This is a genomic window from Desulfatiglans sp. (assembly GCA_012513605.1).
GTDB lineage: Bacteria > Desulfobacterota > DSM-4660 > Desulfatiglandales > HGW-15 > JAAZBV01.
Genome location: JAAZBV010000155.1, coordinates 57,672 through 105,183, shown reverse-complemented (window position 1 = coordinate 105,183; position 47,512 = coordinate 57,672). Strand labels below are relative to the sequence as shown.

The window sequence follows — 47,512 nt, the reverse complement described above, 5'->3', positions numbered from 1 at the left end:
GGAGATAATGTGGCGATGGTTGGGGCACTGATAACCCCGATAGCAATGGAGAAGGAACTTCGCTTTGCTATTCGTGAGGGAGGCCGCACAGTAGGTGCCGGCGTTGTCAGCGAAATCATCGAATAGCATAGGGAAGGTATTTCAGGGAATAAAATGATAGAAAAATCGTTAGCAAACCAGAAAATCAGGATTCGTCTAAAGGCATATGACCATAAATTGCTGGATCAGTCTGCTTTGGAAATTGTTGATACAGTCAGGGAGACTGGCGCCAAAATAGCCGGCCCTATACCTCTTCCTACTGTGATTAACAGATATTGTGTTTTGAGGTCTCCACATGTGAACAAAAAGGCAAGAGAACAGTTTGAAATAAGAACGCATAAAAGACTTCTGGATATCCTGGAGCCTACACAGCAAACAGTCGACGCCTTGATGAAGTTGGATTTATCTGGCGGAGTTGACGTAGAGATTAAATTATAAGCGAACTAAAGGGTTGGAGAGTTAAATGGGCAACAGGATATTTGGTAAGAAACTCGGCATGACACGCTACTTTCTTGATGAAGGAAAGAGTGTGCCTGTAACACTGGTACAAGCCGGCCCATGTATTGTTATTCAGAAAAAGACCATTGATAAAGATGGTTATGAGGCTATTCAGGTTGGTTTTGAAGAAAAGAAAGAGAGCAGGGTCAATAAACCTTTAAAAGGCCATCAAAAGGCTGCTGGTAATAAATATTTTCAATTTCTCAAGGAGATCAGAGTTAAGGATGCCAAGGAATATGAACTCGGTCAGGAAATTACAGCAGATATCTTTCAGATTGGCGACATGGTTACTGTTTCCGGAAAGAGTATAGGACGTGGATTTACCGGTGTTGTAAAACGATGGGGGTTTGGCGGTGGAAGATGGACTCATGGTTCAAGATCCCATAGAGTGCCTGGGTCCATTGGTAACAGTACAACACCTGGCAGGGTTGTCAAAGGAAGGAAACTTCCCGGAAGGTTTGGTTTCGAAAGAATCACAGTAAAAAATTTAAAGGTGCTTGATGTAAGACCTGATATTAACCTTATAGCAATAAAAGGACCGTTACCAGGTAGTGATAATTCGATAATTGAAATCTGCAGATTGTAGATTATTAAAGAAGTGATAAGCAAAAATGATAGTAATCGATGTACATAATCTAAACGCGGAAAAGACAGCTGAGATAGAACTGAATGAAAGAATCTTTGGCGTAGATGTCAGAAAAGATATTCTTCATCAGGTAGTTGTCAGCCAGCTTAATAAAAAACGGGCAGGTACCTCTTCTGTAAAGACCCGATCAGAGGTTAACGGGTCGAGAACCAAACTTTGGCGACAGAAGGGCACAGGCAGGGCGAGGATAGGGACTCCTCAATCTCCAACCAGACGTGGCGGGGGTATTGCATTTGGCCCTGTTCAGAGGCTATATATAAACAAGGTCTCCAAGAAGATCAGAAAGGCTGCCATTTCAATGGCCCTGAGCGACAAATACAATACAAAACAGCTTATTGTTGTTGATGACTTTAATATGCCGGAAATTAAGACCAAAGATTTTGTAAAGGTTATAAATAATTTCAAAACAAAAAAGGCATTGATTGTAACTGATTCTAAAAATATAAATCTTGAAAAATCATCAAGAAATGTCCCAGGAATCAAGATTATCAGGCAGGAGGGGATTAATGTATACGATATCCTGAACCACGATCATCTTTTTCTTGTCAGACCTTCTATTGAAAAGATTGAGGAGGCATTGATTTCATAATGGATATTTATAGTGTGATCAAGGAACCGCATATCGCCGAAAAAGCAACAATGCAGAAGGAATCATTCAATCAGATTGTTCTTAAGGTTGACCCTCGTGCAAACAAAATAGAAATTAAAAAAGCAACCGAATTGTTGTTCAAAAAAAAGGTGCTGGATGTTAATACACTGAATATGAAAGGCAAGACTCGTAGAGTTGGGAAAAATATCGGGAAAAAGTCTGACTGGAAAAAGGCTATTATAAAACTTGCACCAGGGGAAAATATTGAATTTTTTGATGGTTTATAGCAGTAACATAGGTAAGCGCTAGAATATTATTTCAGAATAGAAAAGGATTATTTGGAGATATAGATGGCTATAAAGAGTCATAAACCGACCTCACCGGGAAGAAGATTTTTTAAAAACAGCGATTTTGAAGAGATCACTACTGATAAACCGGAAAGAAGTCTGGTAAAAACACTCAAAAAAAATAGTGGGCGTAACTGTTATGGTCGAATTACCTCTCGTTTCAGGGGTGGCGGGCACAAAAGACGTTACCGGATTATTGATTTTAAAAGAAATAAAGATGGAATCCCAGCAAAGGTGGCCACTATTGAATATGATCCTAACAGGTCAAGTAATATTGCTCTCCTGAACTACGCAGATGGTGAAAAGCGGTATATTATCGCTGCCGGCGGCATAAAAGTTGGAGATATGATTACCTCTGGTCTGGGTTCGGAGATTACACCGGGTAATACCCTGAAACTCAGCGACATTCCACTCGGTAGTTCGATACATAATATTGAATTGAAACCGGGCCATGGTGGTCAGATTGTTCGAAGTGCCGGAACATATGCCCAGTTGATGGCAAAAGAGGGAAAGTATGCACAGGTTAAACTTCCCTCTGGTGAAGTAAGGATGATTGCCGTTGAATGCAGGGCTACCCTTGGCCAGGTTGGGAATTCAGGCTATATGGGAATAAGCCTTGGTAAGGCAGGAAGATCAAGATGGAAAGGTAGAATGCCTCATGTAAGGGGTGTTGCTATGAACCCTGTAGATCATCCGCATGGCGGCGGTGAAGGAAAATCATCCGGTGGAAGACATCCTGTTACACCGTGGGGTGTTCCAACAAAGGGTTATAAGACAAGGGTAAGAAAGTCTAGCAATAAAATGATTATTAAAAAGAGAAATAAATAAAGTTAATCTCTTTTTACTTAAATGGAGGAATAGTTTTGTCAAGATCATTAAAAAAAGGACCATTTGTTGATGATCACTTGCTAAAAAAGGCAACACAGGCGCAGGAAACCGGGAGCAGAAATATTATAAAGACCTGGTCGCGCAGATCAACGATTTTGCCCGAATTTGTAGGCCTTACCTTTGCGGTACATAATGGCAAGAAATTTATCCCCGTCTTTGTTACAGAAGATATGGTTGGGCACAAGCTTGGCGAATTTTCCCTTACCAGGACATTTTTTGGGCATGCTGGAGACAAAAAAACAAAAGTAAAGGGTGGTAAATAATGGAATCAAGTGCCGTAGCAAGATATATTAGGATCTCTCCACGCAAGGTGCGCCTGGTTATTGACCAGGTAAGGGGAAAACGTGTAGAGGATGCTGTAAATATGCTGAAGTTTGCCCCTCAGAAGGGCGCACTTTTCGTCTTGAAGCTGATCAATTCTGCGGTGGCAAATGCACAACAGATGTCTGATGTGGATGTTGATAAACTTTATGTAAAAAGTATATTTGCAGATGAAGGCCCTATGTTAAAAAGGATTATACCAAGGGCTAGCGGGCGGGCAACAAGAATTTTGAAAAGGACAAGTCATTTGACGGTTGTCCTTAATGATAAATAGTCTTTTGATAAGTAACGATTAGTGCCAACAGGCGGAGGTAAAGATTGGGACAAAAAGTAAACCCTATCGGTTTCAGACTCGGAATAAATAAGGAATGGGCTTCAAAATGGTTTTCCAGTAAAGACTACAGCTGTTTTGTTTACGAAGATTACTGTATCAGAAAGTTTCTAAAAAAGAAGCTGCAACAGGCAGGCATATCAAAGATTGAGATAGAAAGGGCTGCCAACAAGGTTAAACTAAAGATACATACTGCGCGACCCGGGCTCGTTATCGGCAGAAAGGGTTCTGAGATTCAGAATCTTACAAAGGATCTTACTAAGATAATAAACCGTGAGTTCTTTATTGATATTCAGGAGGTTAGAAAGCCTGAAGTTGATGCACAGCTTCTCGCAGAAAATATCGCATTGCAGTTGGTGCGAAGGGTTTCTTTTAGAAGGGCTATGAAAAAGAGTGTTACCTCTGCTCTGAGGTTTGGCGTTCAGGGTATAAAGATTTACTGCAGTGGCAGACTGGGTGGCGCTGAAATGGCCAGAAGAGAATGGTACAGAAAAGGACGCGTTCCACTTCATACGATCAGGGCTGATATAGATTACGGTTTTGCTGAAGCCCTTACCACGTATGGTATTATAGGTATAAAAGTGACCATATTTAATGGTGAGATTTTACCGGATAAAAAGGATTAATAAATGCTTAGTCCAAAAAAATTAAAATATAGAAAAAGACAAAAAGGCAGGATGAATGGAAAGGCCAAAGGAAGCACACTTGAGTTTGGTGAATTTGGTCTTCAGGCAACAGAATGTGGGCGGATGTCAGCACAACAGATCGAATCCGCACGTATTGCTATAACAAGGCACGTAAAACGCGGTGGAAAAATATGGATCAGGGTTTTTCCCGATAAACCAATTACCAAAAAACCTCTTGAAACCAGAATGGGAAAAGGGAAAGGTCCAACGGACAAATGGGTTGCCATTGTGAAACCCGGAAGGATATTGTATGAGATGGAAGGCGTTGGCGAAAGCATTGCGGCAGAGGCCTTCCGTCTTGCCGCACATAAATTGCCTTTTGGAACCAGATTTGTTAGCAGGGGATGAAAATGAAAGCTAAAGAGTTAAGAGAAATAGAACACCAGGAATTGATTGAAAAAGAATCATCCATGCGACTAGATATATTTAACCTGCGGTTTCAGAAGGCCACCGGTCAACTGGCCAATACCGCCAGTATAGGTAAGACTAGAAAAGAATTGGCAAGAGTTAAAACTATTCTTAATGAAAAGAAAAAATAATGAGAACGCAGTGAGGCAGTTATGAAAGAGCGTGGGATTAGAAGAAAATTAACAGGTGTTGTGGTTGGAACAAAGATGGATAAGACCATTGTTGTTATGGTTAGCAGGCTAAAAAAGCACAGCACATATAATAAATTTATACGCAGGCAGACAAAATATCTTGTTCATGATCCCAAAAATATCTGTCAGGAAGGGGACAGGGTACGAATAATTGAATCAAGACCGATCAGTAGACTGAAAAGATGGCATCTTGTTGAGATAGTTGAAAAAAGCCAGATGTCAGCCCCAGAAGTCATTAATGATCTGGTCCAGGAGTAATTAAAATGATTCAAACAGAAACAAAACTAAAGGTTGCTGATAATTCCGGTGCAAAACTGGTAGCCTGTATAAAGGTATTAGGCGGGTCCAAGAGAAGATATGCTTCTATTGGAGATATAATTATTGTATCTGTAAAAGAGGCAATCCCGAATTCAAAAGTCAGCAAGGGAAGCGTTATGAGGGCAGTTATTGTTCGGACAGCCAAAGAGATACGTCGTCCGGATGGGTCTCATATTAAATTTGATGAAAACTCAGCTGTATTGATCAACGCTCAGAATGAACCAATAGGTACTCGTATTTTCGGCCCAGTAGCCAGAGAATTGAGGGCTAAGAAATTTATGAAGATAATTTCTCTTGCCCCAGAAGTACTTTAAATTAATCTTATGGAGTATGTAAGTGCTTAAGAAACATCCCGTAATAAAAAAGAATGATAAGGTAATAGTCCTTACAGGAAAAGAAAAGGGAAAGATCGGTAACGTTCTGACTGTGGATAAGGATGCAGATCGTGTTTTTGTTGAGAAGATAAATCTGGTAAAGAGGCATACCAAACCCAATGCTAAGAATGCTCAGGGCGGTATTGTTGAAAAGGAGGCCCCTATTCATATTTCAAATTTAAAGATTATCTGCAACAAATGTGCTGAGCCGACCAGGGTTGGAAAGCGTATTCTGGATGATGGTTCAAAGGTCAGGGTATGCAAAAAATGTGGTGAAATTCTGGGTGATTAGAGTTAATGGGTTTTAACCCCTTGAATATAACAACATTTACAGGGTAATTTAGAAACAGGAGTAACAGTTGTCCAGGCTGAAAGATAAGTATAACAATGAAGTAGTTCCAGCTTTAATTAAAGAGTTCGGATATACAAGCGCAATGGCTGTGCCTAAAATAAAAAAAGTTGTATTAAACATGGGCATGGGTGAGGCTATATTCAATATTAAGGTGCTTGATAAGGCCGCTGAAGAACTCTCATTAATAGCAGGGCAAAAGGCTGTTATCAGAAAAGCAAAAAAATCTATCGCAGGTTTTAAATTACGTGAAGGTATGCCTATAGGATGCTCGGTCACCTTAAGACGTGATAGGATGTATGATTTTCTTGATAAGCTATTTAATGTAACTCTCCCGCGAGTACGAGACTTTCGTGGTCTGCCAAATAAGTCATTTGATGGCAGGGCAAACTGCTCCGTAGGGATAAAAGAGCACATTATTTTCCCTGAGATAGAATATGATAAAATTGATAAGGTTAAGGGTCTTAATATTACCATCGTTACATCAGGCAGAACGGATGAAGAGGGTATGTTTTTATTAAGATCCTTAGGAATGCCATTTAGGAATTAAAAGGGAGGATGACTTGGCAAAAAAGTCCCTTATAGCAAAAGCTAAGAGAAATCAGAAGTTTTCTACTAGAACATACACCCGTTGCCCTATATGTGGCAGGCCCAGGGCATTTTTAAGAAAATTCGGTCTGTGTAGAATTTGTTTTAGAAATATGGCACTGAGTGGGGTTATTCCCGGTGTAATTAAGTCCAGTTGGTAGCATTTTTAGACAGGGTTTTCCTGTAATATATCGATTGAAAACTTATAAAAAAGTAGAAGGTTAAATAGAACAAGGAGTTATTTTCATGGGAATGACAGATCCGATCGCCGATATGCTGACGAGAATCAGGAATGCAATAATGGCATCATATAATTCAGTAGACATTCCGGGTTCCAGGATGAAGATTAATATCGCCAAGGTGCTTAAATCGGAAGGTTTCATCAAGAATTTTAAATTATTGGATGATAAGAAGCAGGGAATCATCAAGATTTATTTTAAATACGATGAAAAAGGTGTGCCCACAATAGATGGCCTAAAAAGGGTGAGCAAACCCGGGTGCAGAATTTATGCTAAAAGAGACAATATTCCAAAGATATTAAACGGTTTTGGAATAAATATTCTATCTACTTCGAAAGGCATAATTACGGATAAACAGGCCAGGGAGATTGGTGTTGGCGGAGAAATCATCTGTTCGATATGGTGATTTCGTGTTTTATCTATCGTATTATGATCTATTAACTGGAGGTAATAAATGTCACGCATAGGCAAAATGCCTATTCAAATCCCTAAGGATGTTAAAATCGATATTAAAGATGACATGATTACTGTCAAGGGGCCTAAAGGTGAGCTTAAAAGGCAGATTAACCCCAATGTCAGTTTGAATATCGAAAATGATACACTTTTGATAACTGCCAAGGATGATTCAAAAGAGTGCAATGCTTGTCATGGTCTGTTCAGGGCTTTGGTAGCAAATATGGTAAAGGGTGTATCAAAGGGGTTTGAACGGATACTTGAAATAGTTGGGGTAGGGTACAAGGCAGAGGTTTCAGGGAGAAAGGCTACATTCAATCTGGGTTATTCGCACCCTGTTGTTTATGAGCTTCCCAATGGAATAGATGCAACTATTGATAAGTCCAAGATTACACTAAGCGGAATTGATAATGAGCTTCTTGGTGAGACCGCCGCAAAGATCAGGGGTTTCAGAAGGCCTGAACCCTATAAAGGAAAGGGTATCAAGTATGCGGCGGAAGTAATTCAAAGAAAAGCTGGAAAGTCCGGATCCAGAGATTAGAACGGATTATTATTAACAGGATTATAAAATGGCAATAGTAAGAAGAGCAGAATCAAGAGAAAAAAGAAAAAAGCGCTTAAGGAATAAAGTAACGGGTACAGCCGAACGTCCGAGGCTTTCAGTGTTCAGGAGTGCAAAAAATATATACGCACAGATTATTGATGATACAAGTTTCAATACCCTTGTTCAGATCTCCTCTATATCGAAGGAGGTAAGAGATACAATGACAGGAAAGGGTGGAAACATTGAAGGCGCTTCAATGATAGGTAAATTGATCGCACAGAAAGCCCTTGAAAAAGGCATTAAAAAGGTAGTCTTTGACAGAAACGGGTTTCTGTATCATGGACGAGTAAAATCACTTGCTGAAGCAGCTAGAGAAGGCGGTCTGGAATTCTAGGTTTTAAAGGGATTTCTAAATTATTAAGTCAGCAATCAAGGAGACAGGCATTGTTTAAAGAAGAAAGCGGGAATGAATTCATTGAAAAAGTCGTCCATATAAGCAGGGTTGCCAAGGTTGTAAAGGGTGGACGTAGATTCAGTTTTAGCGCAATAGTAATTGTTGGTGATGGAAAAGGCCTTATTGGATTTGGTCTTGGAAAGGCCAATGAGGTCCCCGAGGCTATTAGAAAAGGGGTAGAAAAGGCTAGAAAGAGCATGAAGGCTGTCAGCATAAAGGACGGCACCATACCGCACGAGGCCATCGGTAAATGGGGAGCTGGTCGTGTACTTATTAAACCAGCCGGCCCAGGAACAGGTGTTATTGCAGGCGGGGCTGTAAGGGCTGTACTTGAAGCTGTTGGCATTCAGAATATTCTTTCAAAATGCCTGGGTTCAAATAATCCGCATAATCTTGTAAGGGCGACAATTAAAGGGCTTTGCACTCTGAGGACACCTGAAGAAATTGCATCCAGAAGGAGTAAGACTCTTCAGGAAATGTTAACTTAATTATAAAGAACGAGATTTTATTATGGCTGATAAAATAAAATTAACCCTGGTTAAAAGTGGTATTGGAAAAAATAAAAGAATCAGGGAAACATTAAAAGGTCTGGGATTAACAAAATTGAATAGAACCGTTTGCCTGAATAATACTGCTCCTATCAGAGGAATGATAGAAAAGGTATTATACATGGTAAAGGTTGAAATATAATCATTGGGAGATAATGATGAAGTTAAATGATCTTTCCCCCGCAGAAGGCTCAAGGAAAAGTAAAAAAAGGGTTGGTAGAGGACCAGGCTCAGGCCATGGAAAAACATCATGTAAAGGGCATAAGGGACAAAAGGCCAGATCAGGCGCCAGCGTTGGGCCGGCATTTGAAGGCGGTCAGATGCCTTTACATAGAAGGCTGCCAAAAAGAGGATTCACAAATCATTTTAAGAAGGTGTATGATATCATCAACATCCGTGATCTTAACAGGTGTGAAGCTGGTGTATCAATAGATCAGGAAAAATTGAAAGAGCTGGGACTGTATAAGGGCGCAAAAAATGGGATAAAGCTTCTCGGCAATGGAGACTTGAATCACCCTGTTGAGATAAAAGTGGACATGGCGAGTAAGGAAGCTATTAAAAAGATCGAAGCCGCTGGCGGAAAGATCGAGTTTATCAGACCATAATTTTTTTGGAGAATACTAACCTTGCTAGGCAGTATACAAAATATTCCTAAAATTCCAGAGCTGAAAAAAAGGCTTATCTTCACATTGCTAATGCTAATTGTGTATAGACTGGGCTGTATTCTGCCTACCCCCGGTATTAACGGTGAAGCTCTAACTGAATTATTTAACTCTATTCAGGGAAATCCTTTCGCCCTTATAGATATGTTTTCCGGCGGGGCTTTAAGCAGGGCGTCTGTTATGGCATTGGGAATAATGCCCTATATAACCTCTTCTATCATTTTACAGCTTCTTGCAGTGGTTGTTCCTCATCTTGAAAAACTGCGCAAGGAAGGTGAACAGGGAAGAAAAAAGATAACCCAGTATACGCGTTATGGAACTGTTATATTGAGCATAATCCAAGGGTTTGGTATAGCAATCAGTCTTGAAAGAATGAGCGCTCCTGGTGGCGCCATGATTGTTGCATCGGGTGGATGGGGATTCAGATTACTTACAATCATTACACTCACTGCAGGGACGTCGTTTCTAATGTGGCTTGGTGAGCAGATTACTGAAAGAGGAATAGGAAACGGCATCTCACTCATAATTTTTTCTGGCATAGTAGCAGGGTTCTGGCCCGCTTTTTACAGGGTTATAAGCCTCATGAGCGCAGGGCAGATAAGCATTTTCCTTATGGCGATAATTATAATTGTAATGGTTGCAGTTACCGCATTTGTTGTGTTTATGGAGAGAGGCCAGAGAAGAATTCCTGTGCAATATGCTAAAAGGGTAGTTGGCAGGCGCATGTATGGTGGGCAGAGCACCCATTTACCATTAAAGATAAATGCAGCAGGAGTTATACCTCCAATATTTGCCTCTTCTATACTCTCATTTCCTCTTATGGTTTCAAATTTTGTTGATGTTAACAATATACCGTGGTTACAAGCTATAACAAATTCAATGAACCCCGGACATGTTATTTATAATGTAATCTATGTGCTCTTTATAATATTTTTCTGCTATTTCTATACAGCCGTAAATTATAATCCTATGGATATAGCCGAAAACATGAAGAAACAGGGTGGCTTTATACCGGGTATCAGGCCAGGCAAAAACACTGCCGAATATATTGATAAGGTAATGACCAGGTTAACACTAGGGGGAGCGATTTATATATCTTTAGTGTGTATACTTCCTCAGATATTGATGTATAAGGCAAACATGCCCTATTATTTTGGTGGAACATCCCTGCTTATTGTGGTAGGAGTCGCTATGGATACCGCCAATCAGATTGAATCGCATATGATGATGAGACATTACGAAGGATTCATGAAAAAAGGAATTGGTAAACACAGATAGGTTGCAGGATTATTCAGGAGAATTATTTATCATGAAAGTAAGAGCATCAGTTAAAAAAATGTGTAGCAAGTGCAAGATAATTAAACGCAAGGGTGTTTTGAGAGTTATCTGTGAAAACCCCAGACATAAACAGAGACAGGGCTAACTTGTTGCGTCGATAATATGGTTTATTTCATATCATAAAAGGAGAAATAACTTGGCAAGAATTGCAGGGGTAGATTTACCGAAGAATAAAAGAATCGAGATTGCGCTTACCTATATTTTTGGGATAGGAAGAAGCGGTTCTCAAAAAATACTTAATGAGTGCGGTATTGATTATGATACGAAGGCTGATGATCTAACTGAAAACCAGATCTCGGATATAAGAAGTATTATTGATGAAAAACATAAGGTTGAAGGTGATTTGAGACGCGATGTCTCCATGAATATCAAGAGATTAATGGACTTGGGTCTGTATCGCGGTATTAGGCACAGAAGGGGTTTACCGGTAAGAGGTCAAAGGACAAGCACGAATGCAAGGACCAGAAAAGGCCCCAGCAAATCAATAATGGGCAAAAGGAAAAAATAAGGAGATCAGTTTACAACTATGGCAAAACGTGTAAATAAAGGGAAAAAGATAAAGAAGGAAAAAAAATCAGTACCTAACGGTATAGTGCATATTTGCTCCACCTTTAATAATACGATAATCACCATTACTGACACTGAAGGTAATGTTATATCAGATTCCACTGCTGGAAGGCACGGTTTCAAGGGGTCAAAAAAGAGCACACCATACGCAGCCCAGATGGCTGCTCAGGGTGCATTAAAGGCCGCAATGGAACAGGGGCTTAAAACTGCTGAAGTAAGGGTAAAAGGTCCTGGAGTAGGCAGAGAAGCAGCATTACGCGCTTTGCAGGTTGAGGGTTTTACAGTAAGCATAATAAGAGATGTTACCCCGATACCTCATAACGGGTGTCGCCCTCCAAAGAGAAGAAGGGTATAAATATCTCATTTATCAATACAAATCAGATCGAATGGGTTTGATTTGTCAACAATGGGTTTGAAAGTTATTCATTTTTATTGATAGATGATATTAAGATAAGAAATTTTTGATCAATAGATTAGGAGGCTAGGATTGGCCAGATATACAGATTCATCATGTAGGTTGTGCAGAAGAGAGAATCTCAAACTCTTTCTAAAGGGGGATCGCTGCTACAGTGATAAATGCGCCTTTGAAAGAAGACCATATGCGCCCGGTCAGCATGGCCAGAGACGGGGAGGCAAGGTTTCCGACTATCAGCTGCAGCTTAGAGAAAAGCAAAAAGTTAAAAGAATATACGGCGTTCTGGAAAGGCAGTTTAGAAAATACTATTATAATGCTGAAAGGCAAAAAGGTATCACTGGTACAAATCTTCTGCTTTTTCTTGAATGCAGGATTGATAATGTTATTTACAGGATGGGTTTTGCATCTTCAAGGAGTCAGGCAAGGCAACTGGTTAGACAGAATCATTTTACAGTTAATGGCCAAAAGATAAATATTCCTTCATTTCAGGTCTCTAAAGGAGATTGTATTGAGGTAAAGGAAAAAAGCAGAAAGTCGAAGGTCATTCTTGATTCGTTGGAGACAGTAGTTCGCAGAGGAATTCCTGCCTGGATCGATCTTGATAAAGATAAATATCGTGGCACTCTGACGGCTATTCCCAACAGGGAAGACCTGACTATGCCTATGCAGGAACAGCTTATAGTTGAGTTGTATTCCAAATAGGAGTTGATTTTAATCCTTTAATAAAATCTCATGTATCATAGTGGAGGTACTTTTTTGGGAGATCTTAAAGCAAGAAACTGGCGTGAATTGATTAAACCGAAAAGCATTGAAATAGAGTCTGAAACAAGATCTGCTTTTTACGGTAAATTTGTATGTGAACCACTTGAAAGGGGTTTTGGTATAACTATCGGAAACGCCCTGAGGCGTATTTTACTATCCTCATTGCAGGGTGCAGCGATAGTTTCGGTTAAATTTGATAATGTCGTTCATGAGTTTTCCTCTATACCGGGGGTTATCGAGGATGTTACTGAAATCATCCTGAACCTTAAGGAGATCAATCTAAGGTTGATAGATGTTGAAGAAGCGGTGCTTAGCCTGTCTGTAGATGGGGAAGGAGTCGTTACAGCAGGGGATATCAGCCAAAATGAAGAGGTGGAGATCCTGAATCCGGAAAAACAGATAGCCACATTGAGTAAAAAAGGAAAACTCAATATGGAGATGGTTGTCAAGATGGGTAAGGGTTATGTACCGGCTGAAAAAGACTCCGCGTCCAATAATGAAATCGGTGAAATACTTATTGACGCCAGCTTTTCACCCATAAAGAAGGTGAATTATATCATTTCGAATGCCAGGGTGGGTCAGAAAACAGATTATGACAGGCTGACCATAGAGATATTTACAGATGGCAGCGTATTACCTGAAGATGCACTCTCATACTCTGCCAAGATACTTAAAGAGCAGATGACGCCCTTTATAAATTTTGAAGAAGAGGCAGAGCCTGATGAAATAGAGGAAGAGGAAGAGAGCGACAAGCTTAATGAAAATCTTTTCAGGCCGGTTTCAGAGCTTGAATTGTCTGTCAGGTCTGCGAACTGTCTGAAAAATGCTGAGATAACCATGATCGGGGAGCTGGTACAGAAGACCGAAGCAGAGATGCTCAAAACTAAAAACTTTGGCAGGAAATCCCTTAACGAGATCAAGGCCATACTTTCAGAAATGGGATTAGGATTGGGCATGAAGATTGATAGATTTCCATCAGCAGCCCCTGAGATTGCAGATGATGAAGATGAAAGCGAAAAGGAAGATTAAAAATGAGGCATCAAAATAGCGGTAGAAGACTTGGACGTAACTCAAGCCATAGAAAGGCAATGTACCGAAATATGGTTACATCTCTTTTCAAATATGGAAAGATTGAAACAACAGATGCTAAGGCAAAGGAACTGAAACCAATAGCTGAAAAGCTTATTACACTTGCCAAAAAGGGCGATCTGCACTCAAGAAGGCTCGCAATATCCTATATGAGTGAAAAAACTATTACCCATAAACTTTTTGACGACATAAAGAACGGGTATCTGAACAGACAGGGCGGGTATCTAAGGATAATAAAAAACGGTTTCAGGCATGGTGATGCTGCGGCTGTCTCTATTGTTCAATTACTTAATTCTGATGAAATGGCAAAAAAGGCTGCAAAAAAGGATATAACTTCTGAAGATGGCACAAAATAATATCACTTTAAAATAAGCAGTTAAAAGATATTTACAGGATAAAAAAAATAAAGTCTGAATATTTACAGTTTGAGTGCTTGACCAATTAGAGCTCATTTGCTAGGATACCTGGATTTCAAAAACACTTAATATATAAAAGCAAATGGCAAACTTACTTGTCCAAAATTGGGAAAAACCTCCTTACCGGTTACACGGTAAGGAGGTTTTTTTTCACGGAGCTATATGAGCCTGTTTAATCATAAAAATCTGTTAGGCATGGGTCAGTTATCTGTCAGTGATATCAATCTTATTCTTCAAACAGCAGAATCATTTAAAGAGATCTCCACAAGGGATATTAAAAAGGTGCCAACACTCAGGGGAAAAACAGTTGTTCTTTTTTTCCATGAACCAAGCACCCGGACAAAAACCTCCTTTGAGATTGCTGCAAAACGGCTGAGCGCAGATACATTCAGCCTGTCATCCTCCGGAAGCAGTATGGTAAAAGGTGAGACACTTATAGATACTGCAAAAAATCTTCAGGCGATGAATCCTGATATTATTGTGTTGAGACATTCGTCAAGCGGGGCGCCGCATCTCCTTGCAGATAAAATATCAGCATCCATAATTAATGCAGGTGATGGCGCACATGAACATCCTTCACAGGCATTGCTTGATCTATATACAATAAAGGAAAAAAAGGGGCGAATCGATGGTCTCAAGGTTGCCATAATTGGAGATATATCACATAGCCGTGTGGCAAGGTCAAATATTATAGGGCTTACAAAGATGGGGGCAGAGGTTACAATATCCGGGCCCCCAACAATGATCCCTCATGATGTGAGGGAATTAGGGGTTGAGGTAGTTAATAATCCCGCTGAAGCTTTTATAAACAAGGATGTGATAATGGCCTTAAGGGTTCAGCTTGAGAGACAGAGCAAGTCACTCTTCCCGAGCACAAAGGAATATTCTAATTTTTTTGGGATAAGTGAAAAAACACTGTGCAGGGCCAAAGAGGGCGCAATACTAATGCATCCCGGCCCTGTAAACTGGGGTGTTGAGCTTTCACCGCAGATCGGTGACAGCCCCTGTTCTGTTATCCTTGATCAGGTCTCTAATGGCGTTGCCATAAGAATGGCCTTGCTTTACCTGTTGCTTGGAGGGGCGCGAAGTGAAGAAGCTGCTAATTAATGGTGAATTAATCAATACAGAAAGTCTCATCATTGAACAGAAAGATATTCTTATTGATGGCGGATATATTAAAGGTGTTTTTGATAGAGGGGCGCTGTCATATAAACAGGAAGATGTTCAATGCATTGATCTATCAGGCAGGTATATTGCTCCGGGGCTGATAGATATGCATGTACACCTCAGGGAACCGGGCGCAGAATACAAGGAGACCATAGAAAGCGGGTGCCTTGCCGCAGCAGCAGGGGGATTCACCGGAATTGCATGTATGCCCAACACAGAGCCTGCTAATGATAACAGCACTGTAACAGAGTTTATTTTAAGCCAGGCTAAAAAGATGGGTATTGTAAGGGTCTATCCGGTTGCTTCCATTACAGTAGGAAGAAACGGCTTAAACCTTACAGAGTTTGGCGAACTTAAAAAGGCTGGGGCAGTTGGCATCTCTGATGACGGCTCACCCGTTAAAAACAGTGAGATCATGCGGAGGGCCCTTGAATATGCACAGTACCATAAACTAACTGTTATTTCTCACTGTGAAGATACTGAGCTCTCAAATGGCGGGCATATGCATGAAGGCAGTATATCCGCGAGGATAGGCATTAAAGGCATACCATCGATAAGTGAAGAGATCATGATAAAAAGGGATATATCACTGGCGGAATTTACAGGTTGCCCGGTTCATATAGCCCATGTAAGCACAGAGGGTAGCGTACATGCCATAAGGCTGGCCAAAGAAAAGGGTATACCTGTTACCGCTGAAACTGCCCCTCACTATTTTACGCTCGACCATTCTGCTGTAGAAGGTTATAACACTAACGCCAAGATTAACCCTCCATTGCGGACACCGGCAGATGTGCAGGCGATTAAAAAGGGGCTAAAAGATGGTGTTATTGATGTAATAGCAACAGACCATGCCCCGCACCATATGCTTGCAAAGGAGGTGGAGTTTGATCAGGCAGCATTCGGTATTATAGGGCTTGAAACAGCCCTTCCTCTTTGCCTGAATCTGGTAAGGGAAGGGGTGCTTACCCTGCCTCAGATGATAAAAAAGTTGTCTCTTCAACCCGCAACAATACTTGGGGTACAGGGAGGCATAATAAAAGAGGGTGTAAAGGCTGATCTGGCAGTATTTGATATGGATGAGAAGTATGTCTTACAAAAGGATGATATCCTGTCAAAAAGCAGGAACACCCCTTTTATAGGGGTAACTCTTAAAGGTAGAAATATATTTACAATGGTAGAGGGTAAGATTGTCTGGTCAAGAGACGCCAAATATCCTTGTTGTTGATGATGACAGGAGCATGAGGGAGTTCCTTGAGATCCTTTTGACCGGAGAGGGGTATAATGTAACCCTTGCTGATAATGGGGAGACAGGGTGCAGTGCGATTGATAGTACTAATTTTGACCTTATTGTGACCGATATCCGCATGAAGGGTTTAAATGGCCTTGATGTGTTAAGAAAGGCCAAGGCAAAAAACCCTGAGACAATGGTTGTTATGATCTCTGCCTTTGCGACCGCTGATACAGCCGTAGAGGCCATGAAAGAGGGCGCCTATGACTACATCCCCAAGCCATTCAAGGTAAAAGAGTTTAAAAAGATTGTTAAAGACACTCTTGCAGCAAGAAGAACAAATACATCAGAAAAGGTTATTGATCATGTAGACTCCGGGTATACCTATCATTTTGATTGTATTATAGGGGAAAGCCCACAGATGAAAAAGGTGTATGACCTCATTGAGCGTGTTGCAGGCACAAAGAGTAACATACTCATTACAGGTGAAAGCGGTACAGGAAAGGAGCTGGCTGCACGGGCCATACATAATCAGAGCCCGCGTAAGGATAAACCCTTTGTTGCAATAAACTGCTCCGGCATACCGGAAAGTTTAATAGAGAGTGAACTGTTTGGCTATAAAAAAGGGGCATTTACAGGGGCTAATAACGATAAGGTAGGCCTGTTTGAGGTGGCAGATGGAGGGACAGTCTTTCTTGACGAAGTCGGAGAATTGACACCTGCTATTCAGGTTAAGCTCCTGAGGGTAATACAGGAAAGGACATTCACCTCTGTAGGCGGCACAGAAGAAAAAAGGGTGGATGTACGCTTTATATCGGCAACCAATAAGACCCTTGAAAGGGAAGTGGTTGAGAACCGGTTTCGCGAGGACCTCTTTTTCAGGCTTAATGTAATCCAGATTGTAATGCCGCCTTTGCGTAAACGAGAGGGTGACCTTGAGATATTATGCCGCTTCTTTCTTGAAAATTTTTCAAAAGAGCTTGGTAAGGATATCAAAAAGATATCTGCATATGCCATTGACCTCCTTAAGAACTATTCCTTCCCCGGTAATGTCAGGGAACTCGAAAATATCATAGAAAGAAGCGTAGCTCTTGAAACCTCGAATATTATTCTTCCTGAAAGCCTGACCCTGTCTGATTTTCATCGTGACATGGACGCAGCAAAGCAAAGAAGACAATCTGATTTAACTCCGGAGGGGATAAATCTCGATTCTGTTTTGGCTGAAATAGAAAAATCCTACCTGCAAAAGGCCATGGAGATGTGTAATGGGTCAAAACAAAAGGCCGCAAAATTACTGGGTTTAAGCATGAGATCGTTTAGATACCGGTTTGAGAAGAAAGAGAGTTAGGGATACTCAAAATCAAAATACAATTCACCACGGAGAGCACGGAGGGCACGGAGAAACGAAAGCCTATGAATTTATATAATTTGGCATCTTTTTTTGTAATTCCCTCGAAAGCGTGAATCCATTAATTTTAAAAAGATTTCCTGGGTGTCATCCGGAGTTAATACCACAGTTATTGCTGGACGGGCATGGCGACTTATTTTCAGTGTTGACTATAGTTTTTCACCCCGTGCTCTCCGTGGTGGAAAATCTTTTTTTAAAGGGTATATTCAACTTTCAAACCTTTTAAGATACTGCGAAAACATCACCTTCATTCAAAAACCTTTTCTATTATGTCGCCTTTATCAGCAACCTGTTCATGTGCTTCAATAATGCTGTTGTCAATTATAACCATTTCAAGCGCCTTGTTAACAGCTTCTTTATCGGTTCGAACGCGGAAGATTGACCGGGCCATATCTATATAGTCCTGATCAAGTTCAATAGTCTTTTTAATTATTTTTGGCATTTAAATCACCTCCTTGCCATACGAAATGAAATTTTATATGGGAGGAGAAGGTAAGTCAATATTTATTCATAATTATATTTAAAATTGGGATATGTGACAATTTTTGGCAATAGTATTACAAAAATTGTCAGAAGTTTTTTCTTTGACACCTTCTGAAGACATTCTATACAAACCATTTTCCATAACTAATTGAAAATAAAGGGTTAAAAAATATGGCCATCATCCACCCTGTGTGGCACGGTATTTGTATATTGTTCAGTATAAATTTGATGAAGAACAATAGAATAGATGGAGAAGATAGGAAAGGAGGTGAATCTCCATAGATTGTTTTAGGGTTATTTAATTGATCATGATCTAACTTTTTATTTTTTGGAGGAAATTATGTTTACAAAGATGAATATGAAGAATGAAAAAGGTTTTACACTTATAGAATTGATGATCGTTATTGCGATTATCGGCATCCTGGCAGCAATAGCTATTCCAAACTTTAACGCATACAGGGCAAGGTCATATAACTCCTCTGCAAATACCGATATCAGAAATATGATAACTTCACAGGAAGGTTATTATGTTGATAAAGGCACATATGCAACGGACGTAGATGATCTGAAAACTTATGGTTATGTCGTATCAGATGGTGTTGATGAAGCTGCTATTAATATTGAAGTTGATACAGATACAAATGAATATACAATTACGGGTGTTGCTAACACAAAAGCTGGTGATAGGGCCGTTACATATAGTGTTGTTGGACCTGGTGGCACTATTGGTAAGAGCCCGAATTAACCCCTGTTTAATTAGCTAATAAATAGTATTTAATAACAGGTGAACCAACAATTAACAATATACCCGGATTTGGCGTCTACTATTGCTGAATTCGGGTATATTTTATTATCACTTCCTTTTAATGATATTTCATATATTAAAATATGATATTCAAAACAGGTTGTTCCACTGTCTGCTGATATGTCTACTGTTAATAATTGTTTACATTCCATCCTTTTCCGGTGATTTTATCCTCGATGATATCCCACTGGTAAAAAACAATGAATATTTCAGTGAATTTCATTCCTTTGGTTCATATTTAAACCAGGAGGATGGATATGATAAATATTCGGCAGGGCATACAGGGTATTACAGACCCTTAGTAAACCTTTTTTATTCGCTTGATTATAAGGTCTGGGGCCTCCTTGCCCCCGGATTTAGAATAACAAATCTTGTACTTCACCTGGCTACATGTTTTGCTTTGTTTGCCTTTTTTAATCTATTTATTCATAATAAAAATATTACACTGATGCTAGTGGTGCTCTTTGCGCTTCACCCTGTAAACACCGAGACCGTTTCATGGGTGGTGGCGAGAAATAATATAATCGCTACATTGTTCGGATTATTATCTATAACAAATTATATCCATGCATATAATAACAAGTCTTATTATGATTATATCCTGTCAAGCCTGTTTTTTACACTTGCCATTTTTTCCAAGGAATTCAGCCTGATGCTGCTACCAGTATTTTTCATTTATCACAGGTTGTTTTTAAACAGGTGTAAAGCTAATAACTATGAACTGATAGGATATCTTCCTTTTGTTATTATTTCTGTGGTTTATTTCTGGCTGCGGTTCAATGTGACAGAAACCTTGTTAACACCATCAGAACAATCAGATTTAATGACCAGCCTAATAAACATCCCATATATTATATTCTTAAACCTTAAAATGGTCATACTCCCATATAACCTGCACAGTTTTATTGTTAATTATCCAAAAGGCATGATAAATACTCACTCCATTCTCAGTATCTTAGGCCTATTGGTAGGCTTTTATTTGTTATATAGATACAGAAAAAACCACCTGATAGTCTTTTCTGCAGGTGCTTTTCTTCTAACCTTGTTTCCGGTTATCGGTATCATAAAATCATCTGCTCCATCACTAATAGCAATGAGATGGCTATATTTCCCTCTGCCATTTATTTTGCTTATTTTATATCCCTTAATTGAAAAACTATATGCTCGAAATAGAACAATGGTTGCATGTCTATTTTTAGCAGTAATTATATTTCTTGGATTTAACTCATACACTCTTAATCGTTATCTCTGGCACTCAGAAGATGCCTTTTTCAGGCAGGAGGTGTTGCAGTTTGATAACTATTTTTATGCAGATGGACTGGCTGATATATATATAAGAGAAAAAAAGTCTGCTGAGGCTATGGTACTTTTTGAAAAGAATTTTGAAAGTGGCGTAAAAAGGGTAATCAATTATCTTGCCTATGCAGATTTATTACTTGAAAATGGTGAGACAGAAAAATCGCTTGAATATCTTGAAAAGGCCCGCCCGCTATGTTTCTCTCCTGAAGATCAGGGGGCATATTATGATAAAAAAGGTGTGGCCCTTTTCAGGCTAAAGATTTTTGAGGATGCACAGCAAAGTATTCGTATGGCGATAAGCAATTCACCGGAAGACCCCATGTATTGGGAACACCTGGGTGTGGTTCAGGGTAAAATGGGGGAACATGATAAAGCGCTCGAAACTTTTAAAAAGGCAATTAGACTTGGTAATAATTCTACTACAATATATATAAATATGGCCAACGCTTACATTTCGACTAATGAATGTGAAGAAGCGATCAAGTTTATTAGTAGAATTAACAGGACTAAGAAGGATGCCGGTTTGAACATGCTTCTTGAAAAGGCCGGGAGATGTCTGGCAGATAATAATACTTAAATATCGATTATTAAGAGGGTCAGATGATTAATGGAAAAAATATAGTGGTTGTCTTACCGGCATATAATGCGGAAGAGACATTGGAAAAGACCTTTGCTGAAATTCCCTTGGATGTTGTGGATAAGGTTTTAATGGTTGATGATCACAGCAAGGACAATACTGTGATGTTAGCAAAAAGACTTAGAATAGATACCATTGTTCATGATCAAAACTACGGGTACGGGCGAAACCAGAAGACCTGTTATTCAGCGGCATTGAGGCAGGGTGCAGATATTGTGGTAATGGTACACCCCGATTATCAGTATACACCAAAACTTATAACTGCAATGGCAAGCATGATAGCTTTTGATGTCTATGATGTGGTATTAGGTTCCAGGATAATCGGGGGAAAAGCTCTTAGTGGCGGTATGCCTCTATACAAATACTTTGCTAATCGTTTACTGACTAGTTTTCAAAATATTTTTCTAGGTAGTAAATTATCTGAATTTCATACAGGCTACCGTGCCTTCTCCAGAAAGGTGCTCGAAACACTTCCCCTTAATGCCAACTCTGATGATTTTGTATTTGATAATGAAATGCTTGCCCAGATAATATTTTTTAATTTCCGTATTGGTGAGATATCATGCCCTACAAGGTATTTTAAAGAGGCGTCTTCAATAAATTTTTCTAGATCGGTTAAATATGGCCTTGGAGTAATTTCAACCTCATTAAAGTTTTTTATGTCTAAACAGGGTGTCCGCCTGCATCCGATATTCAATCCTGAAAGTCCCAAGCTTAGAGACTTTAATGACTGATCAATCTATTATGCATACAGATATGTGCCCATTATGTAAAAATAAGGGGACAAGTGATCTTTATTCCACATTCTATAATCAGTCAAAATATAGTGTCAGGCAGTGCATGAAGTGCAATCTAGCCTGGACAGTCTCTTTGAATGATGAGTCCAAAGATATCTATAATGATAAACAATACTATGGAGGCGGTAATAATAAATTTATACCGATCCTTCATGATATAAGGAGTAGGCTCTCCAGGATAAGGGCTAAAAGATATTTCTCTATGATTCCAAAGTCAGTCAAACAGCCCAAAATCCTTGACATAGGTTGTGCTGAAGGAAGGCTGTTAAAATCTTTTCTTGAATTGGGTTGTGAGTGTTATGGAGTTGAACATGTCTCATATCCTGAAGATAGATTTATCGATAAAGAAAAGATAAAGTACTACCATGGTGATCTGAATACTATTCCTCTTGAGAAAGGGTTTTTTAACATCATTATTCTCTGGCATGTTCTTGAACATATTGATAATCTAGGTGAAGTTATTAGCAAGGTGTCTAATCTCCTTACCCATGGTGGAATAATAGTCCTGGCAGTACCAAATTTTTATTCCACAGAAGCAAAGATATTTAAGCAGATATGGTTTCACCTTGATATACCCTGGCACAAATATCATTTTACAAAAAAATCGGTTGGATATCTGGCAGAAAAAAATCATTTTAAAACAATTAGTAATTCAACCTTTTGTGTGGAACAGGGTCCTTATGGCTTTGTTCAAACCATATTGAATGCCCTGAAATTTCCGCGAAATGAGCTATATGAAGCTTTGAAAGGACATTTAAATAAAAACAGATTATTATCATTATTTATCCAGGCTTTTATTGCAATGTTATTTTTAATGCCTTGTATCCTATTATCCTTTTATTCATCGATCAGAGGAGAAGGTTCTATTTTTAAGGCGGTTTTGGTGAAAAATGGTAAATCACCAGTATTATAGGTATCCTATGTATATGGATAGAAAGTTTTGGATGGAATATTAATTAAAGGTCTTATTTGATGTTTTCATGTACCTTTTTTTAGCAAAATCTACAGGAGGATATAGCAAAAAAATTGCAGGCTATAAAAATCTCTAAGAACAGTATTTTATATATCATCTTAGCATTGATAATACTTATAATATATTGGAATTTACAGACTTATGAATTTTTAAATTATGATGATAATGATTTTGTTATAGAAAATGAATATATAAGAGATGGTTTTTCTGCAAAAAGTCTATCATATGCTTTTACAGATATGAATTCAGGGATATGGCTCCCTGTAACATGGTTATCCCATATTTTTGATTGCCAGTTGTTTGGTTTAAATCCAATGGGGCATCACTGGAACAATCTTATATTGCATATTATTAATTCACTCCTGGTATTTATAATTTTACAAAAAATGACCGGAGCCATATATAGAAGTTTCTTTGTTGCAGTACTTTTTGCTGCCCATCCAATTCAGATTGAGTCTGTAGCCTGGGTATCTGAACGAAAGAATGTTTTAAGCACATTTTTCTACCTAATTACTATATTAAATTATATCTTTTATTCAAAGAGTTTAAGCACCGGCAGATACTTGGTAGTTATTTTTTTTTATATCCTGGGTTTAATGTCTAAACCAATGATGGTCACTATGCCTTTTGCGTTGCTGCTTCTGGATTACTGGCCTCTGGGGCGTATTACCACCTTTAAGGAGTTTAATATTTACTCTAAAAAAGGTGGGAATAGAAGAATATTGCTTGAAAAAGTACCTTTTCTAATAATTGCCATTATTTTCAGCATCATCAGTTTTCAGGCACAGTATATTGCAGGAGCAATGACAGATCTTGAAAGTATACCTATCAATGCAAGAATTGAACTCTCATTGGTCTCATATGTAAAATACTTATTCAATTTAGTATGGCCTGTCAGGTTGGCATTTTTTTATCCCTATTCAGGTGATATTTCTTTTTGGGAAATAGTAGGTGCTTCATTCATGTTATTCCTTATCAGCGTTTATAGCATTCGCTGCGTCATGACAAAAAGTCATGTTCTGTTCGGTTGGCTATGGTTTTTGGGCACTATGTTCCCTGTAATAGGATTGGTCCATTTAGGTGATCAGTCTATGGCAGATCGCTATCTGTATATTCCTTGTATAGGGATTTTTGTAATAATTGTATGGGAAGTATTTCGACTTAGCAAACAGTATGTTACACATAAAGCATCGCCAGTAATAATATTCGGTGTTGCGACAATAATACTTGTTTTTACTTCAATTAGTCAGATGAAGCACTGGCGGAATAACATTACTCTTTACTCTCATGCCATAGAGGTAATAGAGAATAACTATGTAGCTCATGGAAACCTGGGGGCTGTATTGCTTAATAGCGGAAAGTCTGATGAGGCAATATATCATCTAAGAAAAGCCCTTGAAATAAAACCTCAGAGTAGAAAAAGCCATTTTGATTTAGGTACAGCCCTGGCGGCCAAAAGAATGTACAGTGAGGCAAAAAAGCATTTTAATGTGATACTGAAGAGCTATCCTGATGATACTGAGACAATCTTAATGCTGGGGCGTGTTCATTTTGACTTGGAAGAATATAAAAAATCCATTGATTATTTTTCAGTCATTTTGAAACAAAATCCTAACCATTTTCAGGCCCTTGAATATTTGGGGAAAAATTTTCTGAGGCTTAAAAAACCTGAAATGGCAAAAAAAATTTATTTTTCTGCCATTAAGGTACGCCCTGATTCCCCATCTATACTGTTTATTCTTGGTACAATATTTCATAATGAAGGTGATCTGGAAAAAGCAGAGTATTATTACAAAATGGCTTTAAAGTATAAACCTGATTTTAAAGAGGCAATAATTAATCTTAAGAATATCAGGATGATAAATAAATCTGCTGATATCTCTCCTAAATAAAATATAGTTTTTAAGTTTCAAAAGAAGGCTTGAATTTCCATGGTAGAGCTATTTAACGTCTAATGGTGTTTATTATGCGGATAAAATAAAATTATCTCTTGACTCATTATAAAAATTCCATATAATCCATATATAAATATATCTTGATATATGGATTATATGGAAAGTATAGTTTATTTTAAGGCCCTTGCAGATGAAACGCGGATTCGGTTGTTTAACATACTTCTCAATCATGAGATGAGTGTGAACGATTTAGTCAGTCTTATGGGTATGGGGCAGTCACGCATATCAAGGCATCTCAAGATACTTACTGATTCAGGGATTGTTCAATGCCGGAGAGATGGTGTATGGGCATTTTTTTCAGCTTCAAAGGCGGGGAAAGAAAAAAAATTTGTTGACTCGATAAGATTTCTTTTTGATGAAGAGCCCGAACTTGCAGAGGATCTGAAAAATGCTGAGGCAGCAATAACTGACCGCAAAAAGAAATCAAAACAGTTTTTCAATAGAATTGCCCATAAATGGGATGATCTTAAACAGCAGATCATCGGTGATTTTGATCTGAATGGAGCAATTCTGAAACATGTGGAAAGATGTGCATATGCGGTTGATATGGGCTGCGGAACAGGCCAGCTTCTCCACAGATTAAAAGAGGTTGCCGCTGTTTCGGTTGGAGTTGATTCATCTCCTCAAATGCTTGAACAGGCAAGAAAACTTTTTTCAGCAGATAACGGCAGTATTGAGTTGCGTCTTGGTGAACTTGAACATCTGCCAGTAGGTGATAACCAGGCAGATCATGTAATCATCTCTATGGTGCTTCATCATATACCTTCACCTGAAAAGGCAATCGCTGAGGCAGCCCGGATACTTAAAAACAAAGGCAGGCTCATAATCGTTGATTTTGAAAAACATCAGGATGAAGATATGAGAAAAAATTATGGTGACAGGTGGCTTGGCTTTTCAAAAGAGGAGATCAACACATATCTTGCGGATTTGGGGTTTGCAATAATACTTACTGAATCCTTTGAGATGAATCAATCGCTTAAACTTAACATTTATAAAGCAGAAAAAATTAACAATTAATATAAGGAGAACCAAATGAGTTTTGAAGAACTTGATCTAAAACTAAAAAACAGAGTGGCAGACATGTCACAGGCTGATTTCGGCCATAAGGATATGCAGTTATCAGAGAATGAGATGCCCGGCCTTATGGCGGTAAGAGAAAAATATGGCAAGGATAAACCTCTCAAAGGCATGAAGATCATGGGGAGCCTTCACATGACTATACAGACAGCCATGCTCATAGATACACTCCATGCACTCGGTGCTGACCTGAGATGGGCAACATGCAATATATTTTCCACACAGGATCACGCAGCAGCAGCGATTGCTGATAAGGGTACTGCCTCAGTTTTTGCATGGAAGGGCGAGACCCTTGAGGATTTCTGGTGGTGTACAGAGATGGCCCTTACATGGCCTGACGGCTCTGGCCCTGATCTTATTGTTGATGATGGGGGTGATGCAACACTGTTTGTTCATCAGGGTGTGAAGGTTGAAAATGACCCATCTCTACTTGACAAGACATACACTAACCCTGATCTGAAGTGCCTCATGGATCGTTTAAAGGTTAGCTATAAAAAGGACTCGCAACACTGGCACAGGGTTGCGGCAAACATCAGGGGCGTATCAGAAGAAACCACTACAGGTGTTCACAGGCTTTATCAACTGGCAAAGAATAATGAACTACTTTTCCCTGCTATCAATGTTAACGATTCTGTAACCAAATCCAAGTTTGATAATCTTTATGGCTGCCGTGAGTCACTTGCAGATGGAATCAAACGGGCAACAGACATCATGATAGCTGGTAAGATAGTTGTTGTATGCGGTTATGGGGATGTGGGAAAGGGCTGCGCAAGCTCCATGAGGGGTTTCGGGGCAAGGGTTATTGTAACAGAGGTTGACCCCATATGCGCGCTTCAGGCAGCTATGGAGGGTTATGAGGTCCTGACTATGGAAGATGCTGTAACCATCGGGGATATCTTTGTTACCGCAACCGGTTGCTATAAGGTAATCACCGGCGCCCATATGGAACAGATGAAGAACGAGGCCATTATCTGCAATATCGGCCATTTTGATAATGAGATTGATATGAGATACCTTGAAAGCACATCTGGGTGCAAAAAAATTAATATAAAACCCCAGGTGGACAAATGGAAGCTGAAATCAGGGAGATCAATTATTATCCTGGCAGAGGGGCGTCTTGTAAACCTTGGTTGTGCAACAGGGCACCCCAGTTTTGTAATGAGCAACAGCTTTACAAACCAGACCCTTGCCCAGATAGAGCTTGCCACTAAAAAACATGAAAAAAAGGTCTATACCCTGCCAAAGACACTGGATGAAGAGGTGGCAAGGCTCCATCTTGGAAGGCTCGGTGTAAAGCTTACAAAACTTACACAGGAGCAGGCAGATTATCTGGGTGTGCCGATAGAAGGGCCATATAAATCGAGCCATTACAGATACTGATATATCTACTGAATTTCATGTAGCATCAGGGCTAATCCATTTACTGTAGAGACAAGGCATGCCTTGTCTCTACAGGTGGGTGATAACAGGCAATATTCGTCATTTTGAACGTATAAAGAAACTCAGGCTCAATACAATTCTTACAAACTCCCGCTGATTATCTGGTCATATTAAAGATACCTACTCAGTACCAATGAACTCTTCAATAAACTCTGAAGGTGTAAGAATCCTTATGTCCCTGTATTCTTTTAAGGAGGTTAAATGCTGATCTCCGGACACAATGAAATCTACATGACCTTCAAGAGCAGCTGCCAGGACAATATTATCTGAAGGGTCTTCTTTGATAATATTCGGAATAGTTTCGGGTACTACAAGGATTGAAATTTGACTAAGCTTGGTTAAAAAATCTTCTATTTCTGTAGTTGTTACAGCTCTCTTGTTAAGCGCTTTTCGGATTTTTGAATAATCAAAAACGCGACGGGCCTCTTCAAGGATAGCATGTGATAATATCAGTTGCAGATGGCCGTCATAAACAGTCTGAAAAAGCCTATCAGGGTTGCTTCCTGGTGTAAGAACAGCGCTGATAATAATATTTGTGTCAACAACCAGGCGATAACTCATTTTATGATGTCCTGATATCTGAGATTGCTTCTGAAATCAGGACCTCTGTAGTTGCAATATCAGCGCCCTTCATTTTTTCTTTTATTATATCCGCTGCTATGCGCGCCTCTTCTCTGTTTTGTCTCATTATCTCATACTTTTCCATTGAAACAATCGCAACCATAGCCTTGCCTGCACGTTCCACAATAAAATCATCACCTCTTAAGGCAGCTTCATTCAGGATCTGACCAAAATTTTTTCTGGCATCCATAGCCGTTATTATCTTTTGCATTTATATGCCTCCATTTAATGCTTATTATATGAATTATATCAATTGATATAATTATATTTCTTGATATGATAATGTCAAATATTATATGGCTATTTTAAAGTATACTTCATAACAGCCAAGGCTATTTTAAAGTAGGTTTTAAAACAGCCTCTATTCTAAAGGCCTCTAATAATGGAGAGATCATATAGCTATATTACAGGATTATTTTCCTTATTCCCCCCTTTTAACAAACTCCCTTCCGATCTTGAATTTATCAATGACCTCTATTGATGCCTTTGTCTCAGGCTTTATGGTGTGCTGTCTTGCAAACAAAAGTATATCAACTGTCTTTCTGGTGGCGGGATTAATGCTCTCTGAAAGGATTTTTAGTACCTGGGCTTTTGTCAATCCGTCAAGGGCATTCAAGTCCTCGTCCTTCCTGTTAAAATCCTTATTATACTCAAATGTCAACCTGTCAAAGAGCATGGCCTTTTCCATGATACTCTTGGGTTTTTGTAAAAGCTCAGTTTTAACAGCCGTTTTGAATTGGGCAAAATCAGCATCGGGTAATGCCTTAAACTCAGGGGGCAGAGTATCAATGAAACGATCTGCCCTTTCACGTATATCATCAGCAGGGTGGCTTTCTGATTGGACAATAAAAAACAGGTAATGCTGGCCATTATCCTCCTGGGCTGCGGATGAAACAATATAGCCCAGTTGCTGTTTTGTGCGCATCTCAGTATAGAAGGGCTGTGAGATAAATTTATCAATGATACGTGCTGCCATTCTTAGCTCCGGGGTTTCGCTACCCAGGTAAACAGTCTTCCAGAGGCAGGAATTATTTGTCTCAAGCCTTTCAATATATGTAAGCGGGTCATTCGCCTTTTCAACAAGGATAGCCTGTTTAAATGTATCCTCTTTATTTAATGGGGTTGAATTTAATAAAGATTGCAGCATGCGTGTTAACGTAACAGTCTCGTCTGCAGTGATGTTACCATGTGCAATGCCCTCTATCCGTGCCTTATTGTATAGTGCACCAGTGAATCCTTTTAGCTCTTTAAGTTCAACAAGTTTTCCCTCTGCCAAAATGGAGTCAACACTAAAATATTTCTCTTTCCTGATCATGCGTGAGACATGGCGAGCGACCTCCCAGGCCTGACCCATCTTGAAATTCCCCCACTCCTGTATTTTCCTCTCTTTGATGTCATTAAACTGCTGCTCGCTCAGATCTATTGATTTTAACCTGCTGCCAATTTCTCTTATTAACATTGGTATGGAAGCGCTATAGCCACTAATGATTAAATTTATACCGTCCATATCCTCAGAAAATCTAAAATCAAGCCCTGCCTCAGAGGCAGGGTATGCTATTTCATTCAGCATTTCATTTACGCATGCTGTATACAGGGATAACTTCGCCATGTATGTTGGGCTCACAACCCCTTTATCGTGCTTGATGCGCAAAACAATAGTTGCCTCCGGTCTTTTAAAGGTGGTGTCCTGGCTATACCACATTTCTATACCCTGCTCGTTGATAATATTTACCGGCTGTTCAGCAAGCAGGCGCACACTTTCAGGCAGAAAAGGGTTTGGAGCAGGAAGCGCAAGCTCATTTATCTTGGGTGGTTTTACAATGGATTTATATATCTTTCCTTTCTCCACACTGTAGGAGAACCTGGTGCCATAGTATGGTTCAATGCTGTCAGTATTCAATCCCTTTGCTGTCAGCATGCAGAGCATGTTATCAGGGGTAAGCTGTTTAAGAACAGAATTAATCAACCCCGGTTCGAGTTTTTCATATATGTAATCAACAGTCTCAGCAAGGTCAGGTGAGTAGTGGTTCATATTACCTGCCAGGTGGGTTGCCCTGTCAGCCCCTTCACCCTTGTATTTGTATGTATAATCAAGTTCAGCAATATGTTTGATCTCTTCAAAGAGATAATCAGGGATACCTTTTTCACGAAGAAGAGCGATGTAACTGAAACAGTATTTAATAACATCCTGATAATGCTCTACACCCTTTTGGGTAAGCTTGATGTTGATCACGAACTTTCCATAATCGGTTGTTGTGTTGCCACCACCGGCGCTTAAACCAGTAGCAAGCCCCTGACTTTTAAGGAAGGACAGAAGCGACCCTTTGCCTTCATGACCCATACAAAAACCAACAAGCATCTCAGGTTTTGTCCGGTAATACTCTATAAAACTTGGAGTGGAGAATGTGAGCGTGAGTTCCCTGATATCTTTTACAGGGATGCGTTTGATCAAGCGCAGGCCTTTTACATGCTCCAGATAGTCAGGGCCATATTTTATCTTTTCAAGGTTATTATTCTTTACAGGTAAAAAATATTCTCTCGCAAGTTTTTCAAGTTCATCCAGGTCTTTGTTGCTTAAAAGTACAAGGCTCATCCTGTTGGCTGAATAATAGGTCTCATAAAACCTTATGAATTCATCCTGTTTTACCCCTTTAAGTGTATCTATATTACCTGTTGCAAAATGGTTTGCAGGGTGCTCTTTCCTGTAAAAGGCCTTAAAGAGCTGATGTTCGCGCCAGTCATCCTGTTCAAGGTTTTTCTGGTGTTCTGAATGAACGGCATTTATCTCTCGCTCAGTGTATTCGGATGAAAAGAGAGGGGAGATAAAAAACTGTGAAAACCTGTCAAGCGCCCCATCAAAGGCATCATGCTGGATTTCAAAATGATAGTTGCTTCTGTCCTCACCTGTGAATGCGTTTGTATAGCCACCGTGACTATCCAGGTAGGTTGAAAATTCATCAACCTCAGGGTATTTTTTATTCCCCAAAAAGAGCATGTGCTCAAGAAAATGTGCCAGTCCCTGCCTCTCTTCAGGGTCCATCAGAGACCCTGCCTGAACCTCAAGTGAAACCGCTGATTTGTTAAAAGCAGGGTCTGAAACCAGCAGCACCTTTAACCCGTTTTCAAGTACCAGGTTGCGTGAAACAGATTTATCTTCCGGGTGTTTCGTAAGGGTTTGGGCAGCTAGGCTTATATTTAAAAAGATAAAAAATCCCAGGACAAGGGCGGCTATTCTTTTCATGTTGGCTCCTCAGATTCAATTTTTATAAAGACATTTATTTTAGTAGTAATTAATTATAATATTTTGTTGTTAAGATTGAATTATTTAGCTAACTTTACTATACAGTTATAAAATGCTAACATCAAAAATTTATATTCTATTAATATATCTTAATGTAATACTTGTAAAGACTCTGGAGTCTTAAGATTATGAATCGTCGTGGGAATCCAATTGCCCCTCTTATACTAATCCTGCTAATAGCAGGTGTCCTTCTTCAACTTAAAATCTACAATAAAAGCCTTAATTTCGAACAAGAGTTGAATAAGTTTATAGAGTCGCAGGAAGCTAAGGAACTAAAAAGTGACAGTAATCACAAAAAAGAAACCGGACAGGCTGATGAAGGAGACTGGCTTGTATGGGCCTACAGTGTGGAGCCCAAAACGCTTAACATGATAAGCGCAGATAATGATATCTATTCCAGGTGGATCACAACCCCCTATATCATGGAGCCACTCCTCGATTATGATTATGACACCATGGAGCTTAAACCTTACCTTGCGAAGAGTTTTAATATCTCGGATGACGGGCTTGAGGTTGATTTCAGACTCAGGGATGATATCTATTTTTCGGATGGTCTCCCTGTAACAACAGATGATGTTGTATTCACCTTCAATACAATCATGAACCCCAAGGTTGATGCAGCCACCATTGCACAGATGTTTACTGATGTTGAGCGGGTTGTGGCTGTTGATGAAAAGCATGTCAGATTTATTATGAAGAGGCCCTTTTTTAAAACACTTGATAACCTCTCTTTTTCAGATGTCGGTATATACCCCAAACACATATATGGTTTTGATGATCCCGCTAAATTCAATGCACGCAACTCAAACCCTGTGGGCAGCGGCCCCTATATCTTTGAGAAGTGGGATGTTGGCCGTGAAATTGTTTTAAAGAGAAATGAAAATTACTGGGGAGAAAAACCAAAGATTAAAAAGGTGGTATACAGGTTCATCACAAACACTGTGGCAGGGCTTCAGGCGCTAAGGGCAGGGCAGGTGGATATAATGATACCTGAACCTGACCAGTTTGCTGAGCTTGATGCGGATAAAGGATTCAGGGAAAAATTCTATTACCTTTCATATTATGAACCAAGGGTGCCATTTTTTTATATTGGCTGGAATGTGGATACCCCCTATTTTAAAGAGAGGCGTGTCCGCCTTGCCATGACCCACATTATTGATCGTAATAAAATAATAACCCATCTTCTTAAGGGTAGCGGAAGGATTGTGACTGGCTCTTTTTATTCCGAAGGGGGGCAGAATAATCCTGATATTAAATCCTGGCCCTATGACCCTGAAAAGGCAAAGAGGCTTCTGGATGAGGCAGGGTGGATTGACAGTAATGGTGACGGCATACGTGATAAGGATGGGGTCCCATTCAGGTTCAAGTTCATGTACAACAGCTCAAGTACTCTCTATATAAGGCTTGTAAAGCTGTTAAAGGATGAGGCTGCAAAGATTGGTGTTGATGTGGTGCCTGACCCTTATGAGTGGTCGGTCTTGATCCCAAGGCTTTCAGACCGTCAGTTTGAGGCGATGGTTATGGGCTGGGGCGGTGATGTGATTGATGACCCCTACCAGATATTTCATTCTTCACAGATAGGAAACCGTGCTTCAAATTATGTAGGCTATAATAATCCGGAGGTTGACAGCCTAATTGAAAAAGCCCGGATGACCATTGATGAGGCAGAAAGAAACAGGCTCTTTCAAAAAATACACTTGATTTTACATGAGGAACAACCCTATACATTCCTATTTGAAAGGCCCTATATGAGGCTTCTGGACAAACGTTTTAAAAATGTAAAAATGCATAAGATGGGACTTAACTGGCTTGAATGGTATGTCCCTGAGGAGTTACAGAGATATGAATAGACGTTCGGCGCTTTATTCGGCAGTCATTGTCTTATTGCTTCTTGTTGTCATTGTTTTGCAGATACTCTCAATGATCCAGTCAGACAGGCTGTATGAGAGGCTTAACAGGATTGCCGGGATTTCAAAACCACAAAAAACAGAGGCCAGAGTTAAAGAGGGTATTAAAAACGAGTATCCCGGCGATGATGGAGACTGGCTTATCTGGTGCATTAATAGTGAACCCTCTAACTTTAATCCGATTACTTCATCAGATGCTGTAGCAAATTATGTTGTCAGCGGAAATATTTTTGAGACCCTTATTGAATATAATGAAGACACATTTGAACATAAGCCTCTGTTAGCCAAAAGCTTTGCAATCTCAGAAGATGGTTTGCAGATCGATTTTATACTGCGTGATGATATTACCTTTTCCGATGGCCACCCGGTTACTGCTGATGATGTAATCTTTTCATATAATACAATAATCAATCCCGGTGTGGATGCGCTTTCATACGCCAATTATCTGCAGGATGTTGATCATGTTGTAAAAATGAATGACAGGCATGTAAGATTTATTATGAAAAGGGTATATTTCAGGTCATTATCGATTTGCGGAGGCATACCGGTCATTCCTGAACACATCTATAGATTTAGCAGCCCTGATGAATTTAATAAAAGAATCTCTAACCCTGTTGGAAGCGGCCCCTATATCTTTGAAAAATGGGAGGTTGGCCGCGAAATCATAATAAGAAAAAATCTGGATTACTGGGGGAAGATGCCAAATGTTGACAAGATAATATTCAGGGTCATAACCAATGATGCTGCCGCAGTTCAGGCGCTAAGGGCAGGGCAGGTTGACTTTATCAAGCAGCCTTCGCCAGAGCTTTTTAGTGAAATGTCGCAAAACAGGGATTTCACAGAAAAATTTCACTGCCTCTCCTATTGGCATCCCGGGGTAGGCTATTTTTGGATAGGCTGGAATCAGGATAGACCTTTTTTCAGGGATAAAAGGGTCAGACAGGCCATGACTCACATATTAGACAGGGAAAATATAATAAAACATATACTCAAAAATCCGGAAGCGATGATACCTACAGGTAATTTTTATATTCATGGCCCCCAGTATGATTCTGCTATAATACCATGGCCCTATGACCCCGAAAGGGCAAAGCAATTGCTGGATGAGGCGGGGTGGGTAGATACCAATGGAAATGGGATACGTGATAAGGACGGGGTTGAATTCAGATTCAAGTATCAGATTGTGGGCGGCACCAGCATTCATGAACAGATGGCAAAACTGGTAAAGGATGCTGCTGCAAAGGTAGGGATAGAGGTTGAAATAGACCCTTATGAATGGTCTGTTTTTATAAACAGGGTTTATGATAGAAAATTTGATGCGGTCAATCTGGCTACTGTTGGAGGCCTGGCCGGTGATCCTTATCAAACATGGCATTCCTCTCAGATAGGCAATAGAGGTTCAAACTATGTTGGGTTTAATGTCGCTGAAGCAGATAAACTCATGGAAGAGGCCCGTGTTACCATTGATGATGAAAAAAGAAATAAATTGTATCACCAGTTCCATCGTATTTTACATGAGGAGCAGCCGCACACTTTTATCTATACAAGGCCAGGGGAAGCCTTTCTTAGTAAAAGATTTGAAAATGTAAAGATGCATCTGCTCGGGATTAACCATTTTGAATGGTATGTCCCAAAGGAAAATCAAAGATACAGATAGATGACTACCTATATTATCAGAAGACTAATGCTCATGATCCCGACACTTATCGGGATAACCATTATGGTGTTTGCCATCAGCAGGATTGCGCCCGGTGATCCGGTCAGCCTCTCCATGGGGCCGGGTGGCCAGATGGATGCAGAGAGGGCTGCTGATGTGCGCGAGGCCAGGATGAAGCTCTATGGGCTTGATCAACCTGTTCCTGTGCAGTATGCAAAGTGGTTTATACGCGTTGTCCGCTTTGATTTCGGTGATTCACTTAAACATCACAGGCCTGTTATAGATATCATTAAGGATAGATTCCCGATAACACTCACCCTTAACCTGATTGCATTTTTCCTGATATATATGATCTCGCTTCCTATGGGCGTTCTGGCTGCTGTCAAGCACAGGCGCTTTTTTGACAGGGCAAGTTCTGTTTTATTATTCATGCTGTGGGCACTGCCATCCATGTGGGTAGGTCAGATGATGATAGGCTATTTGTGCGGCCCTGCATTTTTAAACTGGTTTCCCCCGGCAGGTTTAAGCAGCAATAACGCGGAAATACTCCCATTTTTCCCGTGGCTCGTGGACAGGTTGTGGCACCTTACCCTTCCGGTGCTCTGTTTAACATATGGGGGCTTTGCCTATCTTACCAAACAGGTGCGCGCAGGCATGCTTGAAAACCTGAGGGCAGATTATGTCCGCACTGCCAGGTCAAAGGGGCTTTCAAACTGGACAGTAGTTATAAAACATGCCTTCAGGAACAGCGTGATCCCTGTTATAACAATCATGGCAACCCTCATACCTGCCATGCTTGGCGGATCAGTTATTATTGAGCAGATATTCAGCATCCCCGGCATGGGTATGCTCGCCTTTGAGGCGGTTACCACACGTGACTATAATGTTGTTATGGCAGTCGCCACAATAGGGGGCCTCCTGAACCTTGCGGGGCTCCTGTTTGGCGATATTGCATATGCGATGGTTGATCCGCGTATCAGTTTTGAGGATGCTGATTAATAATGGACAGAGATACAAAGATTAAAAAAGACTGGGGCACATCATACGGCGAACTTGTCTGGAGGGAGTTTGCAAAAAGCAGGTTAAGTCTTCTGTGCCTCATATTTATTATCATACTTTTTGCTGTTGCTTTGCTGGCCCCGTTTCTCGCAAACGATAAGCCATATTTTATCGTTATAGAGGGGCAGACCTTTTTCCCGCTTTTCAAGGCGCTCAAGGCAACAGACTACAGTGTGTTCCTGGCGTCATTAATCGGAATTATCCTCCTCTTACTGATAAGAGATAACCGCAGGCGTCTTGACCCGTCTGCAAGGGGCTCTGTGCTCATGAGGCAGGTCTTACTCCTGGCCGGGATTCTCCTGATCGGGATCATCCTGATCCATACCCTTATCCCGCACCGGCTTGACGCACAGGATTATAAAACCATGATTTCCTCTGGCAGGGCCGAAAGGGGGCTGTTTGCACCGATACCATACGGATATGCAAGGACAGATCTGTCCAGCCGTGAAAAGCCGCCCGGCAAAGAACACTGGCTTGGCACCGATGATGTGGGGTCAGATGTGTTATGCAGGCTGATACACGGTAGCCGCATCTCCCTTTCAGTCGGATTTGTGGCTGTCGGCATATCGACCATAATAGGCATAATAATCGGGGCGATCCTCGGATATTTCGGGGGCAGGGTGGATTTTATCGGCATGCGTATTGTTGAGATCATGATGGCCATACCAACCTTCTTTCTGATTATTACCATTGTGGCCTTTTTTCCGAGGAGTCTCTTTAATATTATGGTTATTATAGGGATCACAAGCTGGACAGGCGATGCAAGGTTTATAAGGGCAGAGTTCTTCAAGCTGCGCAAACAGGATTTTGTGCAGGCGGCAAGGTCCCTTGGGCTGCCCCTTAAAAGCATACTTTTCAGGCATATGCTTCCAAACGGAATAACACCGGTCCTTGTTAACGCCACATTCGGTATTGCAGGGGCCATATTTATTGAGGCGGCCTTAAGCTTTTTGGGCTTTGGCGTTGCCCCTCCAACCCCAAGCTGGGGACAGATGCTCAGCCTTGGGGTAAGTACAACCGGCAGGTTCCTGTGGTGGCTTACCCTGTTTCCGGGGCTTGCTATCTTCCTGACTGTGCTGGCCTATAACCTTGTTGGTGAGGCGCTTCGTGACGCCATTGACCCCAGACTAAGGCAGTAATATATGACCGAGCTTTTAAAAGTAGAAGGGCTTACAACACGATTTAATACGGAAGGCGGTATTGTAAATGCTGTTCAGGATGTAAGCTTTACAATCACAAGGGGAGAGACCTTTGCCCTTGTGGGTGAAAGCGGCTGCGGTAAAAGCGTTACAGCCCTCTCCATAATGAGGCTTATCCCTGACCCCCCTGGCAGAATTGTTAATGGCCGGATATTGTATAACGGGCAGAATCTCCTTGATCTTAAAGAAAAGGAGATGAGGTCTATCCGCGGCAACAAGATAGCCATGATCTTTCAGGAGCCAATGACCAGCCTTAACCCTGTCTATACCATTGGTGATCAGATTGCAGAGGCAATACAGCTTCATCAGAAAAAGGATATGGAAGGGGCCTGGCAGGAGGCTGTTGAGGCGCTTCGCAAGGTAGGCATAGCTGACCCCGGGCAGAGGGTGCATGAGTATCCTTACCAGATGTCAGGCGGCATGAGGCAGAGGGTCATGATAGCAATGGGCATAAGCTCACGGCCTGAACTGCTTATAGCCGATGAACCCACTACCGCCCTTGATGTTACTATACAGGCCCAGATACTGGATCTTATGGATTCCATAAAGGAGCAGTATGGGATGAGCGTGCTTATTATCACCCACAATCTGGGCATAGTGGCTGAGAGGGCTGACAGGGTTGCTGTTATGTATGCCGCACGGATTGTGGAAACAGGAGGGGCAGAGGGGCTCTTTAAAAATCCTCTTCACCCGTATACCAGGGGGCTTCTGGACTCGCTCCCCAAACTTGGTGAAAAAAGGGAGAGGCTTTTAACAATACCCGGTAATGTGCCAAACCCATTAAGGTTTCCTTCAGGTTGCAGGTTTCACCCGAGGTGCCCCATATATAATGGTGATTCAAGGTGTCAGGAGCAGGAGCCCATGCTTGAAGAAAAGGAACCGGGGCACAAAGCTGCCTGCTGGAAGGTGTAAAAATGGCGGATAATAACATCATCCTCTCGGTTGAAGATCTTAAAACCTATTTCCCCATAAAAACAGGTCTGTTGCGGAAGATATCCGGTTATATAAAGGCGGTTGACGGTGTATCATTTTCAGTTGAACGGGGCCGGGTCTTTGGCCTGGTGGGTGAAAGCGGGTGCGGTAAAAGCACTGTTGCAAGGACTATAACAAGGCTTGAAAGGGCTACATCGGGCCGGGTCTGGTTTAATGATATGGATATCCTCAGCGCCAAAAAAGAGGAGATGTCCGGTTTCAGGAGGCAAGTTAGTCTCATCTTCCAGGACCCTTACAGCTCATTAAATCCCAGGATGACTGTGGGCAATATAATCGGTGAACCGATAAAGACCCACAAAATAGCCGGAGAAAATGATCTCTACGAAAAGGTCTCTGATATCCTGCTCAGGGTGGGCCTTTCGCCTGAATATATCAACCGGTATCCTCATGAATTCAGCGGCGGGCAGCGTCAGAGGATAAGCATTGCAAGGGCCCTGGCGCTTAACCCTGAACTTGTTATATGTGATGAACCTGTAAGCGCCCTTGATGTCTCCATACAGGCACAGATAATTAATCTGCTAAAGGATCTCCAGGCCCAATACAACCTGACACTGATTTTTATTGCCCATGACCTTGCAGTTGTGCAGTTTTTCTGTGATGTTATTGCCGTGATGTATCTGGGCAGAATTGTGGAACAGGCAGCCTCGAATGCGCTTTATGACACCCCTTTGCACCCCTATACAGAGGCGCTTATGTCTGCCATACCGCAGATAGACCCATCTTTACGCAGGGAAAGGATGGTGCCAAAGGGCGAGGTGCCCAGCATTGTCAATCCGCCATCCGGATGCCCGTTTCACCCGAGGTGCCTTTATGCAAAAGAGAGGTGTTCCCGGATCATCCCTGATCTTGAGCAAAAGGAAGATGGGCATATGGTTGCATGCCATTATCCCCTTTCCTGAAATTTTAAGGGTCTGTTGAAAAACAAATTTAACACTGGTAGTATCTCCACTGTTTTCAGGTAAATATTAATTTAAGGGAGGCTGTTACATGAGCTCTATTCATCGAATCCTTGCCTTTTCATCTGTCTTAATATGTCTTGTTTTTGCTGCATCCTCAACAGGCGCTGATGCAAAAAAATCCTTTCAGGCTTTTCTGGATGAGGAGTGGCAGTATGCCATGCAGGAGCATCCTGAATGGGCTACCTCTGTGGGCCACGCAGGCAAGAATGACCGGTGGACAGATATATCTTTACCTGCATTCGCGCGCCGCTATTCGCACAAAAAAGAGGCATTGGAAAAACTCCATCAAATAGAGAGGGGAGGGCTGGATAAAAAAGATCAGCTCAATTATGACCTGTACCTTCGTGATCTGAAGCTTGATTTTGAAGGGGAGCGCTTCAAGGATAGGTATTTAAGGATCAGCCAGATGGGCGGTATTCAGAAGAGCATTGAGAATAACCTTAAACGCTCGCCCGCTGGGAATATTAAGGATTATGAAGAGAGGCTTGCCCGGCTTAAAAAGGTGCCTGAACAGATTGATAATACCATTATCCTTTTAAAGGAAGGGTTGCAAACCGGGGCAACATACCCCAGAATTACCCTGCGTAATGTACCTGACCAGATTAAGGCCATGACAAAGGTTACTGATAACCCCATTATGAAGGCCTTTGAATCTCTACCCGCATCGATTCCAATAGAAAAACAAAAGGCCATTCAGGATGAGGCGAATAAAACTCTTGTTGATATGGTCATCCCTGCATTTGAAAGGCTCTATAAATTTTTTGTTGATGTCTATATTCCCGGTGCAAGGGACACAATCGCCTGGAGCGCTTTGCCTGATGGCCGTGAATGGTACGCATACCTGGCGAAGAGTTATACAACCACTGAAATGAGCCCTGAGGAGATCCATAATCTGGGGCTGAGCGAGGTTAAAAGGATTCGCGGACAAATAGAAAAATTAATGGGCGAGATAGGTTTTAAAGGTGATTTTCAGGATTTTTTAAAATTCATGATCTCTGATCCGCAGTTTTTCTTTAAGTCCCCTGAAGAGCTTGTTACCGCATGCAGAGACATAGCAAAACAGGCGGATTATAGCCTCCCGAAACTCTTCAGCAAGCTGCCCAGACTCCCCTATGGGGTATTACCTGTTCCGGCCTATCTGGAAAAATCACAACCTGCTGCCTATTTTCAGACAGGCAATATGCGAAATGGTGTTGCAGGCACCTTTTATATAAACACCTATGATCTACCCTCCAGACCAAGCTGGGGGCTTATACCGCTAGTGTTGCATGAGGCGGTACCTGGCCATCATCTTCAACTGGCGCTCGCCTCTGAACAGGAGGGTATTCCAAATTTCAGACGTTATGGCGGTTATACAGTCTACATAGAAGGGTGGGCGCTCTATGCAGAAAGCCTGGGCTATGATATGGGGTTGTATAATGACAGGTATTCCCGATTCGGCCAGCTCAACCTTGCGATGTGGCGCGCCATACGCCTGGTTGTGGATACAGGAATTCATTATTACAGTTGGAGCCGAGAACAGGCCATAGATTATTTCAGGGAGAATATGGCTATGTCAGGGCATGATATAGAGGTTGAGGTGGATAGATATATAGTTATGCCAGGGCAGGCCCTGACCTACAAGATAGGGGAGATAAGGATCAGGGAGTTCAGGGATTATTGTCAGGGACAGATGAAGGATAAGTTTGATATAAGGGCCTTTCATGATTTTATACTTGAGCAGGGGGCGCTACCCATGGATGTGCTGGAAGGGCTTGTAAAGGATTGGGTCGCTGCAAAGATGGTTAAAAATCATAATTGACCCAAAATGGATTTTCAGAAAGCAATGTAAATGCTAAATTGTTGTAAAAGACGCAATTGGAGCTGTATGATGATGGATATGACTGTAGGGGCAGGCCCCTGTGCCTGCCCGCATATGGTACTGTAGGATTATCCTCTCAGGGCAACCACAGGGGGTTGCCCCTACAACTAGAACGGAAAACCCATGCATGAGATGTCTATAGTACAGGGCCTAATTGCCATTATAAAAGAGGAGATGGATAAAGCGAAAGCAACCAGGCTCATATCTGTAAGGGTAAAGATCGGCGAGATGGCGGGTATTTTGCCTGATGCCCTTAATACAGCTTTTGAAATCATCACTACCCAGAATGGAATGGATGGGGCAGTGCTTAATATTGATATATCTCCTCTTACAGGCTTTTGCCGCAAATGTAAAAAGGGGTTTAAGGTAATTGATTACAGATTTTCATGCCCTGATTGCGGCGTAAGTGATATAGAGATTGTTTCTGGCAGGGAGATGAGTATTGTTGAACTTGAAGTGGAGTAAAAAGGAGGGCTAACTAAAAATGAAAATTTCTGTAGTGAGAAATATTCTTGAGGCAAATGACCGGATAGCAGAACAGAATAGAGAGATATTTAATGAAAACAGTGTGCTTGTTATCAACCTTATGAGCAGCCCAGGTGCTGGTAAAACAACACTTCTGGAAAAGACAATAGATTCATTAAAGGATGATATTCGTATAGGCGTGATAGAGGGTGATATAGAAACAACCCGTGACGCAGAAAGGATATCCGCAAAAGGGGTGCCTGCTGTACAGATAAATACAAAAGGTGCATGCCACCTGGACGGCAACATGATTAGGGACACCTTTAATGAATTCAATTTTACAGAGCTTGATCTTTTAGTGGTTGAAAATGTGGGTAACCTCGTCTGCCCGGCAGAGTTCAAGATTGGCGAGGATTTCAAGGCGATGATATTAAGCGTTACAGAGGGGGATGATAAACCGGGCAAATATCCACTCATGTTCCATGAATCAAAGGTATTGCTAGTAAATAAAATCGATCTCCTTCCATATGTTGATTGCAGTATGGAAAAAATCAGAGAGGATGCGCTTAAAATCAACCCGGATATTGTAATCTTCCCTGTCTCCTGCAAAACCGGTGAAGGGCTTGATGCATGGTTTACGTGGCTGAAGGAGAGGGTGAAGGGGAAAAAGGTAGCCTTGTAGGGGCGAAAAATTTTTCGCCCCTACTGTAAAAAATGCCTGTAATTCGTCACCCAAATGACTGAATCATCACATTTAACAAAATTTTAAAGCCGGTTTTTTCCCTTGACTTTCCTACAGAAATTGCTAAATTCCATGCTTTCCTGCTGGGGGATAGTATAGCGGCAATACGATGGGTTCTGGCCCCATTATCCAAGGTTCGAGTCCTTGTCCCCCAGCCAAAAAAGGTTTTCATCAGCAAGAATTATTCAGATGTGATTATCTTAGCTGATCGCTGAAAGCTGAATGCTGACAGCTTATTTTTATGGTCCCATCGTCTAGCGGTCTAGGATATCGCCCTCTCACGGCGGAGACACGGGTTCGAGTCCCGTTGGGACTACCAAGAAAATTCAAGGGGTTAACATATCTTGTTAACTCCTTTTTTTTTAATGTAATCAATATCGGCCAATACCCGAAATTTTCCACCCAACTTCCAGAAAACTATCAGTCGAATCTAAAGAGTATCTCATTAAAATTTTGTATTTTATCCCCCTGGAACTTAATCCCTTCGCTTTTAAGCATATTTATTTTTTCCTGTATGGCTGCCCCTGCTCTCTTGCCCCTGAATCCTCCAATCCGACCGGATGTGGCTACAACCCTGTGTCAGGGCACCTCCGGCGCATATGGGTTTTTTTTCATGGCCTGGCCAACCCCGCGATATGCCTTGCTTCCCAAAGCATGGGCAATATCTTTATAGGTGGTAACGCGCCCTTCAGGCACTTTCCTTAAAAGATCGTATACTTTTTCAGAAAAGGTTTTCATTTTGCATCTCTTTGATAAGGTTAACTAATAAGTGCCACTTTATATCTTTTATATGGCTAGTGTCCATCCAGAATTTCTCTCTTTCCGGATGGACACTATTTAATAAAACAAATAAATTTAATGCAAAACACCATGCTTGCATTTTGATGAAAAGTGCATTAAGCTTTAAAAACGATATAACACATGAGGCGTACTATGACATCATTACAGGTAAGAGAACTGCCTGAGAATATCTATCTCAAATTACAGGAGGAGGCCAAAAAGGAAAACAGAAGCCTTGCTCAGCAGGCAGTTGCTGTTCTGGCAAAAGGTCTTGATTTAGAAGTGAATCCTAAAAAAAGAAGAGAAGAACTCCTTAAAATGTTAAGGGAAGCACCGATAATAGACCAAGATTCAGATATTCCTGATCCTGTACAGCTTATCCGGGAGGACCGGGAAAGATGATACTGATCCTTGATGCAAGCGCTGCAACTGAGATTGTCCTTCAAGGAAAAACCAGTAAGCACTTTGAAGATTACCTTAAAGATGCTGACTGGATAACTGCGCCTGGCCTTTATATTGCAGAAATCAGCAATGTTTTTTGGAAGTATCATAAGTTTGGGAACATATCTCTGGAGCAGTGTGAAAGAGCTATAGAATATGCCATAAATCTGCCTGATGAATATTCCGACGATCAGGTGTTGTATAAAGAGGCCTTTTTATTAGGATGTAAAGCCAATAAACCTGTTTATGATATGTTCTATATTATACTTGCAAGAAGGAACAGTGGATACCTGTTAACGCTTGATAAAAACCTTGCTGCTGAAGCAAAGAAACAATCTGTAAGAGTAATATCCTGAAATTTTTTAATGCCGGGAATTGTTATTCAGTTTTATGTATGACTATCTCCCTTTGAGGTTTAATAATGACACAGCAAAACAATACCATATATTTAGTCGATGGTAACTCCTACATTTACCGGGCTTATCATGCCATAGGCTATCTTTCTAACAGCAAGGGGCTCAGGACTAATGCAATTTTCGGATTCACAAAGATGCTGCTCAAACTCTTTGATGATAAAAAGCCTGAGTACGCTGTGGTTGCCCTTGATTCAAAAGGCCCAACCTTCAGGCATGAGATGTACGATCAGTACAAGGCAACAAGGCCGCCAATGCCTGAAGACCTTGTAGAGCAACTCCCATACATAAGGTCTATAATACAGTTGCTTGGTGTAAAGATGATAGAGATGCCAGGGTTTGAGGCGGATGATATCATCGGCACATTAACAAAAAGGGGAGAAGAAAAGGGCTATAATGTTGTTGTTGTGACAGGTGACAAGGATTTCAGGCAGATCATCTCTGATAAGACCTCTTTATGGGACACCATGAAGGATAAGGTCACTGATCTATCCGCCCTGCGTGATGAGTACAGGCTTGAACCGGCCCAGATTATTGACCTTATGGGGCTCTCCGGTGATACATCCGACAATGTGCCTGGTGTTAAGGGCGTTGGTGAAAAGACTGCCCTCTCGCTAATCCAGGAGTTCGGCTCCCTTGAAAATGTGTATGCACAGATTGATAAGATCACAAAGGCCAAATTAAAGGAGAATCTTGTTAACTCCCATGAAAATGCCCTGCTGAGTAAAAAACTGGTAACAATAAACTGCCATGTGCCCATCAGATGCGATACGGATGATCTGAAGATAAATGAACCGGATGCTGATAAACTCTCAGCCCTCTTTCGCGAGCTGGAATTCAAGGGGTTGTGGGAACAGTTTGCATCAAAAAATACTTCTATTAAAAATTCATATAAGCTCATCATGTCTGAGAAGGATCTTGTTTATTTGACAGAAAAGATAAACAGAACCGGCCTTGTCTCTGTGGATACAGAAACCACAGGAACAGACCCCCACACAGCAGAGCTTGTAGGCATATCCTTTTCCCTTGAGCCAGATACCGGTTATTACCTGCCACTCGCCCATATGTACCTTGGCGTACCCAAACAGCTGGATAAACAGAGGGCCATTAATATCATTAAGGGTGTGCTTGAGGATGAAAAGATTTTAAAGGTGGGTCAGAATATAAAGTATGATGCCATTATATTCAGGAACAACAGCATTGATCTTAAGGGGATATATTTTGATACGATGGTTGCATCATACGTGATTAATCCAGGGCTAAGACAGCACAACCTTGATTTTCTTGCGCAGCACTACCTGAACCACAAGATGATTTCATATAATGATGTGGTTGGCAGGGGAAAGGCAGAGATAAATTTTTCAGGTGTGACAGTTGAAAGGGCAATGGAGTACTCCTGCGAGGATGCTGATATAACCCTAAAGATCAAGGCCATCCTTGAAAAACAACTGAAAGAGGATCAGAACCAGGAGCTTTTTCATAATTTGGAGATGAAGCTCCTTCCTGTGCTTATGGATATGGAGGTTACCGGTATAAAGATAGATATCCCCTTTTTCAGGGAGATGTCTCTCTCATTTACAAGGCGTATCAGGGAGCTTGAAAAAGAGATATTCAAAGAGGCGGGTACAGATTTCAACCTTAACTCTCCGCAGCAGCTTGCCCATATATTGTTTGAAAGGCTTGAACTCCCTGTCCAGAAGAAGACAATAAAGACAAAGTCATCTTCAACAGATGTTAAAGTGCTCAAAAAGCTTGCACTTGAGGGTCACAAGATACCGGAGCTCATCCTGCAATACAGGACCCTTGCCAAGCTTAAATCCACCTATCTTGATGCGCTGGTAAAGATTGTAAACCCCCGCACCGGAAGGATACACACATCATATAATCAGACAGTGGCTGCAACAGGGAGGTTAAGCAGCAGCAACCCCAATCTGCAGAATATACCGATCAGGGGAGAAGAGGGGAGGGAGATAAGAAAGGGGTTTATAGCAGACGAAGGCCACTATCTGCTTTCTGCTGACTACAGCCAGGTGGAGCTGAGGCTCTTTGCCCATTACTCGGAAGATGCTGCCCTCATTGAGGCATTCCAAAAGGGGCAGGACATACATACCCGCACTGCATCAGAGATACTTGGGGTTGAGATGGGAAATGTAACATCTGAGATGAGACGAATCGCAAAGGCAATAAATTTTGGCATTATCTACGGCATGGGGGCAAAAAAACTCTCTGATGAATTGAATATAGATATCAAGGTGGCAAGGGAATATATAGAGTCATATTACAACCGGTACAGGGGGGTTGCAAGGTACAGGGAGACAATGGCTGAACAGGCCAGGGAAAAGGGGTATGTTACAACACTCTTTAACAGGAGAAGGTACATACCTGAAATAAACAGTGACAATAATATGATAAAGTCAGAGGCAGAGCGGATTGCGGTAAATACACCCATACAGGGCACTGCTGCTGACCTTATTAAAATGGCCATGATAAATATACATGCGAGACTCAAAAGGGAAGGGTACAAGACCCGCATGCTGCTCCAGGTGCATGATGAGCTTGTGTTTGAGGTGCCTGAGACAGAGATCGCCATAATGCCGGAGCTTTTAAAAAAGGAGATGGAGCATGTGCACAGGCTTTCTGTCCCACTCAAGGTTGATGCGGGTTATGGCAAAAACTGGGATGAGGCGCATTAATATGTAGAGACGGGTTTCAAACCCGTCTCTACGTCTATATAATATCGCCGCAAAATGGCATATATTCTGTCTTGAGAAGCCGATCATATCGAATCAGCACATTCTTCTTTTTTACATCAATGATACCCATCCTTGCCGCGCTGGTGGCACTTAACTGTCCAAACAGTAACATTACCAGGCTGTTTGCATTCATTGAAACTTCCGGTGTCTTTTTTGTCTTTTTGATTGATGCTTTGCCTTCTGATACAATCATATGCCATGTGCCATTATTCCACGGGCATATTGCATCATCATGAACCTCAAACACAAGTTCACCATCTTCACCATATCCCCGCATAGGTATAGCCTTCTCAACGTCAACAATCCTGGACAGGAACCCGTTACCGGATTTTATATTCAGCCTCCTTGGTTCCAGTAAAAGGTGGGGCATGGGATCATCAGGAGGCGCCTGCATCCATATGATGTTCTGGGCAAGGTGCATGTTGGTGAGATGGTTCCACAGACTGTAATATGCGCTTGTTGAGAGCCATGCCATTTCCTTAATCGTTACACGTTGGCCAAAGCCTGCGCCGGAAAGATTGGGCTCTACATTATAGATCACATAACCTCTGGCAACACCTGCCTCTTCATATATTATCTGGTCCTGAACACCACCCGGCGCAACAGGAGGGGCCAGCTTGCCTGTCTCCCATTTGAATCTGTCTCTTATAAGATAACCTGTTCGCGGAATTGTAAACTCCCTGTAGATACTATCGAGTATTTCAATATTTTTATCACGAAGCTGTACTAGTTTTCCTCTGGGGTTGATCTGTTTTTTCTCCCTGAACTGTATATCATATGGCGCAATATCATATGAGTTTTGTGTTGAAACAATCCCATAGCCGTAACGCTGATAAATGGCTGCCTGAGATGCAAAAAGTATGCTGATATGCCTTTTCCCCTCCTCATGCAGAAGGTCAAAATGCCTTTCATGCACCTTTCTCAGACACCCCATTTTTCTGTAAACAGGAAGGGTGCCGACCATTGAAACCCCCGCAACAGGCGCATCCTTTCCATTAAATCTCATAATCAGGGGCCATACAGCATATGATG

General features: G+C 41.1%; 57 protein-coding genes and 2 tRNA genes (1 of these 59 running past the window's edge). 53 read left to right on the top strand and 6 right to left on the bottom strand.

Annotated elements, in window-relative coordinates:
• The 32 genes from tuf to GX654_21590 all read left to right on the top strand — a co-directional run.
• The coding region (gene tuf / locus GX654_21745) for an elongation factor Tu (protein ID NLD39487.1) at window positions 1-126 on the top strand (126 nt) is incomplete at its 5' end.
• 27 nt (window positions 127-153) lie between these two features.
• Window positions 154-477 carry a 30S ribosomal protein S10 gene (gene rpsJ, locus GX654_21740; GenBank protein ID NLD39486.1) on the top strand — a complete coding sequence of 108 codons (324 nt, stop codon included), beginning with the start codon at window positions 154-156 and terminating at the stop codon, window positions 475-477.
• A gap of 25 nt (window positions 478-502) precedes the next feature.
• On the top strand, window positions 503-1,123 hold the full coding sequence (gene rplC / locus GX654_21735; GenBank protein ID NLD39485.1) for a 50S ribosomal protein L3: 621 nt from the start codon (window positions 503-505) through the stop codon (window positions 1,121-1,123).
• Between the two features lie 25 nt (window positions 1,124-1,148).
• Window positions 1,149-1,772, top strand: a complete 624-nt coding sequence (rplD, locus tag GX654_21730; GenBank protein ID NLD39484.1) for a 50S ribosomal protein L4 — start codon at window positions 1,149-1,151, stop codon at window positions 1,770-1,772.
• A complete protein-coding gene (gene rplW / locus GX654_21725) occupies window positions 1,772-2,059 on the top strand; it encodes a 50S ribosomal protein L23 (GenBank protein NLD39483.1) in 288 nt (95 codons plus the stop codon). Before rplD ends, rplW begins: the two co-directional genes overlap by 1 nt.
• Before the next feature lie 63 nt (window positions 2,060-2,122).
• Window positions 2,123-2,947 carry a 50S ribosomal protein L2 gene (rplB, locus tag GX654_21720; protein ID NLD39482.1) on the top strand — a complete coding sequence of 275 codons (825 nt, stop codon included), beginning with the start codon at window positions 2,123-2,125 and terminating at the stop codon, window positions 2,945-2,947.
• 35 nt (window positions 2,948-2,982) lie between these two features.
• Entirely contained in the window at window positions 2,983-3,270 is a 288-nt protein-coding gene (rpsS, locus tag GX654_21715; GenBank protein NLD39481.1) for a 30S ribosomal protein S19, read from the top strand.
• Window positions 3,270-3,602, top strand: coding sequence for a 50S ribosomal protein L22 (rplV, locus tag GX654_21710; protein ID NLD39480.1), 333 nt, complete (start codon window positions 3,270-3,272; stop codon window positions 3,600-3,602). The genes rpsS and rplV overlap by 1 nt, the downstream gene beginning before the upstream one ends.
• A 44-nt stretch (window positions 3,603-3,646) precedes the next feature.
• The gene (gene rpsC, locus GX654_21705; protein ID NLD39479.1) at window positions 3,647-4,285 is read left to right on the top strand and encodes a 30S ribosomal protein S3; all 639 of its coding nucleotides are present in this window, start codon (window positions 3,647-3,649) and stop codon (window positions 4,283-4,285) included.
• A 3-nt stretch (window positions 4,286-4,288) separates the two neighbouring features.
• Window positions 4,289-4,693: a 50S ribosomal protein L16 gene (gene rplP / locus GX654_21700; GenBank protein ID NLD39478.1), complete on the top strand. Its 405-nt coding sequence runs from the start codon at window positions 4,289-4,291 to the stop codon at window positions 4,691-4,693.
• Between the two features lie 2 nt (window positions 4,694-4,695).
• Window positions 4,696-4,884, top strand: a complete 189-nt coding sequence (gene rpmC, locus GX654_21695; GenBank protein ID NLD39477.1) for a 50S ribosomal protein L29 — start codon at window positions 4,696-4,698, stop codon at window positions 4,882-4,884.
• Between the two features lie 21 nt (window positions 4,885-4,905).
• On the top strand, window positions 4,906-5,202 hold the full coding sequence (gene rpsQ / locus GX654_21690) for a 30S ribosomal protein S17 (protein NLD39476.1): 297 nt from the start codon (window positions 4,906-4,908) through the stop codon (window positions 5,200-5,202).
• Between the two features lie 5 nt (window positions 5,203-5,207).
• Window positions 5,208-5,576 (top strand): 50S ribosomal protein L14, encoded by a 369-nt coding sequence (gene rplN / locus GX654_21685; GenBank protein NLD39475.1) that lies wholly within the window; start codon window positions 5,208-5,210, stop codon window positions 5,574-5,576.
• Between the two features lie 22 nt (window positions 5,577-5,598).
• Window positions 5,599-5,928: a 50S ribosomal protein L24 gene (locus tag GX654_21680; GenBank protein ID NLD39474.1), complete on the top strand. Its 330-nt coding sequence runs from the start codon at window positions 5,599-5,601 to the stop codon at window positions 5,926-5,928.
• Window positions 5,929-5,995: 67 nt separating this feature from the next.
• A complete protein-coding gene (gene rplE / locus GX654_21675) occupies window positions 5,996-6,535 on the top strand; it encodes a 50S ribosomal protein L5 (protein ID NLD39473.1) in 540 nt (179 codons plus the stop codon).
• Window positions 6,536-6,548: 13 nt separating this feature from the next.
• Entirely contained in the window at window positions 6,549-6,734 is a 186-nt protein-coding gene (locus tag GX654_21670; GenBank protein NLD39472.1) for a type Z 30S ribosomal protein S14, read from the top strand.
• Window positions 6,735-6,819: 85 nt separating this feature from the next.
• On the top strand, window positions 6,820-7,218 hold the full coding sequence (rpsH, locus tag GX654_21665) for a 30S ribosomal protein S8 (GenBank protein NLD39471.1): 399 nt from the start codon (window positions 6,820-6,822) through the stop codon (window positions 7,216-7,218).
• Between the two features lie 48 nt (window positions 7,219-7,266).
• The gene (gene rplF / locus GX654_21660; protein ID NLD39470.1) at window positions 7,267-7,806 is read left to right on the top strand and encodes a 50S ribosomal protein L6; all 540 of its coding nucleotides are present in this window, start codon (window positions 7,267-7,269) and stop codon (window positions 7,804-7,806) included.
• Window positions 7,807-7,840: 34 nt separating this feature from the next.
• The gene (locus GX654_21655; protein ID NLD39469.1) at window positions 7,841-8,203 is read left to right on the top strand and encodes a 50S ribosomal protein L18; all 363 of its coding nucleotides are present in this window, start codon (window positions 7,841-7,843) and stop codon (window positions 8,201-8,203) included.
• A 50-nt stretch (window positions 8,204-8,253) separates the two neighbouring features.
• On the top strand, window positions 8,254-8,751 hold the full coding sequence (gene rpsE / locus GX654_21650) for a 30S ribosomal protein S5 (protein NLD39468.1): 498 nt from the start codon (window positions 8,254-8,256) through the stop codon (window positions 8,749-8,751).
• Between the two features lie 22 nt (window positions 8,752-8,773).
• Window positions 8,774-8,953 carry a 50S ribosomal protein L30 gene (gene rpmD / locus GX654_21645; protein NLD39467.1) on the top strand — a complete coding sequence of 60 codons (180 nt, stop codon included), beginning with the start codon at window positions 8,774-8,776 and terminating at the stop codon, window positions 8,951-8,953.
• 16 nt (window positions 8,954-8,969) lie between these two features.
• Window positions 8,970-9,416: a 50S ribosomal protein L15 gene (rplO, locus tag GX654_21640; protein NLD39466.1), complete on the top strand. Its 447-nt coding sequence runs from the start codon at window positions 8,970-8,972 to the stop codon at window positions 9,414-9,416.
• 21 nt (window positions 9,417-9,437) lie between these two features.
• Window positions 9,438-10,751, top strand: a complete 1,314-nt coding sequence (gene secY / locus GX654_21635) for a preprotein translocase subunit SecY (protein ID NLD39465.1) — start codon at window positions 9,438-9,440, stop codon at window positions 10,749-10,751.
• Between the two features lie 31 nt (window positions 10,752-10,782).
• The gene (rpmJ, locus tag GX654_21630) at window positions 10,783-10,896 is read left to right on the top strand and encodes a 50S ribosomal protein L36 (protein NLD39464.1); all 114 of its coding nucleotides are present in this window, start codon (window positions 10,783-10,785) and stop codon (window positions 10,894-10,896) included.
• A 51-nt stretch (window positions 10,897-10,947) separates the two neighbouring features.
• A complete protein-coding gene (gene rpsM / locus GX654_21625; GenBank protein NLD39463.1) occupies window positions 10,948-11,319 on the top strand; it encodes a 30S ribosomal protein S13 in 372 nt (123 codons plus the stop codon).
• A gap of 18 nt (window positions 11,320-11,337) precedes the next feature.
• Complete coding sequence (rpsK, locus tag GX654_21620; protein NLD39462.1) at window positions 11,338-11,733, top strand: 30S ribosomal protein S11; 396 nt, start codon at window positions 11,338-11,340, stop codon at window positions 11,731-11,733.
• Between the two features lie 132 nt (window positions 11,734-11,865).
• Window positions 11,866-12,495, top strand: coding sequence for a 30S ribosomal protein S4 (gene rpsD, locus GX654_21615; GenBank protein ID NLD39461.1), 630 nt, complete (start codon window positions 11,866-11,868; stop codon window positions 12,493-12,495).
• 30 nt (window positions 12,496-12,525) lie between these two features.
• Complete coding sequence (locus GX654_21610) at window positions 12,526-13,584, top strand: DNA-directed RNA polymerase subunit alpha (GenBank protein NLD39460.1); 1,059 nt, start codon at window positions 12,526-12,528, stop codon at window positions 13,582-13,584.
• A 2-nt stretch (window positions 13,585-13,586) separates the two neighbouring features.
• A complete protein-coding gene (gene rplQ / locus GX654_21605; protein ID NLD39459.1) occupies window positions 13,587-14,000 on the top strand; it encodes a 50S ribosomal protein L17 in 414 nt (137 codons plus the stop codon).
• Window positions 14,001-14,222: 222 nt separating this feature from the next.
• Window positions 14,223-15,167: an aspartate carbamoyltransferase catalytic subunit gene (locus GX654_21600; protein ID NLD39458.1), complete on the top strand. Its 945-nt coding sequence runs from the start codon at window positions 14,223-14,225 to the stop codon at window positions 15,165-15,167.
• On the top strand, window positions 15,148-16,452 hold the full coding sequence (locus tag GX654_21595) for a dihydroorotase (protein NLD39457.1): 1,305 nt from the start codon (window positions 15,148-15,150) through the stop codon (window positions 16,450-16,452). The genes GX654_21600 and GX654_21595 overlap by 20 nt, the downstream gene beginning before the upstream one ends.
• The gene (locus GX654_21590; protein NLD39456.1) at window positions 16,415-17,803 is read left to right on the top strand and encodes a sigma-54-dependent Fis family transcriptional regulator; all 1,389 of its coding nucleotides are present in this window, start codon (window positions 16,415-16,417) and stop codon (window positions 17,801-17,803) included. The genes GX654_21595 and GX654_21590 overlap by 38 nt, the downstream gene beginning before the upstream one ends.
• A gap of 307 nt (window positions 17,804-18,110) precedes the next feature.
• On the opposite strand, the gene GX654_21585 is transcribed toward GX654_21590, so the two are convergent.
• Window positions 18,111-18,305: a type II toxin-antitoxin system VapB family antitoxin gene (locus GX654_21585; GenBank protein NLD39455.1), complete on the bottom strand. Its 195-nt coding sequence runs from the start codon at window positions 18,303-18,305 to the stop codon at window positions 18,111-18,113.
• A 393-nt stretch (window positions 18,306-18,698) separates the two neighbouring features.
• On the opposite strand from GX654_21585, the gene GX654_21580 reads away from it, so the two are divergent.
• From GX654_21580 to GX654_21550, 7 genes are all read left to right on the top strand, one after another.
• Window positions 18,699-19,091 (top strand): prepilin-type N-terminal cleavage/methylation domain-containing protein, encoded by a 393-nt coding sequence (locus GX654_21580; protein NLD39454.1) that lies wholly within the window; start codon window positions 18,699-18,701, stop codon window positions 19,089-19,091.
• Window positions 19,092-20,328: 1,237 nt separating this feature from the next.
• Window positions 20,329-21,027 (top strand): tetratricopeptide repeat protein, encoded by a 699-nt coding sequence (locus GX654_21575; GenBank protein NLD39453.1) that lies wholly within the window; start codon window positions 20,329-20,331, stop codon window positions 21,025-21,027.
• Window positions 21,028-21,050: 23 nt separating this feature from the next.
• The gene (locus GX654_21570) at window positions 21,051-21,821 is read left to right on the top strand and encodes a glycosyltransferase family 2 protein (protein ID NLD39452.1); all 771 of its coding nucleotides are present in this window, start codon (window positions 21,051-21,053) and stop codon (window positions 21,819-21,821) included.
• Entirely contained in the window at window positions 21,814-22,797 is a 984-nt protein-coding gene (locus GX654_21565; protein NLD39451.1) for a class I SAM-dependent methyltransferase, read from the top strand. Before GX654_21570 ends, GX654_21565 begins: the two co-directional genes overlap by 8 nt.
• Window positions 22,798-22,910: 113 nt before the next feature.
• Window positions 22,911-24,749, top strand: coding sequence for a tetratricopeptide repeat protein (locus tag GX654_21560; protein NLD39450.1), 1,839 nt, complete (start codon window positions 22,911-22,913; stop codon window positions 24,747-24,749).
• A 159-nt stretch (window positions 24,750-24,908) separates the two neighbouring features.
• A complete protein-coding gene (locus GX654_21555) occupies window positions 24,909-25,829 on the top strand; it encodes a metalloregulator ArsR/SmtB family transcription factor (protein NLD39449.1) in 921 nt (306 codons plus the stop codon).
• Window positions 25,830-25,844: 15 nt separating this feature from the next.
• A complete protein-coding gene (locus GX654_21550; protein NLD39448.1) occupies window positions 25,845-27,269 on the top strand; it encodes an adenosylhomocysteinase in 1,425 nt (474 codons plus the stop codon).
• Window positions 27,270-27,449: 180 nt separating this feature from the next.
• Here the strand turns inward: GX654_21550 and GX654_21545 are convergent, their stop codons facing one another.
• From GX654_21545 to GX654_21535, 3 genes are all read right to left on the bottom strand, one after another.
• A complete protein-coding gene (locus tag GX654_21545; GenBank protein NLD39447.1) occupies window positions 27,450-27,890 on the bottom strand; it encodes a putative toxin-antitoxin system toxin component, PIN family in 441 nt (146 codons plus the stop codon).
• Window position 27,891: 1 nt separating this feature from the next.
• Window positions 27,892-28,161, bottom strand: coding sequence for a type II toxin-antitoxin system Phd/YefM family antitoxin (locus tag GX654_21540; GenBank protein ID NLD39446.1), 270 nt, complete (start codon window positions 28,159-28,161; stop codon window positions 27,892-27,894).
• Between the two features lie 210 nt (window positions 28,162-28,371).
• The gene (locus GX654_21535; protein ID NLD39445.1) at window positions 28,372-31,191 is read right to left on the bottom strand and encodes a hypothetical protein; all 2,820 of its coding nucleotides are present in this window, start codon (window positions 31,189-31,191) and stop codon (window positions 28,372-28,374) included.
• A gap of 188 nt (window positions 31,192-31,379) precedes the next feature.
• Here GX654_21535 and GX654_21530 point away from each other — a divergent pair, with 188 nt between their 5' ends.
• From GX654_21530 to GX654_21480, 11 genes are all read left to right on the top strand, one after another.
• The gene (locus GX654_21530; protein ID NLD39444.1) at window positions 31,380-33,101 is read left to right on the top strand and encodes an ABC transporter substrate-binding protein; all 1,722 of its coding nucleotides are present in this window, start codon (window positions 31,380-31,382) and stop codon (window positions 33,099-33,101) included.
• Complete coding sequence (locus GX654_21525) at window positions 33,094-34,815, top strand: hypothetical protein (GenBank protein NLD39443.1); 1,722 nt, start codon at window positions 33,094-33,096, stop codon at window positions 34,813-34,815. Before GX654_21530 ends, GX654_21525 begins: the two co-directional genes overlap by 8 nt.
• The gene (locus tag GX654_21520) at window positions 34,816-35,814 is read left to right on the top strand and encodes an ABC transporter permease (protein NLD39442.1); all 999 of its coding nucleotides are present in this window, start codon (window positions 34,816-34,818) and stop codon (window positions 35,812-35,814) included.
• A 2-nt stretch (window positions 35,815-35,816) separates the two neighbouring features.
• Complete coding sequence (locus tag GX654_21515; GenBank protein ID NLD39441.1) at window positions 35,817-37,013, top strand: ABC transporter permease; 1,197 nt, start codon at window positions 35,817-35,819, stop codon at window positions 37,011-37,013.
• 3 nt (window positions 37,014-37,016) lie between these two features.
• Entirely contained in the window at window positions 37,017-37,985 is a 969-nt protein-coding gene (locus GX654_21510) for an ABC transporter ATP-binding protein (GenBank protein ID NLD39440.1), read from the top strand.
• 2 nt (window positions 37,986-37,987) lie between these two features.
• Window positions 37,988-38,965 (top strand): ATP-binding cassette domain-containing protein, encoded by a 978-nt coding sequence (locus tag GX654_21505; protein NLD39439.1) that lies wholly within the window; start codon window positions 37,988-37,990, stop codon window positions 38,963-38,965.
• Window positions 38,966-39,053: 88 nt separating this feature from the next.
• On the top strand, window positions 39,054-40,826 hold the full coding sequence (locus GX654_21500; protein NLD39438.1) for a DUF885 domain-containing protein: 1,773 nt from the start codon (window positions 39,054-39,056) through the stop codon (window positions 40,824-40,826).
• A gap of 183 nt (window positions 40,827-41,009) precedes the next feature.
• Window positions 41,010-41,351 carry a hydrogenase maturation nickel metallochaperone HypA gene (locus tag GX654_21495; protein NLD39437.1) on the top strand — a complete coding sequence of 114 codons (342 nt, stop codon included), beginning with the start codon at window positions 41,010-41,012 and terminating at the stop codon, window positions 41,349-41,351.
• Between the two features lie 19 nt (window positions 41,352-41,370).
• Complete coding sequence (gene hypB, locus GX654_21490; GenBank protein NLD39436.1) at window positions 41,371-42,033, top strand: hydrogenase nickel incorporation protein HypB; 663 nt, start codon at window positions 41,371-41,373, stop codon at window positions 42,031-42,033.
• A gap of 144 nt (window positions 42,034-42,177) precedes the next feature.
• A tRNA-Gln gene (locus GX654_21485) sits at window positions 42,178-42,251 on the top strand.
• Between the two features lie 85 nt (window positions 42,252-42,336).
• Window positions 42,337-42,412, top strand: a tRNA-Glu gene (locus tag GX654_21480).
• Between the two features lie 101 nt (window positions 42,413-42,513).
• On the opposite strand, the gene GX654_21475 is transcribed toward GX654_21480, so the two are convergent.
• Window positions 42,514-42,831 carry an MGMT family protein gene (locus GX654_21475; GenBank protein ID NLD39435.1) on the bottom strand — a complete coding sequence of 106 codons (318 nt, stop codon included), beginning with the start codon at window positions 42,829-42,831 and terminating at the stop codon, window positions 42,514-42,516.
• A 195-nt stretch (window positions 42,832-43,026) separates the two neighbouring features.
• Here GX654_21475 and GX654_21470 point away from each other — a divergent pair, with 195 nt between their 5' ends.
• From GX654_21470 to polA, 3 genes are all read left to right on the top strand, one after another.
• The gene (locus GX654_21470; GenBank protein ID NLD39434.1) at window positions 43,027-43,275 is read left to right on the top strand and encodes a hypothetical protein; all 249 of its coding nucleotides are present in this window, start codon (window positions 43,027-43,029) and stop codon (window positions 43,273-43,275) included.
• Entirely contained in the window at window positions 43,272-43,670 is a 399-nt protein-coding gene (locus GX654_21465; protein NLD39433.1) for a type II toxin-antitoxin system VapC family toxin, read from the top strand. Before GX654_21470 ends, GX654_21465 begins: the two co-directional genes overlap by 4 nt.
• Window positions 43,671-43,735: 65 nt before the next feature.
• Window positions 43,736-46,420, top strand: coding sequence for a DNA polymerase I (polA, locus tag GX654_21460; GenBank protein NLD39432.1), 2,685 nt, complete (start codon window positions 43,736-43,738; stop codon window positions 46,418-46,420).
• Window positions 46,421-46,454: 34 nt separating this feature from the next.
• On the opposite strand, the gene GX654_21455 is transcribed toward polA, so the two are convergent.
• Window positions 46,455-47,512 carry the 3' portion of a GNAT family N-acetyltransferase gene (locus tag GX654_21455; GenBank protein NLD39431.1) on the bottom strand. It continues 163 nt past the right edge of the window, so the window shows 1,058 of its 1,221 coding nt (coding positions 164-1,221); the start codon falls outside the window, past its right edge; it ends in the stop codon at window positions 46,455-46,457.

Bases quoted from the DNA above. Each gene is read 5' to 3' on its own strand.
- rpsJ (NLD39486.1), top strand. From the start codon at position 154: ATGATAGAAAAATCGTTAGCAAACCAGAAAATCAGGATTCGTCTAAAG.
- rplC (NLD39485.1), top strand. From the start codon at position 503: ATGGGCAACAGGATATTTGGTAAGAAACTCGGCATGACACGCTACTTT.
- rplD (NLD39484.1), top strand. From the start codon at position 1,149: ATGATAGTAATCGATGTACATAATCTAAACGCGGAAAAGACAGCTGAG.
- rplW (NLD39483.1), top strand. From the start codon at position 1,772: ATGGATATTTATAGTGTGATCAAGGAACCGCATATCGCCGAAAAAGCA.
- rplB (NLD39482.1), top strand. From the start codon at position 2,123: ATGGCTATAAAGAGTCATAAACCGACCTCACCGGGAAGAAGATTTTTT.
- rplV (NLD39480.1), top strand. From the start codon at position 3,270: ATGGAATCAAGTGCCGTAGCAAGATATATTAGGATCTCTCCACGCAAG.
- rplP (NLD39478.1), top strand. From the start codon at position 4,289: ATGCTTAGTCCAAAAAAATTAAAATATAGAAAAAGACAAAAAGGCAGG.
- rpmC (NLD39477.1), top strand. From the start codon at position 4,696: ATGAAAGCTAAAGAGTTAAGAGAAATAGAACACCAGGAATTGATTGAA.
- rpsQ (NLD39476.1), top strand. From the start codon at position 4,906: ATGAAAGAGCGTGGGATTAGAAGAAAATTAACAGGTGTTGTGGTTGGA.
- rplN (NLD39475.1), top strand. From the start codon at position 5,208: ATGATTCAAACAGAAACAAAACTAAAGGTTGCTGATAATTCCGGTGCA.
- rpsH (NLD39471.1), top strand. From the start codon at position 6,820: ATGGGAATGACAGATCCGATCGCCGATATGCTGACGAGAATCAGGAAT.
- rplF (NLD39470.1), top strand. From the start codon at position 7,267: ATGTCACGCATAGGCAAAATGCCTATTCAAATCCCTAAGGATGTTAAA.
- rpmD (NLD39467.1), top strand. From the start codon at position 8,774: ATGGCTGATAAAATAAAATTAACCCTGGTTAAAAGTGGTATTGGAAAA.
- rplO (NLD39466.1), top strand. From the start codon at position 8,970: ATGAAGTTAAATGATCTTTCCCCCGCAGAAGGCTCAAGGAAAAGTAAA.
- rpmJ (NLD39464.1), top strand. From the start codon at position 10,783: ATGAAAGTAAGAGCATCAGTTAAAAAAATGTGTAGCAAGTGCAAGATA.
- rpsK (NLD39462.1), top strand. From the start codon at position 11,338: ATGGCAAAACGTGTAAATAAAGGGAAAAAGATAAAGAAGGAAAAAAAA.
- GX654_21610 (NLD39460.1), top strand. From the start codon at position 12,526: ATGTATCATAGTGGAGGTACTTTTTTGGGAGATCTTAAAGCAAGAAAC.
- rplQ (NLD39459.1), top strand. From the start codon at position 13,587: ATGAGGCATCAAAATAGCGGTAGAAGACTTGGACGTAACTCAAGCCAT.
- GX654_21600 (NLD39458.1), top strand. From the start codon at position 14,223: ATGAGCCTGTTTAATCATAAAAATCTGTTAGGCATGGGTCAGTTATCT.
- GX654_21585 (NLD39455.1), bottom strand. From the start codon at position 18,305: ATGCCAAAAATAATTAAAAAGACTATTGAACTTGATCAGGACTATATA.
- GX654_21580 (NLD39454.1), top strand. From the start codon at position 18,699: ATGAATATGAAGAATGAAAAAGGTTTTACACTTATAGAATTGATGATC.
- GX654_21575 (NLD39453.1), top strand. From the start codon at position 20,329: ATGGTTGCATGTCTATTTTTAGCAGTAATTATATTTCTTGGATTTAAC.
- GX654_21570 (NLD39452.1), top strand. From the start codon at position 21,051: ATGATTAATGGAAAAAATATAGTGGTTGTCTTACCGGCATATAATGCG.
- GX654_21565 (NLD39451.1), top strand. From the start codon at position 21,814: ATGACTGATCAATCTATTATGCATACAGATATGTGCCCATTATGTAAA.
- GX654_21555 (NLD39449.1), top strand. From the start codon at position 24,909: ATGGAAAGTATAGTTTATTTTAAGGCCCTTGCAGATGAAACGCGGATT.
- GX654_21550 (NLD39448.1), top strand. From the start codon at position 25,845: ATGAGTTTTGAAGAACTTGATCTAAAACTAAAAAACAGAGTGGCAGAC.
- GX654_21545 (NLD39447.1), bottom strand. From the start codon at position 27,890: ATGAGTTATCGCCTGGTTGTTGACACAAATATTATTATCAGCGCTGTT.
- GX654_21540 (NLD39446.1), bottom strand. From the start codon at position 28,161: ATGCAAAAGATAATAACGGCTATGGATGCCAGAAAAAATTTTGGTCAG.
- GX654_21535 (NLD39445.1), bottom strand. From the start codon at position 31,191: ATGAAAAGAATAGCCGCCCTTGTCCTGGGATTTTTTATCTTTTTAAAT.
- GX654_21530 (NLD39444.1), top strand. From the start codon at position 31,380: ATGAATCGTCGTGGGAATCCAATTGCCCCTCTTATACTAATCCTGCTA.
- GX654_21525 (NLD39443.1), top strand. From the start codon at position 33,094: ATGAATAGACGTTCGGCGCTTTATTCGGCAGTCATTGTCTTATTGCTT.
- GX654_21520 (NLD39442.1), top strand. From the start codon at position 34,816: ATGACTACCTATATTATCAGAAGACTAATGCTCATGATCCCGACACTT.
- GX654_21515 (NLD39441.1), top strand. From the start codon at position 35,817: ATGGACAGAGATACAAAGATTAAAAAAGACTGGGGCACATCATACGGC.
- GX654_21510 (NLD39440.1), top strand. From the start codon at position 37,017: ATGACCGAGCTTTTAAAAGTAGAAGGGCTTACAACACGATTTAATACG.
- GX654_21505 (NLD39439.1), top strand. From the start codon at position 37,988: ATGGCGGATAATAACATCATCCTCTCGGTTGAAGATCTTAAAACCTAT.
- GX654_21500 (NLD39438.1), top strand. From the start codon at position 39,054: ATGAGCTCTATTCATCGAATCCTTGCCTTTTCATCTGTCTTAATATGT.
- GX654_21495 (NLD39437.1), top strand. From the start codon at position 41,010: ATGCATGAGATGTCTATAGTACAGGGCCTAATTGCCATTATAAAAGAG.
- hypB (NLD39436.1), top strand. From the start codon at position 41,371: ATGAAAATTTCTGTAGTGAGAAATATTCTTGAGGCAAATGACCGGATA.
- GX654_21470 (NLD39434.1), top strand. From the start codon at position 43,027: ATGACATCATTACAGGTAAGAGAACTGCCTGAGAATATCTATCTCAAA.
- GX654_21465 (NLD39433.1), top strand. From the start codon at position 43,272: ATGATACTGATCCTTGATGCAAGCGCTGCAACTGAGATTGTCCTTCAA.
- polA (NLD39432.1), top strand. From the start codon at position 43,736: ATGACACAGCAAAACAATACCATATATTTAGTCGATGGTAACTCCTAC.